This window comes from Exiguobacterium sp. E17S (assembly GCF_057772545.1).
Window position 1 is genome coordinate 1 of sequence record NZ_JBYLRU010000003.1, and the last position, 55589, is coordinate 55589.

Here is a 55589-nt window from a genome sequence, read left to right on the forward strand (position 1 = left end):
CTCACGCCCATGTTTCCGCCATTTTTTCCGAATGCAGCGCGAACGTCAGAAGCCGTCCGGTTCACGTTGTTCGTCAACGTTTCGACGATGACCATTGAACCGCTTGGACCGAATCCTTCATAACGCAAGACGTCGTAGTTTTCTTCCGCTCCACCTTTTGCTTTTTCAATCGCCCGATCGACGATGGCACGTGGCACGTTGTATGTTTTCGCTCGTTCGAGAACGACCTTTAATGCTTGGTTTGATTCTGGATCGGGTTCACCTTGTTTAGCCGCTACATAAATCTCACGACCGAACTTTGCGTAAATCCGACTCGTATTTTTGTCTTTTGATGCTTTTTTTTCCTTGATGTTATTCCATTTACGACCCATTTCGTATCCACTCTCTTTCCGTAATGTCAGAAATCCGTGATTTCCTATGCGTTATCAGTATACCTTAAACTACCTGACAGACTGAACTAAAATGTCGGTGGAACCGTTGAATTTCTATTAAATATGTTTAAGCGATGTGGAAGAAAGGAACTTTACCGATAGAGAAATATCAATTTAAGGGAGAGTGGCAGAATTTGAATCAGGCTGGGGTAGTTCATCGCGCATTATCACCGTTCGTTTATGCTTACGATCAAGAGACGGTCCATGTCCGACTCATGACGGCTAAAGGCGATATTGAAAAAGTTGAATTGATATATGGTGATCCGTATGAATGGGAAGCGGAAAAAGAAGAAGACCGAGATTGGAATTTTGATCCGGAGAAAGAAAAATCATGGAAAGTAGAGAGGACACCGATGCAACACAATGGAAGTGATGCGACGTATGACTATTGGTTCGTTGCAATCCGTCCAGAACGGAAGCGGGTGCGATATGGGTTCGAGATTCATGGCGATACGACAGCCGTATTAACCGAGCGTGGCTGGTATGACGAAGCGCCACTCGATCATCCAGGCTATTATTTTTCTGTGCCATATGTTCATGCGACGGATGTCTTTGATACACCGGAATGGGTGAAGGATACGGTCTGGTATCAAATTTTCCCGGAACGATTTGCAAATGGTGACCCGTCGAATGATCCAGCAGGTACGAAGGAGTGGGGAAGTGAAGCGCCAGCTTTTCAGAATTTCTTCGGTGGAGATTTTCAAGGCGTCATCGATCACGTCGATCATTTACAACGTCTCGGTGTCACCGGTGTCTACTTCTGCCCAGTCTTTGAAGCACCATCGAATCACAAATATGATACCCTTGACTATTTGAAGCTCGATCCTGCATTTGGTGACGAGAAAACGTTCCGCAAGATGATCGATGTGCTACATGAGAACGGTATCCGCGTATTACTCGATGCCGTCTTCAACCATATTAGTGAAGATCACCCCGCCTTTCAGGACGTCTTAGAAAAGGGGCAAGATTCAAAATACGCCAACTGGTTTACGATTGATTCCTTCCCAGTCGATCCATCGATTCCGAACTATGAAGTGTTTGCCTTTGAACGGAACATGCCGAAATTGAATACTGCTCATCCGGACGTCAAAGACTATTTGCTTCACGTCGGACGTTATTGGGTCGAGGAATTCGGAATCGACGGCTGGCGTCTGGATGTCGCAAGTGAAGTCGATCATGCATTTTGGCGTGAGTTTCGCAAGGAAGTCCGGGCTGCGAACGGAACATGTTATATCGTCGGTGAGTGCTGGACGGATTCGCAACCATGGCTCCTCGGCGATCAATTTGATGCCGTCATGAATTATGGTTTGACCGAGAGCTTTTTGACTTGTTTTGCGACGGGCGAGACGCGCGTTCGTGATTTCTCACATGCAGTCAGCCGAAATTTAAACTGGCATTCTCAAAATGTCAACGAAGTGATGTTCAATTTGATTGACTCGCATGATACGCCGCGTGCATTAACACGTGCGAAAGGGAATATCGATCGAATGAAATTGCTCTTCACTACACTGTTGACGTTTCCAGGTTCACCCGTCATCTATTATGGTGATGAGATTGGAATGAAGGGTGGGCAAGATCCGGCCAACCGTGCGTGTATGGAATGGGACGAGACGAAGCAGAACCTTGAGTTGTTCGATCACGTTGCGCAGTTGATCGCCCTTCGAAAACAGCATCCGGTTTTAGCAAATGCCGGAACGTATCATTTCCAAAGGATCGATGATACAAGACAGACATTTATTGTCGAGCGACGTCAGGGCGAACAGGTTTACTTGCTCGTCGTCAACGTCAGTGAAGAGGTACAATCTCTTTCGCTTGAAGGAACGTATGAAAGTCTGTTGGATGGAACGACGTTATCGGGAACTATTCAAGTAGAAGCTGTGTCAGCTCTTCTTTTGCGACACGTATAAGAAAAAGCAAGTCGTGGATATCGCATCCGCGACTTGCTTTTTTGGTGTGCATTACGAATCAAACGGATGGATCAGTAAACCGCTCCGAAGTTTCGGTTCGAACCAAGTCGATTTCGGTGGCATCACTTCTCCGGCATCAGCCACTGCCATTAAATCTTCGATCGAAGTCGGATGCAAGTGGAAGGCGACAGCGGCATGCCCAGAGTCCACGATCTGCTCAAGACCGGCATACCCCTTATGACCACCGACGAACTGGATTCGTGCGTCCGTCCGTGGATCTTCGATACCGAGTAACGGTGTCAACAACTCTTCTTGTAAAATCGAGACGTCGAGATTCGCTTTCGTCCCGATTCGTTCAGAATCGTACGAAAGGGTATACCATTGGCGATTGAGATACATCTCGATTTGGTGAGGCTTCGTTTGTTCGGCACGTCCTTTTGTAATCGTAAAGCGATGGGCTAATCGTTCGAGGAAGTCAACGACCGATTGACCGTACAAATCTTCAACGACGCGATGGTATCCGAGAATCCGTAATTGATCCTGCGGGAAAGAGACGCCAAGAAAACGTTGGGCTTCCTCCTGGTCCGTCCGACTGGCAGCGATGGCTGCTGCTGCAGCGCGATGGTGACCATCAGCGATATAGAGAGCATCATGACGGGCGAACTGGCTCCCGATCGTCAACAAATGATTACGATCAGTGATTTTAAAAATTCGATGCGTCACTCCATCGACGGTGAAATCATATAGGGAATCGCCAGCAGTGACGGTCGTGACGATTGCTTCGAGTTGTGCATCCGTCTGGTGCGCAAGTAAAATTGGTCCCGTATGTGCTTGCAACTGTTCGACGTGTCGGACACGGTCGCGCTCTTTATTCGGACGTGTGAATTCATGTTTACGAATTTGATTCGTCTCGTAATCACTGACGGCAACACATCCGACGAAACCGGATTGTGTATGTGTCCCGTCTGACAATTGATAGATATAATACGTCTCGTCCGTGTCGAGCTGTAAGATGCCGTTTGTTTGACTCTCTTCGAAGGCAAGCGCCGCTTGCTGATAAACGCGTGGATCATCTTCAGCGATCAATGACGGAAGGGTGGCTTCTGCTTTATCGATCCGCAAAAAAGACAGCGGATGACGTCGAATCTCAGAACGTGCTTCTTCGCGCGAATAAACATCATACGGTAGGGCGGCAAATTCTGCCGCATATTTTGAGTCCGGTCGTAACGCCGCAAAAGGTTCGAAAGTTGGCATGGAGTTCACTCCTTTTAAAGTAGACGTGTTTTCAAGACGCCAGGAATCTGTTTCAGTCGGTCGAGCGAGATTGATTCGTCCGCATGGTTATCGATATCGATGATCGTATAGGCAATTGCATCTTTACTACCATTGATCATATTCGCGATATTGATCGACTCTTGTGCTAACACCGAAGCGATTTGACCGACCATGTTCGGAATGTTATGGTGCGCAATCGTAATCCGTCGTTTTCCAGTGAACGGTAACTCGACGGCTGGAAAATTGACAGCATTGCGAATGTTTCCTGTCTCAAGGAAAAGACGCAGTTGATCGACCGCCATGATGGCACAGTTTTCCTCCGCTTCACTTGTCGATGCCCCGATATGTGGTAAGGCAATGACTCGGGGGAGGGACAAGATGAAGGCGTTCGGGAAATCCGTCACATAGTTCGCCAGTCGACCGGACCGGAGTACGTCTGCTAACGCTTGTTCATCGACAAGTTCGCCACGCGAGAAGTTGAGTAGGGTCGCGCCATGTTTCATCTTCGAGAAGAGTGATGCATCGAGTAAACCTGTCGTTGCGTCAACGAGCGGGAGATGCAACGTGATATAGTCACTTGTCGCGAGAAGATCCTCAAGCTGTGTCGCCCGCTGAATCTGATTCGAGACGCGCCAAGCGGACTCGACGGACATGTGTGGATCATAGCCTGTGACGGTCATGCCAAGCTCGTGGAGAGTGTTGGCTAAGTTTGCCCCGATCGCCCCAAGTCCGACGATCCCGATTCGTTTCCCGAGTAACTCGGTTCCGACGAATTGTTTTTTGTTCGCTTCGATCCGCTCCGGAATATCCGGTCCGCGTAAGTTGTTCGTCCAAAGCAGACTCGGCACGAGCTTTCGCGCCGTCAGGAATAAACTACCGATGACAAGTTCCTTGACGGCATTCGCATTGGCACCTGGCGTCGAAAAGACGGGAATCCCGCGGTTTGCGAGTTGATCAAGTGGAATCGTATTGACACCGACGCCGGCTCGGGCGACGGCTTTAAGACTATCTGGAAAGCGCATGTCATGTAAATCCTTGCTGCGGACGAGAAAAGCGTCTGGTTGTTCCGTTTCTCGCTGAACGTGATAGTCATCTGTGAATCGTTTTAATCCTTTGTCCGATAAATCATTCCATAGTTGAATTTGATACATTTAACGTTCCCCCTGTTCAAAACGGTGCATGATGTGAATCAGTGCCGTAACTCCTTCGGTCGGCATCGCATTGTAAAGACTCGCGCGCATTCCACCAATCGAGCGGTGACCGGCAAGGTTGATTAAATCGTGACGCGCAGCAAAGTTCAAGAACGCAGCATCCTCCGACTCACTTCCGGTCGAGAACGGAATGTTCATCCGGCTTCGATCCTTGACGGCTACATGGTTATGAAATAGATTGGATTGATCGATTGCTTCATATAACATGTGTGCTTGTGAGACGTTCCGCGCCGCGATCGTCTCGAGTCCGGTATCTTCAATCCATTCGAGCACTAATTTCGTCATATAAAGACTGAATGTCGGCGGCGTGTTGTACAGAGACCGCTGTTTTGCATGGATGTCATACCGTAAGTAGGCACCGATCGTGTCAGGAACACGATCAAGCAACTCGTTCTTCACGATGACGACCGTTAAACCAGCGACACCAAGATTTTTTTGAGCACCAGCATACAACACATCGAATGACTCGATTGGCAATGGTTCAGACAAAATCGATGACGAGACATCAGCGACGAGTGGCACATCGACATGAGGCGGTGTCTGATAAGTCGTCCCTTCGAGGGTATTGTTCCAAGTGATGTGCAAATAGTCGGCTGTTGACGTGAACGGACCTTCTGGAATGAAGCGATACCCGTGATCAGCGGAAGAGGCGAGCACGTTGACCGTGGCGTACCGTTTTGCATCTGCAATCGCCTTTGTCGACCAGCCGCCGGTATCGATGAAATCAATCCGTCCGGTCTTCGTCGCCAGATTTTGCGGTAACATCGCGAACTGAAGTGTAGCTCCTCCTTGAAGAAACAATACGGAGTACGAATCGGGAATCGACATCAGTCTCCGTAAGGATTGTTCAGCTGCCTCCCGAATCGATTCGAAGATTGGCGAACGATGACTCATTTCAAGAACGGATTGTCCTGAATTTTCATAATCGAGTAGCTCGGATTGAGCCTTCAATAGGACCGGGGCAGGAAGGACTGCTGGACCGGCAGAGAAGTTATAAACCGTCATGAGGAACACTCCTTCTTGAATTTTCAGAAAATATGTACCACTCAAGTGTAACGGAATGAAAAATGAGAAGCAATTCCAACTGACGATGAATGGAAAATGAAAACAAAAACATCCCTTGAATCCGTTACGACGGATCAAGAGATGTCAATTGACCAAAGTGCCATTTCCAACCATCTGACGTAGCACGATAGATGGATACGATCCGGAAACGACCAACATATTGAGTTGTCCCGTATTCAAATCGGTCTTCTGTCAAACTATACTGGATTGCCGTATCTTCGAAATGATCAATGTATGAAAAATCATCGGTCCGGGATAACCAGCGGATGTTTGCAGGATCCACGTAATGATCGAGGTAGGTCTCGGCATCAAATGACCGCCCTAACGCATCGATGAACGTAAATTCGGGAGATAATAGAGGCGAGACTTGTGATAAATCCCCTTTTAGCATAGCCTCTTGAAGGTGCTGCATCGTTTGTTCGAGTGTCATATTACATCTCCTTTCTTCCTGAATCGCTAGTGTAGCATATATAAACACAAAAAAGACCCTGCGTGAGCAGGGTCTAAAGGAAATTAAAGTTTTACAACGTTAGTTGCTTGTGGTCCGCGTTGACCTTCTTCAACTTCGAAAGAAACCTCTTGACCTTCGTCAAGTGATTTGAAACCTTCAGATTGGATTGCTGAGAAGTGTACGAATACGTCGTCTCCGCTTTCGCGCTCGATGAAGCCGAATCCTTTTTCTGCGTTAAACCATTTTACTTTACCTTGTTCCATGTGTATTGCCTCCTGCGTGTGACTGGCACACTGATTATTACTACCGTGATCAATTTCATCGAATATAAAGTGAAACACTTCGTATCTCCACCGAACAACAATAATTACTTAATAATATAGCATGCCTGTATCGAAAAAGAAAGGACAAAACAAAAAAAGAACAAACGAAGCTATTCTTCTCTGAATAAAGCATACAATTAAAGGGTTCATTCTGCTCCTGTCGAAAGAGTATAACTGATTCTTTCAACGAGTCGGAATATGTTCTCTTTTACTACTGAGTTGTCGTAATGTATGCAAAATGAATCCTTGAAAGTTCGGATAACGTGTCGGTTGTTCCCAAACAGTTCGGAACAGTTGCGTCATCGCGGAATGAATGAGTGCATCTTCCACTTGTGTGCGACGGAACAGAAGAAAGAGTGTTTTTTCGTAACGATCGTATAATCGTTCTAACGCGACAGGGTCGCGTTGTTTGATTTGATTGAGCAAATCAGTGTCTGAATACATAAGTCACTCCTTCTTCGACAGTTTTCTCTATAGTATGCTGTCACTGTAATGTAATGAAACTATTATGTAGATTCCCGCTACATGAATTATGAAACACCCAAACTTCTTGAACTAAAGATAATAAAGGAAATGGAGGAGCGTTATATGTTTCCTGTATACATTCGTCCGTACATCTTGGAGGATGCAGCGGAGATCCTTGAGTTGAATTTGCGAAATCGTGATCACTTTGAATACTGGATGCCAATCAAGCCGTCACCAGAACAATACACGATCGAAGGGCAACGAGAACGGATTCATCGTCACCAAGAGTTGATGCGTCAAGATGCTTATTATGCGTATGGTGTCTTTTTATCCGAGACGGACCAGTTGATTGGGGATGTTTCGGCGATGTTCGTTCAACGTGGACCAGCCGAGACGTGCATGATCGGCTATCAACTGGATGCGGCCTTTTCAGGACGAGGATATATGGCGCAAGCAGTCGGATTGTTCGTCGATCATTTATTTGATGTCCACCAGTTCCACCGGATCCGTGCTGAAGTCATGCCGGAGAATATCGGCTCGATCCGTGTCCTTGAGAAAGTTGGATTTCGTAAAGAAGGAATCGCGAAACAAAATCTTTTCATCAACGATGCCTGGGAAGACTTTATTTTGTTTGCCCTATTAAAAGAAGACCGAGAGGAGTCAAAACATGCCAATCTCTGATTACTATGCTAATTTACGCCAACTTGTCGGAACGCAACGTCTTTTTACACCATGTGTCGCAGCGATCATTCGAAACGAAGCAGGTCACATCCTCTTTCAGGATCCAGGAGGTCCGTTTTGGAGTTTGCCTGCTGGAGCGATCGAACTGGGAGAATCTCCTGCGCAAGCAGTCATTCGCGAAGTCTATGAAGAAACGGGTCTATTCGTCCGACCGTTTCGTCTGATTGCGACCTTCGGTGGAGAGTCGTTTCGTTTGACGTACCCAGATGGAAACGAAGTTGAATACGTAGCGACGGTATTCGAGTGTAAGGTTGTCGGGGGAACGCTCGAAGCGATCGATGGAGAATCGAAACAACTGGCATATTTTCCAAAACAGGAGCGTCCTCCTCTAGCACTGCCTTATCCTGATCATGTGTTTGAAGCATCCGAAGCAACAAGCTATTTTGACTGGGAAGAACATTGGTTGACAGATTTACAACAACAAAACCAGTAAAATCCGAACATTTAACTGGTGATAACTGAATAAAGTTCTTGAAAAACCTTAAAAATGCGAAAATTTCTTTGACACTATGAGGACAGTTCGTTATAGTAGTCAAGGGGCGAATGATTATCGCCAATATATTAAAAAATATTCGTAATTAGAGGTGTTATTCATGGATGTAGTATTCGATTATGAAGATATTCAATTAATTCCAGCAAAATCAATCGTTGGTAGTCGTTCGGAATGTGATACGTCAGTCGAGTTCGGTGGTCGTCGTTTCAAGCTTCCGGTCGTACCGGCAAACATGCAAACGATCATTGATGAATCGATTGCTTTGTTCTTAGCGGAAGGCGATTATTTCTATATCATGCATCGATTCGAGCCGTCTCGTCGTTTGGCATTCGTTCGCATGATGCAAGAACGTCAACTGTTCGCTTCAATTAGCGTCGGTGTCAAGGAAGAGGAATATCAGCTGATCGAACAGCTCGCAGCAGAAGGGCTGACTCCGGAATACATCACGATTGATATCGCACACGGTCATTCGGAGGCCGTCATTCAGATGATTCGCCACATCAAGTCGCTTCTACCAGCAAGTTTCGTCATCGCTGGTAACGTCGGGACACCGGAAGCGGTGCGTGAACTTGAAAATGCGGGAGCCGATGCAACAAAAGTCGGGATCGGACCAGGTAAAGTGTGTATCACGAAGATTAAGACAGGATTCGGTACAGGTGGTTGGCAACTCGCGGCACTTCGTTGGTGTGCAAAAGCAGCAAGTAAACCGATTATTGCGGATGGTGGGATTCGGACGCATGGCGATATCGCGAAGTCAGTCCGATTCGGTGCGTCGATGGTCATGATCGGTTCACTCTTCGCAGGGCATGAAGAATCGCCTGGTGAGACACATGAGGTGGACGGAGTGCTCGTCAAGGAATATTTCGGTTCTGCTTCTGAGTTCCAAAAAGGGGAACGCAAGAACGTTGAAGGAAAGAAGATGTTCGTCGAGCATAAAGGGAGTCTTGTGGATACGTTGATTGAGATGGAGCAAGATTTACAATCGGCAATTTCGTATGCTGGCGGGAACAAATTGCAGGCGATTCGGACGGTCGACTACGTCGTCGTCAAGAACTCGATCTTCAACGGTGATAAAGTATATTAAAATGATCAGTTCGCTCTTAACGGGGCGGACTTTTTTTGTTTCTTTAGCATAACTCTTCCATAGGAGGGGTATACATCAAATGGACCAAAAGATTCGGAATATTTTGGATAGGGAGTGATTGACATGCTATTTGAAACGACATCGTACTTAATCGAAAAATTTGCCACTGTTCGTAACCAAACAATTGCCTTGATTGAACCGCTCGAAGCAGAAGACTTCATCATTCAAGCGAGTTCAGACGTGAGTCCACCGAAATGGCACATCGCCCATACGACTTGGTTTTTTGAACGAATGATTCTACAAGAATATAATGAAGACTATCGCGTTTTCCATCCGAAGTACAATTATCTGTTCAATTCATATTACAACTCGATTGGTCCTTACCAGCCTCGTCAACAACGAGGGATGTTGTCACGTCCGACCGTCGAGGACATCATTGCTTACCGGGCATATGTCGATGGACAAATGGTCGAGTTCTTGAAGGAAGAACGGACTCCAGAAGACCAACGGAAAATCGAAGCGTTAGTCGAGATGGGACTACAACACGAACAACAACATCAGGAATTGATCTTGATGGACGTGAAGTATAACTTTTTCACGAATCCACTGTTACCTGCTTATCAATCAAAGTCGTTGGCATCAGATGTGCCTGAAAATGCAGTCAAGGAAACATCGTTTATCCAATTCGAGGAAGGACTCGTCGAGATTGGTCATACAGGAGACGGTTTTGCGTTCGACAACGAAAGTCCACGTCATAAAACGTGGCTGCATCCATTTGAACTCGCGACGCGTCCTGTCACGAACGGTGAGTATTTGGCGTTCATTGAAGCAGGAGGCTATGAAAAATCAGAGTATTGGTTATCCGACGGGTATGCAACGGTGAAAAAAGAAGGCTGGAAAGCCCCGTTATATTGGATGAAGGATGACGCGGGAGAGTGGACGATCTTTACGATGAACGGTGTCGAACCACTTCGTCTTGATGAACCGGTCTGTCATGTCAGCTTTTACGAGGCGGATGCCTATAGCCGTTATCAAGGGAAACGCTTACCGACGGAAGCGGAGTGGGAGTGGGCTTCTCGTCAAGTAGATTCCGTTACGAAGCGTAATATGATGGGAAGCGGAACATTCCATCCGGTAGCCGTCGAAGAGTCAGAGACGACGCTTGCGAGCATGTTCGGAAACGTCTGGGAGTGGACGTCGAGCGCTTATAGTTCATATCCAGGCAGTAAACCGCTCGAAGGAGCACTCGGAGAATACAATGCGAAGTTCATGTGTAATCAAATGGTACTGCGTGGAGGAGCGTGCGTGACGCCTGACGATCATATTCGCGAGACGTACCGCAACTTCTTCCCTCCAGATAAACGCTGGTTATTTGGCGGCTTCCGATTGGCGGGTGACATGTGATGCGGGAAACGGTCATTGGCTACGATTTATATACTCCGCAACAAAACATGCGTTTAGAAGTCATCGAAGGTCTGATGCGAGAACAAAAGGTCTTACCAGCAAAATATTTTTATGATCATATCGGATCCCAGTTGTTCGAACAGATTACGCAGCAACCGGAATATTATCCGACACGGACGGAGCTCGCCATCTTGGAGCAGCATCGAGCGGAGATCGCACGAAGTATCGGCGATGTGCATACACTGATTGAATATGGAAGTGGAAGCAGTCGTAAAATCCAGATGTTACTGGAGACATTTACACATCTAGACACGTACATGCCCGTTGATATCTCAAAAGATTTCCTAATGGAATCTGCACGCCAATTGTCGGAACGGTATCCTGCGCTGCATATTAAAGCGGTCTGTGGGGATTACTCGCAATCGATTTCCTTACCGGTCGAGGAGGCTCAAAAACGAGTCATCTTTTTCCCGGGATCGACGATTGGTAACTTTGAACCGGAGGAAGCGATGCGCTTCTTACGTCATTCCTCACGAATTCTTGAAACGGGGGATGGATTCTTGATCGGCGTCGATCTGAAAAAGTCTGTTGATGTGCTTGAACGAGCTTATAATGATGCAGCCGGCGTCACAGCAGCATTCAATTTGAACATGTTGACGCATTTGAATCAGATGCTCGAGGGAACGTTTGATGTGACACGATTTGAACATTATGCTTTTTATAATGAAGAAAAAGGACGAATCGAAATGCATCTTCGGAGTCAACTCGATCAACTCGTGCAAGTTGGAGATGTAACGGTTCCGTTTAAAAAAGGCGAAACGATTCATACGGAAAACTCCTATAAATACAGTAAAGAAGAGTTTGAGGCACTTGCCCGTCAAAGTGGTTTTCATTCAGTCAATTGTTGGATCGATGACGATGAACGATTCAGTGTGCATTATTTAGAAAAAATGTAACGGCGAAATAACTAAAAATACTCCCGCTTGTAAGCTTCTGTGTAGAAGCGATGAAGGGGAGTATTTTTGTGGGTGAAAGCGTTTATTCGATCCGAGCGCCTTCTGGAATCGGATGTTCCGGTACGACGAGGATCGGCATCCATTGTTCCGAACGTCCGATCTCAAGCAACCGCCCCGACTCTTCAGGCGTACGACCGGGTATATTGAGTACGGCAATCGCTTGTTTTCCAAGCAATTCATGGACATCGGATCGCAGTGATTCCCAGTCGAGTGAGAATAAACGCGTAAATCCGTCGAATTGTAGTTCAAGCTGAATTGAGCCATCGGTAAGATCCGAAACCGACTGGATTGTACCAACACGTATATCTAAAGCATCGAATAATTCAAGAGGAACGATTGGTTTCATGGACAATGGTGTACTTCCTTTCAAAGTGAAGTATAGAGTGGGTCAGGAGTCGAGAGAGACGTAGATCGGCTCATAAGTCGTCCATTCGATATCAGGCGCTTGATGACGTGCAAGCTTCGCTAATTGGCTACCGAGATACGGTCCGATCGTCAAACCGGATGCACCAAGTCCGTTAGCTAGGAACACGTTCGGATGATTTTGAAGCGGTCCAATCACCGGCAGGGAGTTTTTCGTATACGGGCGCAAGCCGATACGCAGTTCATCAATCGTCGTTTCCTCGAGACTGGGTAAGACAGGTAAAGCACGATTCAATAAGGCATGCATCCCTTTGACGGTCGGTTTCAAATCATAATCGGTCTGTTTTTCGTGTGTTGAACCGACGATCAATTTCCCTTCGTGGATTGAGACGAGATATAATCCACGTTGTCCCATGACGACGGGCCATGTCGTTGATGTTGAGTCCGTCAAAGCGAGTTGCAGGATCTGTCCCTTCTCCGGATGCAAATCGATTTTAAGCTCAAGTGGACGGAGTAGGTCATTTAACCAGACACCCGCCGTTAAAATGAACTGTTCTGCCGAGTACTGTTCATTTTCCATGGTTATACCAGTGACGACTCCCTTGTCTACGACAAGAGAAGCATCTCCTTCTAGGACGGTCGCACCGTGTTCGACAGCACCACGAATCAGTGCAGCACACAAGGCACGTCCGTCAACGCGTGCACCACCGGAAACGAATAAGGCATCCTCGATCTGTTCGACGAGTGGAAAGAGCGTTTTGACACGATCTTGGTCCAGTCGTTCGATACGTTCGATGGCAGGAGCTTCCGGAAAACGGTTTTGCGCAATCGTCTCCATCTTTTCGATTTTTGATGTTTCATGTAAGGCGATCGTGCCAACTTGCTGATAACCCGTACTGATCTCACCGAGTGCTTCCAGTTCAGGAATCAATGTCTTGTAAAAATGAGCCCCGTTATTCGCTAATTGGTACCATGCCTTATTTCGTCGCTGTGTCATCCATGGACAGATAATACCGGCTGCCGCATGAGAGGCTCGACCGGGTTCTTTCCGATCGACGAGTAAGACGCGTTCACCAGCCTTCGATAAATGATAGGCCGTCGAGGCACCGAGAATTCCGGCGCCGATGATGATATGGGTGTACATGAAAGATTCAACTCGATTCTGTTCAATTGGAATATCTTTAATTGTAGCAGTAGAAGATCCAGGCGACTAGCGAGAGTAGGTATCGGATTAGCAGCACATCGAATGATGGGAAATGATGGGGAAAGTGAACCATTTGGCGCGTCATGACGTATACTAAATATACAGTTTCTAAAAACTGTGAATTAGACGATTAGAAACAGCTGAATTCGGAAACATACCCTTATAGGCATCATGTCCTGTCATCATCGACTTTGAAACGGTCCATCATGAAGGAGGGGAAGGCAATGAATATGAGTCAAGCCATCGTACGCAGACGCTACACGGATCATACTTTATTTTATTCCGCCATCCTAATCTGGAAATTGCTATTCTTCCTGCCACTGCTCATGTTCGTCAACAGCGGCACGGACCATGTGTTTCAAATGTACTTCGTACCGTACCTCACGGTCATCTTTCTATTTCGTGTGATGACCTACTTCGCGACCTATAAAGCATCTTTCATGGAGATGACGGAAATGGGTCTCTCGTTATCCTTGCTGATTGCAGATGTATATTTGATTGCGTTGTTCGATATTCCACTTCCGTTTGCTTTAATTATCCTTGCGCTCGCCTTACTCCACTTCAGTGCGGCATTCAGTCGTTTTCGTTGGTTCCGCCGTCGTCTTTGGTTGAATCGGCATCTTGAAATCCTCAATTATTTGACGGATCACGGTGAAGTACCCATTAAGATTGCTGTCATGGCAGAAGATGAGATGCTTGTGACGACGAAAAGCGGTAAAGAATTTACGTATCGTCAAGTATATTGGAGCGGCTTTTATATTGAACATGGTTGATGGCTATATGAAACGGATTTCTCTTCGGAGGAATCCTTTTTTGTTGCATGTGAAAAAATGTAGTACGCTTACATAGGAAAAGGAGGAGAAAAAGTTGATTCGTTGTATACTGATCGATGCGAATGACACAATCATTTTGACCGATGATGTAAGTCGGATACAGGAATCGGGCATCACACGTTATTTCGTTGATTTCGATCAACCGACAGATGCAGAAAAGCAAAAATTGATTGAGGTCTTTGATTTTCATCCGCTAGCAATTGAAGATTGTTTCCATTACTTACAACGTCCGAAGCTTGAATATTATACAGAACATAGCTTTTTTGTCCTTCATGCGCTCGATGAAGGAACGTTGACAAGTCGCGAAATCAATTTGTTCGCAAGCGACCGGCATCTCGTCAGCTACCATGAGCAATCTTCGCCAGAAATTGATATCGTGTTTGAACAGTGTAGCCAACGCCTCGACAAACAAGAAACGGTCGACCTCGTTCATAAAATCATGGACAAGATCGTCGATGGTTATTTTCCGATCGTTCATGCGACGGAAGATGAATTGTTTGCGCTTGAGGAACGCTACCGGACGCGTGGAAACGATCGTCGGTTGATGGAGGAGATTTTCGAACTACGCGCGCGGTTACTTCGAATCTCGCGGACGGTCATGCCGATGCGGGACTTATTGTATCGTGTCGTTGAATCGAAGCGGTTATCGATTCATCCGAAGAAACAGGCATTCTTTCGCGATCTTTACGATCACTTATTGAAGTTATCGGAAATGATTGAATACAACCGATTGATGACGTCTGAGTTTCGGGATAATTTCATCTCCCTCAACTCGTACCGGATGAATAGTATCATGAAGACATTGACGATCTTCACGACGATTTTCATGCCGTTGACGTTCATCGCCGGTATATATGGGATGAACTTCGAACACATGCCAGAACTGACGACCCGGTATGGTTATTTCGTAACGTTAGGGGCAATGGGACTCCTCGCTTTAGGAATGATTCTGTTCTTCAAAAAAAATCGCTGGTTTGATGAATAAGGGGGGATGTAAGTGGATATTCGACAATTGCTCTTTTTTACGACGATTGTCGAGCAAGGCTATAATTTAACGCGTGCTTCGAAGCACTTGTCAATCTCGCAACCGGCGCTTAGTCAGATGATCCGCGACTTCGAACAGCTGGAGCAAGTAGAACTGTTCATTCGAAAGCACGGACGGTTGACAGGATTATCGGAAACGGGACGTCAATTATATGAGGATGCGAAGATCGTTCTGACACGTCATCAAGCATTGATGGGTCATCTGCGTGAACGCTCGAACGTCGTCCGAGGGAAAGTCCGTCTCGGAATTCCCCCCGTCATCCTCCCTGTCTTATTTTCGCAGTTGATTCCGAAGTTCATGGCGGAACACCCTGGCATCGAACTCGAAATCATCGAAGAGGGGGCGTTTGAACTCAAGCGTCGACTGTTACTTGAAGAACTTGACTTGGCGATTTTGATTGAACCGGGCGAATCCTATGGTATCGAACGTTTTCGATTAATCGAAGATGAGGTCGTCGTCGCCGTGCGTCCGAATCACCCGTTTCAAGCAAAAGAAGCGCTATCGTATCGTGATATCGGAAATGAACCACTCGTCATCTTGAACGACCGATTCATGTTACATCATCAAATACTATCGGAGTTTCGTAAAGTGCAGCAAGAACCGAATATCTTCTTCATGTCAGGGGCATGGGACTTGTTGATCGGGATGGTCCAAGAACTTGACGTCATCTCGATCCTACCGGAGCCGATACTACGGTTTCATCATGCGGATGACATTAAAATCATCCCGTTCGACCCACCGATGTTATGGGATGTCTCGTTGAACCGACTCGTCGGGACGGAATTACGTCCTGTCGTCCGACACGTTCATCAATACATCGTCCACTATTTTCAGTCGTACTGGCCGACACCTGCGCGATGAAGAAAAAAGACCGGAACGCATCGCGCTCCGGTCTTATGTGTTGAACGATTGTATTTTATGAAGTGACGTGTTGCGTCAGACTGCGAATCTGCTTCGCTGCTTGTTTATAAGGGGTCAGCGTCTCTTGTGCCTGTAACGTCGCGCGTTCACTCTCAAGTTGCTCGAGTGTTTGGCGTAACAGGTGCTCTGAAACGGCTGTCAAAGAAACGTCCAGATGTGTCGCCGCAACTGCCAGCAAGCGTTCTTCTTGAGTGGCAGTATACGCGAGTGCTTCTTGTTTAGTTAATGTCGCAAGCTCATCCTTCAACTGCTCCTTATCATTTTTCTCAAAGAAGGCTTTCGCATTCCGGAAGTGGCGTTTGACACCGACATAAGGCGTTGCATCTTCGAAGGGTCCGTCAAACGTCATTTCATTTAATCGAGAGATCGTGACAGGCGCGAGCTGGAAGGATTCGTTCCATTGCTCTAGCAACTGTTGCTCCTCTTGTTGACGCCGGATCAAGGCCGCTTCGAGCCATTGGTCGACACGGAAATGTGTGACCCGGAGCTCTTGTTCAAAATCGAACCGAAGGAACGTCAACAGTTCCGTTAACGCATCCTGTAATGCCACTCCTTTGCTAGTTTGAGCAAAACGAACAGGATTATAGGCTTCCTTGAAAAAGTCAGGGAAACGGTAATAAATGCGTTGTACGACATGATGCAACAGCTCATGGATCTCTGCTTTGAGTGCAGGTTCGATCAAAGCGGCGCGATTGTCTTCGAAACGATCCGTGACCTGCAGTTCTAGAGTAGACAGCTCAGCCAACCGTTCTTCTTTTCGCAACAGATTCGCTTCAGTCGCAGCAATAAATCGTTCGAGTCGCTGGACGGTCTTTTCCGTCTGCTCAGACAACGATACTTTAGCGAGACCGGTCAAATCCTCCGCTAGGAAGTGATGGAATGCCTCCTCGAATTCAGGTAGACCGGAAGTTGAATCCGATAGCTCTTGTTGCTTTTCGGTGAGTCCTTGTAAGCTCGAGACTCCATACAGTCGGGGCGACCGAATCCCGAAGCGTTGCAATTCCGTCGCGACATAGTTCAAGACATCTTGACGTTCGCTATCTGAAGCAGCGAGATCAATTGCGTTGACGAGGAAGAACATCTTATCGAGTTCGAATGCATCTTTGACACGACCGAGTTGAATCAAGAATTCACGGTCAGCGCGGGCGAAGGCATGATTGAAGTAAGTGACGAACAAGATCGCATCCGCGTTCTTGATGTAATCAAAAGCGACATCAGTATGACGGGCATTGATTGAATCTGCTCCCGGTGTATCGACGAGCGTCACGCCGAGACGTGTTAACGGGCTATCGTAATAGAAATCGATGACATCTACGAAACAGCTTCGTTCTTCCTGCGCGACATACTGTTTAAAAGCATCTTGATCGACCGTCTGAACGGTACCGATGAAGGATTGAACGGCAGGGTATCCTTTTAAGAAAGCACGCAAGAACGGGTCCGCCAGTGACGCGGTACGTGGTAAGAGCGTATCGTATGCCTGTTTCGTGGACTCGAACGTCATCGTTCCGACCATCGCTTCATTTAAATCCTCGAGCATCGCTGCTTCCGACTTGAACGTGACTTCTGCCACGCCGTGCGGGTGTGCAGCGTCAACAGGGTGAATCCGGTTGATTGATGCGGTCGTCGGATTCGGAGAGACCGGGAGGACCTTATCTCCGAGTAAGGCATTGCAAAACGATGATTTTCCGGCACTGAAGGCACCGAATAAGGCAATCGTGAATGATTGGTGTGTCAGTCGGTCCAATTTGTCATTCAAATAAGCAACAGCATCTTCAAAACCTTGAAGACCATTCAGATGCTGACGGATTCGAGCGACGTCTTCCGGTGCATAACGGACGGCTTGTTGCTCACTGATCGTCGTCGCAACTTCAAACGCAGTAGTTTCTATCACCGATTCGTACCCGGTAAAGGAGACGATCGCCGCTTCTTGCTGAATCAATTGCTCCTCCCAGATTGAAACTTGCGTCCGAGCCTGTTCGAGTTGTTGGTCGGATGGACTAGCAACGCCATTCTCATATCGTTCGAGTGCTACGGTAGCCTGTTGCCATGCTTGAACGCTATTCCATTTATGCTGTAGTAACGTCTGTTGCTGCAATAGCTCAGCTTGCTCTTTCGGGAAAGTTGCCGTCAACTCTTGACGAATAAGCTCACGCCATGCGTTCGTTTCCTTGACGAACCACGCTTGTGTCTGTTCGGCGACACGATTCGTGAACTGGAGCACTGATTCACCTGTGATCGTAATACCGGTTGGCAAGGCACTTTCGCATACGGAAAGCGGTGGGTCAAGTGAGAGCTGATCGATTGCGACGATATGCGTATCCTGTAGGAGACCAAGGTCACGTAACGATTGTTTCATCAAGTTACGTAAATGAAGCGAAATTTCAGAAGCGGTCACTGTCTGATAGGCACGGAGCACGTCTTGTGCGATCTCTGCTTGAGCCGCTTCCGTTTTTTTCACGCTACGGAATAATCCAACCTTGAAATCACGCTGACGTGACTCGAGGAAGCGGCGCATCTTCTCGCGTAATTCGAACGGCATCAATGTCGCATTTTTCAAAAGTTGATCCCGATGAAGCGAAAACGTCTGTACCCAGCGGTCCGGTTGACGTGCTTCTAACTGTTGCGAGACACGCGCTAATTCGGTTTCGACTTTCGCCGGATCCTGTCGTTCAGTGTCATTCAATTGCTCAGCCATCGTCTCGTGGGTTTCCGAGACGAGACGTGTGAGATAACGTGTATGCTCCTGGTGAAGACTTTCAAGTGTCAGAGCGGCAGAAGTCAGTAACTTCGGTTGAGCGTCGCGAATGCTTTGTTTGACGAGCTGTTCGACTTCCGTGAAATCGTTATGCGGATGGGCTGGGTCCCGTAGGCTCGTAAAGAAGATTCCTTTCGGTACGACACCGTGTTCGGCGAATGACGCATGAACCGAACGACGGAAGGCGTCGAATGATAGTTCATCGTCACGATGTTTATCGATTTGATTGACGATTAAATATAATTCCGGCACGGCAGCTTGTAATTCATCCGTCACCATGAAGTTCAATTCGGATTGAACATGATTGTAGTCCATGACGTAAAACAAGATGTCAGCCAAGTGAAGGGCAGACTCCGTTGATACCCGGTGGGCATCATCGACCGAGTCGACGCCTGGCGTATCCATTAAGACGAGACCAGGAGGCAGCGCGGACGCGGCATGCGTCAAATCGATTTGTCGGACATCACCACTTTTCCCAAGCGATTGAAGATGCTTCTCTTGCTCTTTTGCAGTCAGACGAACAGACGGCTGTTCATGAAAGTGAACGATTGCTGAATCCATCTCACCTTGCTGAAGTGTCACGATGTTCGCACTCGTCGGAATCGGACTCGTCGGTAAGACCGATTCACCCGTCAAGGCGTTGATCATGCTCGACTTTCCAGCTGAAAAGTGACCAGCAAACGCAATCGTGAACTCTCGTTTTAATAGTTTGCTAGCAAATTTATCTAGTTTATCTAAACGGAGTTGATCCGTTGAAGGTTGAATCAATGTGGCGAGTGAAGCCGTCGCCTCGAGTTGGTTCGATAATCGTTCCTCAAATGAGCGCATGCAATGAAACCCCTTTCTTTCAGTCATCGTCCAGTGTATCACGATTTTTTCCGTTTCGTCATCCTTCTGCAAACGTCAAAAAACGATTCGCCAAGGAAGAGGCGAATCGTTTTGATCGGCATCAAGACGACGGAACGATTTCGTCCGCGCGTGTCGATTCTTGTTCCGTCGAATGAATCCGGCGCAACAAGTGTAATTTGAACAGATACATCACGAGCAGGTGAACGTTCGCCTGTGTTGCCTTGTAGAGTATCCAAGGCATTGCAGGGACGAATTCATGAATGGCGATGATACATTCCTGCGTACCGGGAATTTGCCGGAATTCAATCCGACCACGGCTGTCATGCTCGACTTTTGCGAACAATCCGCCGGTAATCCGGTATGTCGCCATTTGTCGATCGTGAACCGGTTCCTTCGTCAATTCAAGCAGCGGTTGTTCGTAAAACGGAATGTGGATTCCAACGACTTGATCTTTCACGGTTGACGATAGGAAAGGGCGGGCAAATGATGACAACCAGTTCATATAATCGTCAGCTGCCCAGTCGGCATCGCGATCCTTTGGCAAAAGAACACGTTGTACCGATCGGACGTCAAGGACGTCTGGTGTCGAAGACGACGAGGAAGAAGATCCTTTTTGTTCCTCCTCCTCTTTTAACGCATCTCGGACTGATTGTTCGAATGTGATTTTGCCGTCACTGATGCCGGGAACCATTTTTTCAGGATCTGCGACCATCTCATGGACCATGCTTTCAACGAGTGGATAGACGGTTTCTTTTGGTTCTCCGGACACGAGTGTCACCCAAAGGCGGGATAATTTAACGGTCAATAAAGGAATATCGATCGTCGGTTGTCGTTTACCCATGATGTCGGCTGTTTTAAGGATCATCTCTTTATAGGTCATCGCTTCCGGACCACCGATATCGATGGCCCGGTCTTTGACATCATCGCGATCGACACTTTCACCAAGAGCATGAATGACGTCTGGTAAGGCGACAGGATGTGTCTTGTTACGTGTCCATCGTGGGAGTGCCATGACGGGTAAGCGTTTGACGAGTTTCGATAAGATTGGGAACGATGAACCTTTAGGACCAACGATTAACGCAGCACGGATCGTCGTCACCGGTGTTCCGTACGCACCGAGAACGCGTTCGACTTCAAGTCGACTCTTTAAGTGACGCGATAGATTTTCTGTTTCCTCGGGGATGATACCACTTAAGTAGATGATTTGCCGGATGCCGTTTTCTTTTGCGGCACGGGCGAAGTTATCGGCTAACAATAAGTCCATATTCTCAAACGATCCTTGTGTCAATTTAGCAGATGGCATCATCGAATGGACGAGGTAGACAGCGATGTCGGCTCCTTTCATACCAGCGATCGTATCGTCTAGAGAAAAGAGGTCGCACGATCGCCATTCGACGCGTTCCTCATTGTCCTTGTCGTCACCATTTCGTGAAAGGGCGATGACGTCATATTTTTTCTTTAGTTCGTTCAGTAAATTGTGACCAATGTATCCGGTGGCTCCGGCTAAAGCTAGGCGTGTTGGCATGGATGTAAACTCCTCTCTTATATCTGTTGTAATGTACCCCCAATCGAGTCGGTTCAATCGCAAGAGGATATGCTGAGACGATTCAGTTGAATGGAATAGGGAATAGTAACATATGGAAAAGAACCAATAGGAAGTATGAAAACAAAGGGGGCTTCAACCATGCAGACGATACAATTCATGCGAGAGGGACATGAACGACGATTCGATCTGTTGTGGAGACGATTAAAGCCGAAACAACGAGAAGATGCAGCGATGGTCTCGATGCTGTACCTTGTGACAGGACAGCCACAAGTGCTCGAACGGTTCTCGGATTACTTCTTTCCGGATAGTGGTGAGTTTTTTGATCGTGAATTTCTGGCTGAACCCTATCCGAGTCCAGCGTTAGAAGCAATCATCCATTTGATCGTCCAATTGTATAATGGACGAACGACGATCACGATCATCGAGCTGATTGAACGATTGGATGAGCAACAGATGTCGCTCGTACTCGAAGCGATTAAATTGCGGGCATACGGATGTCAGATGCTACAAAAAGGTGCGAAATCGTAATGCCACTCGTATGAATCCGATTGATGAAGAAACTCCTCTTCATCAATCGGATTTTTTGTGAGGGAAGAAAAGTTGTAAGTTCAAGAATCGGTAAGAAGATGTTCGTGAATCAGAGTTCATTAAAATAAATCGCCATGAAAATAAAAGCTAAGTTTATTCACGAAGAACTAATTGAGATGGGCGGCGACTGGAAATAAGATGAAAGTATCAGTAAAAGGTGGTCTAACTATGGAAGGAGTGACATCATGCAGCTCAAAGAATCGATCTACTTTCACTCACCGATTTTCATCCAAAACTTGTTGACGACTTTACAAGGACGTCGCCTGTTCCATGAACGATACGGTCCCGCCTATCAGCAACGTTTACAAGAACTGAAACAGAAGTTAGGACGACCAGTTGACGTTCGAGCAGAACAATTGCATCGATTAAACGACTTCCTTTCCTTTTGCCAAACACATAGTCCATATTATCAGGAATTGTTTTCTACCATTGCACTAGAGCTCCCGCTACAATCGATTGACGAACTAAAACAGATTCCCCCTTTGACGAAAGAAATCTTACGCCAACAAAATAAGGACGTCCATGCGCACGTCCATGCTCCGATTCTCGGAAAAACGGGCGGTACGACTGGGAAATCGATTCAAGTGCATTATACGAAGGAAGATATGCAAGTCCGGATGGCACATCTTGATTTCTTCAAGTGGACACATGGAGTCGATCAAGGGATGCGCCGTGCAAGTTTTACCGGTCAAACCCTTGCTTCGACGAATCAAAAGGCACCGGTTTATTGGCGGACGAATAAAGTCATCAATCAGATGTTGTTCTCAATTAAAAACATCAATCCGAAAACCGTCGCTGCATACATTGAACAACTGAATCGGTTTCAGCCGGAATCGATTGATGGTTTGCCTTCAGGAATGATTGAAGTCGCACGATATGCTAAAAAATATGGCATGACCTGTACGTTTAGACCGAAAGCGATTTTCCCGACGGCTGAGATGATGACGGCAGAAGAACGAGCACTCGTCGAAGAAATCTTCCATGCACCGATCTATGACCAGTATGCGTCGTCAGAAGGGGCGCCGATCGTCGCCGAATGTCCGTATGGGAAAAAACATCTACATTATGAGATGGGAATCATTGAACGCGATGAGGACGGCGAAATCCTTGTGACGAGCTTCGATACGCATGGAACACCTCTCGTCCGTTACCGCGTTGGCGATCGGATGACGCTTAGTCAGGAAACGTGCCCTTGTGGTCATCAAGGTCCGATCATCGCTTCGATCGACGGACGGGGGAGAAGCTTCATTCAACTCAGAAACGGACACCGTGTCTTTGAAGGCGAACTTGCGGGAATCGTTCGAGCGTTCCCGAACTGTATCGAACGCGTACAATATATTCAAGAGACGCGGGACGAGGTTGTTTTATTATATGTTCCGGATGAACGATGCTTCGAGAAAGAACATGAGAAGAAGCTCTTTTTTGTTCTGGACCGATTGTTTGACGGACAATTGAATGTTGTCATGCGCGCGGTACCGGAAATTCCTAAAGAAATTAGTGGAAAAACGTTACTGATTAAACAACAGTATGCATGACACACGAAAAAGCGAGATCACCGATGATCTCGCTTTTTCGTATGTCCTGAAACCATCAGTCGCGCGGACGCACCGGAATCCAGATGGCAGATTGATAATTGGCGGCAGATGGGTCGCCTGCCGAATATACTTCGAGTTCAGCGTGAGGGAGAGGATCAAATCCATGCGATGGGAGCCACTCTTGATAGATACGCTGCCACATCTCTTGAATGGCATGCGGCATTGGACCAACGACCGGGAACGTCGCCCAAAGACTCGCCGGAATCGTCATCGTTTCCTGACCGGGCAGGACTTCTGTTGTCGTTGTCGCGATCCAATAATCCATTGATTCTTCGGTGAAATTGGAGCAGACACCAATCACGCCTTCAATCTGACCGTCATTTTGTTTAAACAAGGTAGCATCTTGACCGGAATGATTTACATCATTCCAAAACAACGGAATCAGTTGTTGTTGGGCACCATCTTGCGTCGGGAAATGTTTTCGCCATCCTGAAATTTGTAAAGCCGGTCGTTCGATGAGTTGGTAATCCATTTGCTCCAGTCCCTTCAAGGTCACCTGAATGCTCAGGCGGTTATAGGCGTGAATCGGACGTCGCTCGCTTCGCATCAACGTTGGCGAACAACCATGCTGACGTTTGAAAGCTTTTGTGAAAGCTTCCGGCGTCTCATAACCAAAACGTAAGGCGAGATCGATGATTTTTTCGTCCGTCTGTGTCAATTGTTGGGCAGCGAGCGTCAGACGTCGCCCCCGGATGTATTCCGGTAAGGTCATCATCGCAAGTAACGAAAACGTCCGTTGTAAAGGATACGTTTGCATCTGCGCCACTCTTGTCAAAACATTGAGATCGAGCGAATCTTCTAAATGATCTTCGATATAGTCAATGACGCGTTGAATTGATTCGAGCCACATCTTGTCACCTCCTTGTTTTTAGTATAATAGAGCGATGATCGTTGGACCTGTCCAAGGCGATAGTAATTTGTCAGGATGCATGTTCCCTTATTTTTGTCATATTCTTGTCAGGTACATAGGCTATCGTAGAGACATCGAAACCGTTACTTCCCTTGCGAAAGGACGTGATGACATGGGTATCAAAGAGCAGATCTACAATCGCTCTCCTCTATTTCTCCAGCACCTCTTCACAACCCTCTATGGGTATCAATTGCATCGCGAACGTTATGGACCGGCCTATCAAGAACGGTTCCGGATGCTCCTCGAACGAGAACATACGACGATTGACGTCAAAGCGGAACAACTTGATCGTTTAAATGACTTCCTTCACTTCTGTACGGAACACAGTCCCTATTACCGTCAACTCTTCGCTTCACATGGCATTCGCCTGCCGTTAACGGACTTATCCGAACTAAAACATATTCCTGTACTATCAAAAGAAATATTACGAACGCACATGGAGAACATTCAAACAGATGTCGCTGCGCCAATCATAGGGAAAACGGGCGGAACGACAGGCACGTCACTGCAAGTACGATATACGATACCGGATATGCAAATTCGCATGGCCCATCTGGATTATTTCAAGGCGACCCACGGTGTCTACCGTGGCATGCGACGAATCAGCTTTACGGCACAGGATCTCGTACCCGAGCGTCAACAGGTGGACGTCTATTGGCGAATGAATCGAGCGGCGAATCAGCTCTTGTTCACGGTAAAACGATTATCCCCACGGACGATGGCAGCGTATCTTGAAGCCATCGAACGTTTTCAACCAGAAACGATCGATGGTCTTCCGTCAGCGATGATTGAGCTCGCCCGGTTCGCGAAGCGAGAAGGGATCCGCTTGACGTGTCAACCGATTGCGATTTTTCCGACGGCTGAACGGATCGACGCGGAAGAGCGCCAAGTCATCGAAGAAGTGTTTCACGGACCAGTCTTTGATCAGTATGCATCGTCTGAAGGGGCACCAATCGTTTCGGAATGCCGGTTTGGTCAAAAACATCTGCATCATGAGATGGGGATCATCGAACTCGATACAGACGGGGAGATTCTCGTGACGAGTTTTGATACACACGGGACCCCCCTCATTCGCTACCGGGTCGGAGATCGGATGACGCTCAGTCAGCGCACCTGTTCCTGTGGTCACCCGGGACCAATCATAGAATCGATTGACGGCAGGGGGCGGGCATTCATTCAAAAACCGGATGGGCAAAAGATTTTTGAAGCGCAACTGGCGAGTCTCGTCAAACATTTGCCAAATAGTATCGAGCGTATTCAATATGTTCAAATGACGACAGATAGCGTATCGATCTACTACGTTCCGGACGCAGAGCGGTTCAGTCAATCAGACGAACATCTTCTGATGGAACGGCTGTACCGTTTGTTCGGTCGTGATATCCATCTTGATGTCCAAGCCGTTTCATATATCGATGCTGAGGAAAGTGGTAAGATCTTGCTCGTCAAATCAAGCTTAACAGGATAAAAAAAGTGGACAGATGGCGCCATCTGTCCACTTTTTCTTGTTAGTCACTGCAGAAAGGTCGCTTCCTTTACCAAGTATAAGGTAAAATCAGGAAAAGGAGGGGGATAGATGAAACCTCAGATTTTACTGTTAGGCATGTTCCACCTCGATCGCCCGGCAATGGTGATTTGATTCGTCCGGCAATTTTTGATGTCGCGTCAGAGAGAAGGCAACGAGAAATCCAAGAAGTCGTTGCTCGATTGAACGCATTTCGACCGACAGGCGTTGCCCTAGAGACGGCACCTGAACGCATGAGTGACCTGCAACATACATATGAAACCTATCAACATGAGAGCGATTTAACCGAAAATGAACGGCAACAAATTGGCTTTCGATTAGCCCGGATGGCGGGAGTAGCAGATCTCCATGGGGTCGATTGGAACGAAATCGTACCCGGCGTACCGGATTTAGGAATCGTCCGTTCACATCATCCGGAAGCCTTTGAGACGATTGTCGCGGCTGAGATGAATCGGACCCAACAGTTAGAGCACGCGATGGAGCAGTCATCCTTCTCCGAATGGCTCGATCGATTGCACGCTGAAGAAACGATTGCAGCGTCGGCTAGAATCTATGATCAAATCGAACGACTGGAGAGCGGTCGGATTTGGGTTGAACGTTACTGGCGAGTCCGCAATCAAAAGATCGCAAATCGTTTACTGCACCTCGCTCAGGCGAACAAACGAATCGTCTGTTTGTACGGTGCTGCGCACCTCCCGTTATTACGACAATATTTGAATGAATCGAACCAAGTCGAAGTGATGACGTGGAACGATTGGAACAACAAAAAGGAGTGTATGTAAATGCTATTTCACTACCATATTTGGACACCACATTTGGAAGAAACAGAAGCATGGTACACGGCACGCGGATTTCACGTTTCCCAGCGGATTGGGAAGAAAGACGGAGAATTTTCGTCGTTCAATCCACCTCTATCATGGGATGATTTTCGAGCAGATCACATTTTATTCCGAATCATTGAAATGAAACGGGGAGCGGTCAATGTGACGATCGGATTCGGAAAAACGGTTCGCTTCGATCACATCGGATTTTTGATTCAGCCTGGTGACGTGCAAACGATTCTTGATCGCGCAGAAACGTTATCGTTCACGGTCCAAGCGAACGAGCGGCGGACGTTCTTGCAGACACCATACGGATTACGGATTGAACTGCAAGTCCATGAAGATGTAATTGCGGATACTGATGGAACGACACTTGAGCGTTTAATTCTAACGACACCGCGCGAAGGGTTAGAAGCGGATTTAACGAAACTGTTCGATCGACCGATTTCACAAATCCAAACCGTCCGCGGAGAGAAGACCGTCTTACAAGAAGCAGTCTTTTCCGACGTATCGCTCGTAGGTACGGATCCGAACGGTGTTCAGCTCGTCTGCTCATAATCAACGAATACTTTGATTGGGAGATCTGGTGTTTCCATTAAGCTAGCGAAGCAACTGGCAAGCTTCGAAAACGAAGTCTCGTGTTCGAACAAAGCGGGCAATGTCGCATGACGCTCGTCTGAAAAGAGCCAGTCTGCATGCTTGCGGTAGTCCCAGCCGTCACTCGATGCAATGATCCGAAGTTCTTTTGCGTGAAACGCGGGCGTCAACGTCAAGGCTTCCCGGTTGCCGTCCGATAAGACGCAGATTGCACCATGAGGACGGACAACAGACTGAAGCTCGGCAAAGGCCGCTTGGCGTCCGGAACATTCGATGGCGGCGTCATACATACTTGAATCCGGTGTGACGACACGGGCACCTAATTGACGCGCTAACTCCGCTCGGGACGTAAGCGGCTCGAGGATATCAATCTGACGAACGTTGACATAATGCCGTAAGTAATGCACTGTCAGCAAACCGATCGTACCCATTCCAGAAACTAAGACGCTTGTATCGGGTGTCAATGTCAGCTTACGGACGCCTTTTGCCGCGTCACAGGACAGAATCAGTAGTAAGGCTTCACGTGGTGAGACGTGAGCAGGAACCGGGATGACTTTCGATTCAGGTACGATCGCTTGATCTTGATGACCATAGAAGCTGACAACCCGATCACCGGGCTTGACGATTTGGACGGCGTCACCAACTGCAAGCACTTCGCCATAACTTTCATATCCTGTCTCGAGCGGATAGTCATAGCTGGTTTCGGTCATGTCTTGTTCCAGCCATTGGGGAAGTTCGGCACCGATACTAATGGCACCGGCTAGAGTGCGGACGTGGACGTCATGGATGCCAAGCGGCGGCAGTTCCCGAACAAGATAACCAGGAGTCTTCGACTCAACAAGACAGCAAATCGTTGTAGTGTTCAACATGTAAACCTCATTTCATTGTTGGATTGATGACATACGGATCAAGCATATACCACTTTACTTGTAAAATATAACAATTCGAAACTAGAAATGATGTAGAATTAGAAAGAAAAGGAGGGAATCGAATGGAACCATTATTGATTTTGGCATTGCTCGTGTTCGCATTCTTGACGTATCGGTATAGTAAGATCCTCGTCCGAAAGGATATTTCTGCTGCAAACAAACGACTCGCAATCGTCTTTTATTTGATTGCCGTCAGTGGACTTGGCGCTGTCGTCTATTTCAACGTATAAGGAGGACCATTTATGCATTCAACGACTAAACGACGAATCGGTGCGTATATCATCAACCAAGCTGTTTATTTCGGACTTTCCTTCGTCATCGAAAAAACGGTGTTACGACGTGTGAAGTCAGAAGTCGTTCACGCCGTCGTGACACAACCGACAATCAGTTTTCTAGGAGAAGTCGCGCAATTAAAACTGTTGAACGGAAAAACGATTGGTGGTCGGATTTGCGGCATCCAGGTTGAAAGCGAGAACGGATTGCCGTTGACGACAAAACAAATTGTCCGCCGAACAGTCTATCGTGATACGGTCTCGCTATTTAAGATTCGACCGTACTGGAAACCGTTTCTTGAGAACGGACAACGATTACCGGAAGATGACTTCGCGAGAACGATCGTCCGCTTGAATCAGGAGAAGCTAAATAATGAAGCTTGATTTTCATGTCCATAGTGTCCGTGCCTCTCGACCAATGGGAGCCATCCTCCTCTATCATGGTTGGGGCGGAACGGCTGTTTCTTATCTAGAGTTTGCGCGACAATTATCTGAAGAAGGGTACGATGTCTTCATCCCGGAACTTCTTCGGCATGATCAACGTGATCCGCTTGATCATCCATTTGATCCAGAAATAACGACGACCTATTTTTGGTCCGTCGTCGAACAATCGATTACGGAAGCGACAGCTATCATCGAACAATCAGGCTGGCATGTTTCAGACGTGATAGCAATCGGCGTTTCGATGGGTGGGTTCATTGCCCACGGGATCATGTCGCGTCAGCCGATTAAAGCACTCGTTGCGATCAATGGGGGCGGTGCCTATCTTGAAGCAGAACGTCAATTCCGCGTTCGCGACGGGCGACCTGCCATCAAAAAGGAAGATGTACCATGGAAGCTCGATCCAATCAGTGTGATGGATGAGCGTCCACGGTTGCTCCTGCACGGGGATGCCGATGATATCATTCCACTATCGATCCAGCAGTTCTATCACGCAACCGCTGTACAAGCAGGTATGGCGCAAACGACCGTATTAGACGTTTTTCCAGGTGTCAATCATACCGTGACTGATACCATGATCGAGCAACTGATTGCCTGGCTGAAGCACGTCAAACTTCAAGGAGCGACAGATGGACTACATACGTTTTCTTCGCAGTAAGGTTGGTCAGGAAAAAGTGATGTTGAACTTTGCCGGTGGGATTGTCTTTGACAAGGAGGGGCGCATTCTTCTTCAAAAACGGCGGGAGCAACAAGCATGGGGCTTTCCCGGCGGGGCACTGGAACTAGGAGAGTCGCTCGTTGAAGCCGTAAAGCGTGAGATTTTGGAAGAGACCGGTTTTCATGTCAGGATCGAACGTTTGAGTGGTGTCTATTCGAAATACGAAGAGATGTATCCAAACGGTGATGTCGCCCAACCGATCGTCCATTTTTTCGTTTGCCGAATCAATGAGGGACAATTGACGATTGATGCCGATGAATCACTCGATGTTGCTTTTTTTGAAAGATACCAAATGCCAAAACTCTATAGTGAACTGCATCAAACCGCCTGGAACGATTTTTTGACGGAACCGGGTCCAGTCTTTCGATAACACAAAACATCCTTCTGATTTTAACGTCAGAGGGATGTTTTTACATGCGACATATTCAGCGTTCAAAGCCACCCTCGGAATGGATGACTTGCCCTGTCACCCAGCCACCGTCAGGACTGACGAGGAATTGGATCAATCGTGCGACGTCTTCCGGCGCACCGATTCGTCCGAACGGAAAACTAGGTTTAAGCGCCGTCCGTGTTGCTTCATCCATCCAGGTCGAATCTGTCGGACCCGGATTGACCGCATTGACGGTGATGCCAAGCGGTGCCACGGCTGCCGCGTAAGTCTTCGTAAACGTCGACAAGGCACCTTTTGTCGTAGCGTAAGCAATCTCGTCAGGCATCGGACCGAGATCCTGTCCGGACGTCAGTTGAATGATACGACCGGACGTTAGATGTGCTTCAACGAATTGTCTCGTGAAACGTGTCGCGAGCAACAACGGTGCCCGGAGATTGACGGCATAGTGTTGATCAAGACTGGCTGCATCAAGTGTTCGCCAATCCGTCATCGTCGAATGGGCAGCGTTGTTGATCAGGATACTTGGTGTTCCAAAGTCTACTACCTGATCGAATAAATCATCAGCGGCATCTGCTTGACCTAAATCAAGTTCGATCGCAAGGACGCGGGCACCTTGATTTTCAAGTTCGGTCGTAAAACTAGCCGCCCAATCCGCTGTTGCTTTAAAATAAGTAAAGACCAGGTCATGTCCAGACATGGCAAGCTGGCGGCAAATCGCAGCTCCGATGTCGCGTGTCTGACTGGCACCGGTCACGATGGCAATCGGTCGTTTCGTCATATGTACGCTCCTTTACATAAATACATTCAAATAAATGAATGGTTCCAAATGTTTACAAAAACAGTATAGCGTAAGAAAGACAATGAACGGAAGCGTTATCATGATTTAACATACTGATTAAATGCATGTTTTGACTTGAAACGTGGTAAAGAAAAAGTGTACGAAATTATTCGTTAAACAGGTGGGGAAGGATGAATCGATCATGAAAGCAATCGTCTTATTCGACGGAGAATGTAATCTCTGTGACGCGAGTGTCCAGTTCATTTTGAAACGAGACAAAGGATATCATGATTTTGCCTCGTTGCAAGGGGAGACTGGGCAAGAGTTAGTCCGGCGTCATCATCTCCCAGAAACGATTGATAGTGTCGTCGTGATTGACCAGGGTGTACCCTATATTAAATCCGATGCTGCATTACGGATTGCCCGTCATTTAAAAGGTGGATGGCGTCTGTTGAGTGTGCTTCGCATTGTTCCACGTTCACTTCGGGATCGCGTCTATGATTTCATTGCGAACAATCGTCATCGCTGGTTTGGACAAAAGCAGCAGTGCGCGCTGCCGTCTCCAGAGACGCGAGCTCGATTTCACGACTAAAGATGAAAAACCGCGACGAATTTGGTCGCGGTTTTATTAAGTACATGGATTTTTTCTCGTTTAGCATACAGATTAGGATAATTAAAATATCATTCTACCTATTTCTGAAAAAAATTATAGATTTCAGTCCTTCCTATCCTTTAAGATAATCGATATATATGTGCAGATGCACGCCCGAATTGGATAGGGGCTCATTTGAAGACTCTTGAGAAGAATGAGTTCTTAATCTTTAATATGAAGGATCAGAAAAGAAGGTGAAATGAATGAAGATGACTCGCTCTACGGACTATGCCATTCGCGTGCTGATTTTTGCAGCGTCGCGTCCGAACCGTCTCGTACAAATTCAAGAAGTGGCAACGCATTATGATATTTCTAAGAACCATTTAATGAAGATCGTCCATGCATTGAGCAAGTTTGGTCTCATCATTTCTGTACAAGGTCGTAATGGTGGCTTTAGATTAGCAAAATCACCGGACACGATCACACTGGGAGAAGTCGTTCACTTATTTGAAGAAGTATCTTATCTGGAAAACGTGTCTGTAACACATGACGATAGCAGTTTACAAAATACGCGTCGTGCATTCGATCGGGCGTTTTCGTCCTTCAAAGAAACGTTAAGTGCTTACACGTTGATTGATCTAATGGCACCAACACGAGTTGATTGAAATTACCACCTGAAGCTGTCAAAGCGGTGTCATAAACGAAGCAGGTCGAGCCACAGTAGTGGTTCGACCTGCTTTTGTCTTATCCGGTACAGAGCATTAAGACATTACCGTCAGGATCCGCAAACGTAAAGTAAGCAAAATCATCGAAACGCTCGATGTCGCGGATGATGGGTGCCTGTAACGACAACACGAACTGATAAGATGCATCAATATCTGTCGTATAAAAATTAAACAAGGCATGAGGGGAAGGGTGATGTTGGTACGTTGCGTCATTCGAGTGATCATCGAGCGTCAAACTCGTTGGACCTTCGAGTGGGAGGTTGTAAACAGGTGACGAGACATGCGACGCATCAAACGGCAACTGTAGTAACTGGTGATACCATGCAGCGGAACGCTTCACATCCTGAACATGCAAAAAGACAGCATTCAAGCGAGGCGCAATGAGATGGGTCGAAATTGACATGAGAATCTCCTCCTTTTTTCATATCATGTTCCTTTCGATAAACGCCTCTTAATTCCTTCAATCCCTATAAATGGAATATGGTATGATATATAAGGAAAATCATTTATGAATTGGAAAGGAATGATGATATGGAAACCATCATCTGTACGACGTGTGGTGTCGAACAAATCAATCCGCATCGCGAAACGTGTCCGATTTGCTTAGAGGAACGACAGTATGTCAATCCCACTGGTCAAACGTGGACGACGCTCGTTGCCATGCAAACGTCAGGAACGTATCAAAACGTCATTAGTGACGACGGAGCAGGCGTCTATGCGATTCAGACGACACCAGCGTTCGGGATCGGTCAGACGGCATATCTTGTCCAAGGAAAATCGTTTAACCTGTTATGGGACTGCATTACATATCTTGATTCAACAACAAAAAAGCAACTTGACGAATTAGACGGGATTCAGGCGATTGCTTTATCACATCCGCATTATTACGCGACACAAGTCGAATGGGCGGAGACTTTTGACGTACCAATCTATATTCATGAAGATGATGCGTCGTTCGTGACGCGACCAAGCGAACACATTGTCTTCTGGAGTGGTGAACGCTTGGAGTTGGCGGAAGATGTGATGTTACATCGCATCGGTGGTCACTTCAAAGGAGCAGTCATCTGTGAACGAAAAGACGCATCAGCGGGGCTATTGTTGACAGGGGACATCATTCGGATCGTTGCCGATCGGGCTTGGGTCAGTTTCATGTACAGCTATCCGAATGTGATTCCGCTTCCGGCAAAGACGGTCGCGCGAATGGCAGAAACGTTACGTCCGCTTCACTTTGAAAAATTATATGACGCCTTTCATCGGAAAATCGAAACCGGTGCGTCTCAAGCAGTGGCGCGCTCTGCAGAGCGGTACATTGCTGCCTTGAACGGGGATTGGTTCACGACATGAAGTCGCGATTGATCGTCATCCGCGGGAATTCTGGTAGTGGAAAAACGACGCTTGCTAAAGCGTTACGATCGGTCTTACCGAATAGCATCCTATTGTCGCAAGATGTCATCCGCAGGGAAATGTTGAACGTAAAAGATGGACCAGGGAATCCGGCGATTCGCTGGATCGAGGAGTTGGTCGGACTTGCTGACGGACGCCACGCGACGATTCTGCTGGAAGGGATTCTTGCACAAGACTGGTACGGTGAGATGATTGACCGGTTAGAACGCCACTTTACTTCACGGTACACGGCGTATTATTTTGACGTCTCATTCGAAGAAACCGTCCGTCGCCATGCGATGCGCCAGCCGACGGAGTTTTCTGAGACAGATATGAAACGTTGGTGGATTGATCAAGATCACCGCTCGACGGATCGTCTGATTGCTGAGGATAGATCGATAGAATCCGTGATTCAATGATAGAACAAGAGCAGATGGGGGAGAGCGAATGACACATTACATTTTTGACATGGATGGAACGTTGTTTCAAACGAATGCTGTGCTTGCGCATGCGCTAGAAGATGTCTTTCATGAGTTGCGTCAGACGGGGCGCTGGGAAGGAGAGACACCAGTCGCCCTCTATCAGCAGATCATGGGCGTCTCGTTACCGAAAGTCTGGCAGACGTTGTTGCCGGACTTTTCAGCCACAGACCAACAGGCTGCGGATCAAAAGTTTCGCCGTAGCATAGAGCAGGCAGTCAAGGCGGGGCACGGTTGCCTATATCCAGGAACGGTCGAGTTGCTAAGTCGTTTGAAACAAGCGGATCACTCCGTCTATATCGCCAGTAATGGGTGGCCATCCTACTTGTCAGCGATCGTGACGACATATGGACTCGAAGCCTATATCGATCATGTCTATAGTATTGAAGACATCCGTTCCGGTGATAAATCGGCACTCGTACGAGAGATTTGTAAGACGCACGCCATCTCGTCAGGCTACGTTGTCGGTGACCGCATATCTGATTTCAAAGCGGCGCATGCGAACGGACTGTTAGCAATCGGTTGTCAGTTCGATTTTGCACAAGAGCAGGAACTTGCAGTCGCAGACCGCGTCGTAAAAGAGTTGAGTGCTGTCTACTAAAAAAGGGGGCTGACTCCAAAAAAGAATGACGCGTCTTTTCACGCCCTTTCCTCAGGCGAGACACAAGCCAGTTTTCCTGCTTCATTTAAGCAGGAAAGCGGGTCTTGTTCGTCTCTTACAACGCATAAATGCGTTTTTCCTGTAGGAGTGGCGTGTGACGCGTCATTTTTTTATTACGAGATAAGGGAGGACAGATTGATGATCTGTCCTCCCTTTTACTTATAGCAATTATTCTGCCCACCAGAGGGCGTCGTCCGGTTTCTTCGCGATCGACGCGACTTCTTTTTCACTCGATACAGTCGGATGCGATCCTTTGAGTGCCTTACCAGCTGTATTCTTAAAGAAGAAGAAGAACGTGACGAAGCCGATGACGCTGACTGCTGTTAGATAGAAAGCAGGAGCGAGCGGGTTTTGTGTCGTATGAACGAGCCATGTCGAAACGAGTGGCGTCGTTCCACCGAAGATTGAGACCGAGACGTTGAACGTCACGGATAGCGTCCGGTAACGGACATCCGTATAGAAGATACTCGGTAGAAGACTTGGCATCGTTCCTTCAAAGATCGCCAAGAAGAAGCCGAGGATGAAGATTCCGATTCCGACGAACAAGAGCGGTTTAAGACCAATCAAGAAGAACGACAGGATCGAAAGCAACGATAGTCCGGCTAACGCGAAAAGGACGATATTACGATTCCCTTTTTTATCACTGAGCTTCCCGAAGAAGTAAGCGAGCGGAATCATGATCACCATGACACCAGTAATTAGAATCGTACTTGTCGAACTTGACATGCCGATGACTTCATCGAGGTACGATGGCATGTAGGACAAGAGCATGTAGTTCGTAATATTGAAGAAGGCAACAGCGATGAAACAAACGATGATATCACGTTTGTGGTCGCGAAGAATTTCGCGGAATGTCGCAGGCTCTTCTGTGTTTTCATTAATCTCATTTTCGAAGATCGGTGATTCATCCAAGTGACGACGTAAATAGAGACCAAATAAACCGAGTGGTGCCCCAAGAATGAAGGGAATTCGCCATCCCCAAGATGCCATTTGATCATCCGATAAGGTGACGAAAAGTGTTGTAGCAAGTAATGAGGCGAGAATATATCCACCGAGTGTACCGATTTCAAGTCCACTTCCGAGAGCACTTCGTTTGTTATCTGGTGATGACTCAGCGATGTAGACCATTGCACCGGCGTATTCACCGCCAGTCGAGAATCCTTGTAAAATACGGGCTAACAATAACAGAATCGGTGCCCAAATTCCGATTTGATCATAGGTCGGTAATAGTCCAATGATGAGCGTCGAACCAGCCATCATGACGATCGTCGTCGTTAAGACGACCTTCCGCCCGAGTCGGTCTCCGATGCGTCCAAAGACGATTCCGCCGATTGGTCGCATTAAAAAAGCGATCGCAAAGGTCGCAAATGTAAAGACGAGCTTCAGTTCATCATTTTCAACAGCGCTAAAGAAGTTTTGACTGATGATGATTGCGAGATAGGAATAAAGACCAAAATCGAACCATTCCATCGCATTCCCAATTCCGGTCGCGTAGACACTTTTTTTGGTTTGCTGCATGTCAACGACATTGACTTTTTCTTTTCTGAATTTCATAAGTTCTGTTCACTCCCTTTAATAAGTTCGTATCGTACCATAGCAGGAAATGAAGTCAAGTTGCTAATACGCTTAACCACTTGAAAATGACTGAAAATGGCTCTGTGCCGGGAGTTATCAAACCGTTGCGACTCTAAGGACGAACAGGGGTGTGCATTTTTTATGAAAAAAATTGAAATTTTTTTGGATGTTTTCATAAATTCGAAACAATTTTCATATGTTTTCACGACGAAAAAATCAGTAATCGGCCTTTAGGATGAGGGAAAGAAGACTATATTTTGGTAATTTTAAAATGAGGGTGGAAAGTAAAGGAGAATGCTTATGAAAAAGAAATGGATCGCCATTATATGTCTTGGGCTCATTGTAGTCGTCGGTGGTAGGTATGCTGGATTTCAAGAATCGAAGGTATCCGGTTTTCCGGTGCCACGATTTGTTACGGCAGTTGAAAAACAAGGTGAGTGGAAAATCAAAACGCGTCTTGTCTCGGAAACCGATGGACCGGGTCTATTCTATGGAACCCGGATTCGCCAAGCCGGTTGGAAAGAACTCGATCGTGAAGGAGCGACGGCGTGGTATGAAAAAGACGGGAAAGTGATTGCCTTGACGACGTTTGATGGGGAACTGTATCTCGAAAATTCGAGTAAAGAAGAAATTCGGTTATAACACAATGAAATGAGACAACGATTGGCTTGTCTCATTATTGTAAGAACTTCAAAAGGATTGCATGGGCATCTGCTCATACAATCCTTTTTGTTTTAATCATCTTCGGAAGAGGAGAGTTGTTTATGTGTCTTAAAATCGTAGATTTTATAGGAAATCTGAAATCGATGGTTCTTTGTTGAAATGACGCGACAGAAATAGGGCACGTCTTCTCCGTACGCTCCTAATTCCGGATAATCTTGAAAGGTAAAATCCTCATAATCCCCGGTTGCGTCGAAAATAATAGACATGGATTGTGTCTTGCCTGAGTTTTCCTCTACATAACAGTCACCTTTGATGACAGCGTAGTCCTTGAAGACGATTTGCGATAGGCTAGGGACCGTCCAGTAAAGTAGTCCAACTCCAAGTAACGTGATAAAGATGAACTGAAATTTGTCTTTAAATGTTTCTGTCGAGTCTTTCCATGTATCAATCGTAAAGAAGATACCACCAAAAAGTGTAATGATTCCGAGTATAAGCATTCCATAATACAGAATGAGTTCACGATTCATTTGATTTAGCTCCGTTACTCATAAATATAGCCCATTTGCCTGAACGACGAAATGCGAATGTTCATAGTGGTATGTGATGACGGAATAGTCGAACGGACGACCGTTCGTCAAATGAAATACCGTCTCAATCGTTAATCCAGGATCGCCCTCGGTGAGATCCAGATGACGAGCCGACTCAGCGCTTAACTTCCCGACGTGCATATACATATCCGAGAACCCAATATTCAATTGGAGTGCCGTCTCTAAGTATTCGAAGATCGACTGCTCGACGATTTCACGATTTAAGTACGGAACGATCGATTGACGATAGTAAGACTCTTCGAGACAGAGGATCTTGCCGTCGATGTAGCGGATTCGCTTGACGTAATAAACCGTCTCACCTGCCTCGATCCCGAGATTCTTCGCGATGTTATCGGTTGCAGCGATTGATTCGAGTGCGAGAACGGTCGACTCGATCGTATGACCGACGAGATTCTGCTTGAATCCTTGGGTCGAGAACAGGCGAATGTAGCCAGTGCGATTCGTCTTCCGGACAAAAATCCCGCTTCCACGGACTTGAAAGATGATTCCTTTTCGTTCAAGTAACTCAAGTGATTTTGTCATCGTCGTCTTACTGACAGCGAACTGCCGGATCAACTCTTCGAGAATCGGTAGTTTGTCCCCTTGTTTCAACTCATGTTGTTCTATGTACCGTTCGATTTCATCGGCTGTCTGTTGGTATTTCAGCATAGGACACCTTCTTTTCTTGCGAACTTTTTTCTTTATTCAGTATAGCATAAGCCTTCTCTTGATTAATAACATGTTAAATTCAATTATTTATGTATTGATTAATTGTGCATGTACAATTAAAATGAAAGGGTATTCAACGCGTTTTATTCAGGGGAGGGACACGATATGGGCAAGGTTCGTGATTATCAACAGTTAGCGCATTCGATATTAGAAGCTGTCGGGGGAGAAGATAACGTCATCAGCGCCGTCAGATGTGCCACACGACTTCGTCTTGTCTTGAAACGATCGGATTCGTCAGCCAAGGAAACAGTCAGTGCATTACCTGGCGTCATTACGGTCGTTGAGTCTGGCGGGCAATTTCAGGTCGTCATTGGTCAACACGTCGGAGAAGTCCATCAAGAATTTGTGAAACTCGTCGATCTGGAGCAACCAGAAACGGAAGAGGCACCGAAAGGAACGGTCCTCAACCGAATCATAGCGACGATGTCAGCCGTCTTTGCACCGTTCGTCTACATCTTAGCTGCAGCGGGGATTCTGCAGGGAACTTTAATTTTGACGACGCTCGCTTTTCCGGTATTTGCGAAGACAGGTACGTATGAAGTCTTCAGCTTCATCTCATGGGCACCATTTACGTTCTTGCCGATTTTCATTGCCATCACGGCAGCGAATCATTTTAAGGTCAACGCCTTCATCGCGGTCGCCTGTAGTGCGGCACTGGTCAGTCCAACATGGGCAGATATCGCAGCACGCATCACTGCCGGTGAATCCATCACGTTCCTAGGAATCGCTTTATCCGGTACAACGTATACGTCATCGGTCTTACCGCCATTATTCCTCGTCTGGATTTTGTCCTATGTCGAGCGATTCCTGAACAAGACGATTCATGAAGTCATTCGTCCGTTGTTCGTTCCATTCTTCAGTATGGTATTGATGGTGCCGCTTACGATTCTCTTGATCGGGCCGATCACGACGCTTGGTGCAGAAGGGATCGCAAACGGGTATAACTACTTAGCGGAGAATGCTCCTGCGGTAGCTGGTCTCATCATCGGTGGCTTCTGGCAAGTCATCGTTATCTTCGGTGTCCACTGGGGTGTCACGCCGATGGTGCTCGCAAACTTCGAGCAATATGGTCGCGACTCGTTCCAAGCCTACCAAACGATTGCCGTCATCGCCCAAATCGGTGCCGTCATCGGGGTCATCTTGAAAGCACGTAACAAAGAAACGAAAAAAGTCGGGGTCTCAGCCGGACTGACGGGCATCTTCGGTATCACGGAACCAGCCATCTATGGGGTGACGCTCCGTTTTAAAAAACCGTTCATCTATGGCTGTATCTCGGGAGCAATCGGCGCAGTCACGGCAAGTTTCTTTAAACCGTATTACTTTGCCTACGCCGGATTACCGGGACCATTGACGCTCGTCAACGGCATCGATTCCGACTATCCATCGTCGATCATCGGATTATTGATCGGAACGGCGATTGCCTTGATTCTACCCATCGTCTTGATTCAAGTGTTCGGTTTCGGGGAGCAGGCTGCTCCGGTCGTAGCACCTGCAAGTACAGCGACACCAGTTGCAAAACAAGAAGTCAGCGCTACGCTGACGAACGAAGAGACGCTTCGTGCACCACTTGAAGGAAAAATCGTTGCCTTATCGGATGTACCGGATCCTGTCTTTGCTTCCGGTGCGATGGGACAAGGGGTAGCGATTCGTCCGACGAACAACCGGGTCACGGCTCCGTTTGACGGAACCGTCGTCATGGTCGCCCCGTCAGGTCACGCGATCGGATTACGCTCGACGAGTGGTGTCGAAGTTTTGATCCATGTCGGTCTTGAGACCGTGACGCTCGACGGTAAACCGTTTACGCTTCACGTCAAAGAAGGCGAATCCGTGACGACAGGCGATCTACTCGTAACGTTTGATGCGACAGCGATTGAATCGCATGGACTCGAGACGATCACGCCAATCATTATCACGAACACGCAGAGTTATGCACAAATCCTACCGACGGACGAGACGGTCACGACGGCAAACACACAGATTTTGACGATCATCAAGTAAGAGAAATAGAAGGAGGACATGAAGATGAAGACATTACCAAACGATTTCTTATGGGGCGGTGCGTTAGCAGCGCATCAATTCGAAGGCGGCTGGAACGCTGGTGGAAAAGGACCGAGCGTCGTCGATGTATTGACGGCAGGGGCGCACGGTGTCGCTCGTCGCATCACGGATCAAGTAGAAGAGGATGAATTTTATCCGAACCATGAAGCGATTGATTTCTATCATCGTTATAAAGAGGACATCGCGCTGTTCGCTGAGATGGGACTGAAGTGTCTCCGGACATCGATCGGTTGGAGTCGGATTTTCCCGAACGGGGACGAGACAGAACCGAACGAAGAAGGACTGAAGTTCTATGATGACGTCTTCGACGAATTACTGAAATACGGCATCGAGCCGATCATCACGTTGTCGCATTTTGAGATGCCACTCCATCTTGCGCGTGAATATGGCGGTTTCCGCAACCGGAAAGTAGCGCTGTTCTTCGAAAAATTCGCGGAAGTCTGTTTCACACGTTACAAAGACAAGGTCAAGTACTGGATGACGTTCAATGAGATCAACAACAAGATGGACGTCAGCAATCCATTATTCCTCTGGACGAATTCCGGTGTTCTCCTTGATCCGGAAGAGAACGCGATGGAAGTCATGTATCAAACGGGACACCACGAGTTACTCGCAAGTGCACTTGCCGTCGCGAAAGGAAAAGCGATCAACCCGGACTTCGAGATCGGAGCAATGGTCTCGCACGTACCGATCTATCCGTATTCATCGCACCCGGAAGACATCCTGCTCGCTGAGACATCGATGCGTCAGCGCTATTTCTTCCCGGACGTCCAAGTCCGCGGCTACTATCCGTCTTATGCGTTGAATGAGTTCAAACGGGAAGGGTATGATATTCCGATTCTAGACGGTGACGCAGAAATCTTGCGAAACGGAACGGTCGATTATCTCGGATTCAGTTACTATATGTCGACGACCGTTAAACATGATGCTGTCGTCAATAACACGGGAAATATCGTCAACGGTGGTCTCGCGAACGGCGTTGAGAACCCATACATCCAGTCGAGTGATTGGGGTTGGGCGATTGATCCGGTTGGTCTCCGATATGCGATGAATCGTCTATACGATCGCTACCAGATTCCGTTGTTCATCGTCGAGAACGGTTTTGGTGCAATTGATACGATCGAGGATGGTCAGATTCATGACACGGCGCGAATTGATTACTTGCGTGCGCATATCGAAGCATTCAAAGCAGCTGTACTCGAAGATGGCGTCGAATTGATTGGTTACACGCCGTGGGGCGTCATCGACATCGTCTCCTTTACGACAGGGGAGATGAAAAAACGCTACGGCATGATCTACGTCGATCGGGATAACGAGGGTAACGGATCGATGGAACGGATGAAAAAGGATTCGTTCGATTGGTATCGTCACGTCATCGAGACGAATGGTGCTGCGTTACACGGTTCAGAGACGGCCAAATGATGAAGTAAGGGGTAACGGAAAAAATCCGTTGCCTCTTTTTTTAAAGAATTATAATGAAAAAGAAGTGGGGTATGGCACACTAAGGAAAAAACGGAGGACCGGTAAATGATTAAAAAACGCTATGCCGATCGACGTGACTGGCGTCGCATCACACAAAGACACTATGTTCATGAACAAGTAGACAACGAAGTGTTCAAAGGACATGTGACACTCCTTCAACTCATTGGAGTCACTTCACCGTTAGACGTCCGTTATGGTGACGAAACGATTCGAATCGCTGACGCTGGTTACGTCTGGGTACAACAATTCCCAAGCGATGCACAGCATGCCGTGACCTCGATGTTTGACGCCACAGGTCAGTTAGTACAAACCTATGTCGATATCTGTCTTTGTACCGGAGTAGAGGACGGACGTATATACTGGGAGGATCTGTTTCTCGATCTGATCGTTTTGCCATCGGGACAAGTTTTGTTAATCGACACGGACGAACTAGAAGCAGCGCAGGAGCAAGGGATTATCTCACAAGCGGAATACGTGCTCGCTTGGGCAGAAGCGAAGCGACTGCAAAAACAACTACAAGATGGATCTTTTCCGCTCGTCGCACACGCAGAAGTGATAAAACAGCAACTTAAACAGGGAACACCGCGTTGACGGGGTTCCCTGTTTTTTAGGCATGTCGTTCTTCGTTAATCTCGTTCGTTGCGAAATACTGTTGCTTGCTCGGGAGGAGAACCAATCCAAGAAAAAAGATCGTTACAATTACAAGGAGACCGGCAAATAGAATCGTACTGAAGCGAATCGACCAGATATCACCGAGCAGACCGATCGCGACGATCGCTAGAATCTGTAGCAAACTGACACCGACTCCGTAAAGACTCGTAAAGCGCCCCATTAAGTGGAGTGGGATATTCGTCTGTTGGAACGTTAGGAAACCGGTCCCCGCAAATGCGTGGAAACAACCGAGCAACAAGAAACCGATACAGACGATTGAAAACGAATTCGCACTTGCATACAGCATGTAACCGACGGCGACGAATACATAGCCGATCGTCAGCATCATCCGAACGGAGAGTGTTTTGGCGTAGCGGGCGACGACCCAGCTGCCGGCGACGGAACCGATCCCAGTCAGACTCATCAGTAAACCATAATCGGTTTCCGATAAGCCGATGCTTCGCTGTAAAAAGACGACTTCTTGCGTATCAAGTGCAAGTGTCGCGATCATCATCAGCATCGCGAGGATGTATAATCCGGTCACGTAGCATGCGCTTTTGCTGAACTGATAGACAAGCCGCCAATCGGATATAATGTCTTGCAGCCGCATCCCTCGTTCGACCGAAGCGGTAAAACGCGGTAAGCGCATCAGCAGGACAGCTGATCCGAGAAACGAGATGGCGTTGAGCCAAATGGCAACGTCGGCAGAAGCAACATAGAGCAGTCCTCCAGCGAGAGCCGGACCAACTAAAAAGGCACCAGACGTGATCAGACTACGATAGGCATTAAACGACGTCCGATCGTTTTGTGAAACAAGCGTCGTGATGTAGGTCAACGTTGCCGGTTCAACGACCGCTTTGATGATAGCTAAGGCGATCAAATCGATGTAAAGCAACGATAATGGTAAAAATGGCATGATCCCGATTAAGAAAGCACGCAACAAATCAGTCTGAATAAACAGTCGACGTAAGTCGGATCGGTCGACCCAACTTCCTGCGAACGACTTGATGATGAGAGCGACGACCGGACTGATGATCCACAGCGCAGCAACGGCTGACGCTGAGCCGGTCAAGCGATAGATATATACGTTGATCGCAACGAGATAAATGAAGTCACCAAACTGTGAAATACCGAGCGCACTTAAGAGTATTCCTTCCCGAGAAGACATGACAGCACCCTTTCTTACATCATTTTCCAATAGTATACCAGAAAATTCTGATAACGTTTTCGTATATCTCTATACTTTTTATGGAAGAGTGGGTATACTTGGAAAAAATAAAAGGAAGAAGGGTTCGATCATGCTAACGACCATCGATTTATATCACGCATTGCCTGTACTTGAAACGGAACGACTCCGTTTACGACCAGTTCGCACAGAAGATGCAGCAGATATCTATGCCTACACGAAAGATGAAGAGACGGCGCGTTATGTCAGCTGGCATGCGCATAAAAGCCTCAAGGACTCTGAGCAATTCGTCGATTACATCCTTCGTCAATACGAACAAGGGAATCCGGCACCATGGGCAATCGAAGACAAAACGAGCGGACGAGTCATCGGAACGATTGATTTCATCAAAGTCTCGTTTGAGCAACAGCAAGCAGAACTTGGTTATGCGCTGTCGCGCGATTACTGGGGGAAGGGTTTGATGCCGGAAGCAGCAGCGCGTCTCGTACAGTACGGTTTTGAGACACTCGGACTCGAGCGCATTCAAGCCCGTTGTTTTGTTGCGAATGATGGATCTGCTCGTGTCATGGAAAAGATCGGTATGACGTTTGAAGGGATCTCGCGGAGTGCTTTATTCGTTAAAGAGCGTTTCTGGGACTTAAAAATTTACGCGATCACGCGTAGCGATTACGAAGGGAAGTAAGCGATGGGTTCACGACTGATGCATGCCTACATCGGACAACGATTGATTACGTTACTTCCGGAACTAGACCCCGCTCGATTTCTTCTCGGTACGATCGCTCCTGATGCGCGCTATGACGAGAAGGAGCAAGCCCACTATTATACGGGTGAATTAGCGAACGGGACACGAACAATTGACTACGAAGCATTTTGGAGAGACTCGACGTCTTGGGATCCATCTTTTCGAAGTGGCTATTACGTCCATCTGATAGCGGACGATATTTGGTTACGCGGCTTTTATATGACCTGGTTGCGGCAAGCGATCATAGCCGACGCCTCAATCGGTTCAAGATATCATGATGACTTTAGGCGGTACAGTACACGCATTGCTCCGTTCGTGAACTGGAATGAACAAGCGATCAACGGAGCGCTTCATGAAGTCAGTGTGCAGTCGAGATGGAAAGCACTTCCGCATTTCATTAGAGAAGTAGAGGAAGATCGACGAACCGTTCTGCCACAAGAATATGATATCTTGTTGCCGCATCAATTGGACGGATACATCGAAACAGCGATTGAACGGTCCATCCATCACCTAGGTGAAAAAGGGCTAAAGATTAATCCAGCCAAAGAATCAACTCCGAATCATTGAAATGATCCATCTAACGGTTCCGAATAAGATGTAACAACATCCGTTCAGCAGACCAATCCACATCAAGTTAATCAAACTTTCTAAACCTTCAAACCAATCCATGACTGGTGTAACGAATAAAGCGAATACAAAAAGTACCATGACGGTCCAACTGACGGTTGGAATCAAGAAGAGAATTGTTAAGCCGGCGACTACAGCTGGTACGATTCGTTTATAGACAAGGTAGATCGCTGCCACGTTCAACGATAAAATATAGATTACAAACGCAATTAAAAATAATTGCGACATAAAATCACCTCCAAATAACAATAAGACAAAGAACGCATCCATTTAGACTAGGATGCGTTTTTCTATGTTTATTGTAAGATGTCTTGAAAATAATCGTATGAATATGGTTGAACAAAAAGAAAATCGATTTTTTAATTTTAATTCAAAGCAAAATACTCGGAATAAGTTTAAATGTATGCTATATTGGAAATAAGAAAAGTAAGGAAGTAAGGAATACAAGAAAAAACACAGAAAGAAGGAAGTTCGTGATGGAGCTATCAAAGTTAACGTCAAAAGGACAGATCACCATCCCAAAAAAAATTCGGCAGGCCTTGCAAGTGGAGGAAGGAGATCGCGTGGCATTCATTGAGGAGGACGGGTTTGTCATCATGGCGAAAGCGGATTTGAAACAGCTGCATGACCTTCAAGATATATTGAGCGATGAGACGTTCAAGACGCTCATCCACAAAGCGAATCATCATTGTAAAAAATAAAAAGGAGGAAATAACAGATGGATATGCGCGAAGTAGATTTACCAGGAATCGGACGGAAGTTCGAAGGCATCACGACACGAGGAGATAAGGTGGTCGTCATCGTCCATGATGATGGACGACGCGAGATGCATCACTACGATGACGATGATTTTGATGAGAGCATCTCGAGCGTGACGTTCAATGACGCAGAAGCCCGTCAGATGGCAGGAATTCTCGGGGGATTATCCTATAAGCCGAAGGATCTTGAGAAAATCGAACTGGCGTTTGATGATCTCGTCATCGAGTGGTTTAAAGTCGGTCAAGATTCAAAGGTCAACAATCGAACGATCGGTGAACTCGATGTCCGTAACCAATATGACATCTCGATCATTGCGGTGCTCAAGCATGACCGTTCAAAATCGCTCAATCCAGGACCGGAAACGCGCCTTGAAGCCGGTGACACGATTGTCCTGTCAGGAGAACGTCAAAATGTCCGTCACATCACGAAAGCATTATTCTCAATCGAAGGAGGCGGATAATATATGGATCATCTCATATTTGAAGTCGGTACCGCGCTTATCTTAGTGGCGATCGCGGCAGTGCTCGCGAACAGACTCAATTTCTCGATCATCCCGTTTCTAATCATTCTCGGGATGATTGTTGGACCGCACGCTCCGACAATCGGGATACTAGACTTCAAGTTCATTGAAAGTGCTGAGTTCATCAGTTTCCTCGGACGAATCGGTGTCCTGTTCCTCTTATTCTATCTCGGACTCGAGTTTTCGATCGGTAAGTTGATCCGGTCCGGAAAATCGATTGTCACGAGTGGAACGATTTATTTATCGATTAACTTTACCGGTGGTCTCTTATACGGATTCATCGCCGGATTCCCACTCTATGAAGTACTCGTCATCGCCGGAATCATTACGATCTCCTCGAGTGCGATCGTGGCGAAAGTCCTCGTTGATCTCCGCCGGACCGGTAACACGGAGACGGAGCTGATTCTTGGAATCATCATGTTCGAGGACATTTTCCTCGCTGTCTACTTGTCGGTCTTATCGGGACTGCTTCTCGGTGGTGGGACGACATTACTCGCATCCCTCACATCGATCTTGATCGCCCTCGGCTATATGTTGTTGTTCTTCATCGTCGCTCGGAAGGCAACACCGCTTTTGAATAAGATGCTGAAGATTGCCTCGGATGAAGTCTTCATCATCGTCGTCTTTGCTGCCTTGTTCTTCATCGCCGGATTCTCGGAAACGATTCATGTTGCAGAAGCGATCGGGGCGTTGTTACTCGGTCTCGTCTTCTCGGAAACCGATCAAGGAGAGCGGATCGAACATCTCGTCGTACCATTCCGTGATTTCTTCGGTGCGATCTTCTTCTTCAGTTTCGGATTGAGCATCGATCCGACGATGTTACTTGACGCCGTCTGGCTCGCACTCGGTGCCGTCGTCATCACGATCATCGGGAACTACGTGGCTGGTATGATTGCGGGGCGTAAAGCAGGTTTGTCACACAAAGCATCCTCGAACATCGGCTTGACGATCGTCTCGCGCGGGGAGTTCTCGATCATCGTCGCGAATCTCGGAATCGCCGGTGGATTGATGGATATCTTGTCACCATTCTCTGCTTTGTATGTCTTGATTCTCGCCATTCTCGGACCATTGATGACGAAGGAATCAAAACGGATTTACAACGTCATGAATAAAATCTTCAAGTGGACGGAACCAAAAGTGAAAAAGACGAAGAAAAATGCCTGACTGATATAAACGAACAACCGGTTCGCTTTCCCGAACCGGTTGTTGTTGTTTAAGTCAAGACTTCATACGTCGCCATCAGGAATTGTCCCGAATGGCGACTCGCTGTCAAACGAAGATTCGTTTCATTCGTCCCTTCCGGAAACAGCGGGATACCTGTTCCAAGGATGACAGGGGCGATCGCCAGTTCAATCGAGCGGATGCGCTTTAAGCGCAACGCTTCTTGAATCAACTCGCCACCACCGATCAGCCAAACGTTACCTTCGATCGTTGGCGAAATCCGGTCAAGCAGTTGATCGAGCGGTTCATCCGTATAGGTGACCGTCTCAGACGTTCGTTGCGTCCGGCTATAGATATAACTCGGAATATCTGCGTAAGGGTATGTCTCGCTGAGTTGTAGGACTTCATCATATGTTTTTCGTCCCATGATGACGGCACCGACTTGATCATAGAACGCTTGATAACCATTATCCCCGTCTCCGGCAACGGTAAATAACCAATCAAGTGAACCATCGAGTCTGGCAATTTTCCCGTCAAGACTACAAGCGATATAAAGAACGGTCGTAGGTTGTGACATCCATAATTCCTCCTTTTGCATCGTGTGACTTCATCTTAGCGTATAATGACGACAAAAGATGTCGTCATTATAGGAGGAACTGTATGAATACGAGACAATGGCGTTTAGTACGCTTGTTAAACCGGGGCGAACACTTCTCTGCACGGATGCTCGCGGAAGAATGTCAGGTGTCGATCCGGACGATTCAACGAGACATGACGGTACTTGAAGCAAATGGTTATCCAATCTATAGCGAACCTGGCGTAGCAGGGGGGTACCGGATGTTGCCACATCGGAACATGCCGCCACTCGTTTTGACGGATGAAGAGACGATTGTCTTCTTCATCCTTCTGGAATGGATTAGTCAGATTCCTGATTTTCCATTCGGAACGATTCGTCAGGAAGTCGCTGAACGCTATGCGAACGAGTTACCGAAAATGACGGAGCAACAGATCGTAAAATGGAAAGACCGCTTTCGCTTTCAAGCGGTTGATACACCACCGTCGCCGCAAAATCCTGCGTTACTCGACTTGTTAGAGAGCGGACGGATGGGGAATATTCTCTATGAGACGACAAAAGGACGACGCATGATCGTCGTAGATCCGATTGGTTTATCGTTCGAACAGAATCGCTGGTACTTCTATGGACAGACGAATCGAGGGTATCGCCAGTTCCGTGTTGATCGGATCAAAGACGTGACGCTTCATGAGTTGCCAGCAACCGAGTTAACTTTTTCAGATTTGGAACAAGATATGACACGTCTACCGATGACGACGGTGAAACTGGAAGTATCACCATTAGGCGAACGATTGCTAGAGGGGATTTTGCCATCACAACCTGAACGAACATGGTTGGTTCCGGAAACCGAACTGCCGTATCTCGGACGCCAATTGATGCGACTGGGTCCGGAAGTGCGAGTCCTTGAACCACTCGAACTTAGGGAGCAATTAATTCAGCAAGCAGAAGAAATGATTGCTGTGCAGCGGTCCGATAAGGCGCTCGGACAGGATTGATTAAAAAACTATGTTAGGATATAGGTAGAAAGAAACAATAGAGGAAGGGGTCTTCCATGGAAACACTATCATTGATTTTATTGATGCTTGCCCTCATCTTATTGACGCAAGTCATCGGACATTACATCCGTTTCATCCCAACGGCATTGATTCAAATCATTGCCGGAACCGTCGCCGCTCTCCTAATGAGTGGTTTGACGATCGAGGTCGAATCCGAGTGGTTCCTCCTCTTATTCATTGCGCCATTACTTTATAACGATAGTTCTCACTTCCCACGAGAAGATTTATGGCGGATGCGGACAGCGATCTTCGGGAACGCAATCATCCTCGTCTTGTTGACGACGATCGTCGGAGGGTACTTCATCAACTGGTTGATTCCGGTCATTCCAGTCGCTGCTGCGTTTGCTTTGGCTGCAATTTTATCGCCGACGGATCCGATTGCCGTCAACGGGATCGCGAAACGTGTCCAGATTCCAGAACAGATTCTGACGCTCGTTCGCGGAGAATCGTTGATTAATGACGCATCGGGACTCGTTGCGTTTAGTTATGCGGTTGCTGCTGTCGTCACGGGGTACTTCTCGCTTCAAAGTGCGACGACTGAGTTCTTCTACATGTTCATCGTCGGAGCGGTGATCGGATTGACGATTTCACTCGCCATGAACTTTCTCAAGGTTCGTTTGCGTCGCGCCGGCATTGAAGACGTTGTCTTTTATGCCTTGCTGCAAATTTTGACGCCATTCATCATCTTCTTCATCGCCGAAGAAGGGTTTCACGCGTCAGGCGTCATCGCCGTTGTCACAGGTGGTATCTTGCATGCCTTGATCAAAGAACGGACAGAAACGTTCTTTGCACAAGAGCAGACGTTGACGGATAACATTTGGACGATGATTGCGTATACGCTAAACGGGATCATTTTCTTATTGCTTGGTTTGACGTTGCCAGAAGCGACACGCGAGATTTTCGCAGATGACGCGATCAACAACTGGCGTCTCATGTTATATGTCATCGAAATCGGTTCATTCATTCTCGTGATCCGTCTCGTCTGGACGATGTTCTTCAATTGGTTTGATCATCGGTTCTTCAAAAAAGAGGACCGGGAGCACCGTCGACCGTCCTTCAAACAAGATTTGATCACGACACTAGTCGGGGTTCGCGGAACGATCACGATGGTCGGGGTGTTATCTTTACCGTTCCTGACGGAGTCCGGTGAAGCCTTCCCGGAACGCTCGTTGATCATCTTCCTTGCAGCGGGTGTCATCATCTATACGCTCGTTCTCGCAACAATTCTCTTACCGGTATTGAACCGTGGTGAGGCGGCAACGCCGATCGCACTCGACCTGAATGCCCAAAAACAACGGATGATTCGCCGGGCGATCTCAGAGATCAAACAAGTGACGGACGAAGACAATGCAGTCGTTGCGTTTGATCTTCTTAATGAGTATCATGTCATGCTTCGATTACTGCGAGCGCAAGAGAAAAGTCAGGAAGAACTAAACCAGTTCAATGACCAATTAAAAGCCCTACGTCTTGAAGCCGTCCAGTGGGAAAAGGAAGAATCGAAGCGCTTCGTCGCCGAGCACAAGGTGCCGGATCTGTTGAAGAAGGACGTTTTCCGCTCAATCGAAAATCGTCGTAAGGCGATCGGCAAGGATTCACGTTTCCAAATCGTCCAACCGATCCGTAAACTCTGGTGGAAACGGAAACGATCGAACATGTCGTCTGATGCGTTGATTCAAATGACACAAGTCGAGCATGAACTGTATGAAAAGGTAATGGGCACAGTGATCGAACGTCTCGAGAATTGCCGCTCATCGTACCCACCAGACGTAGTTCAAAGCGTGTTGGAATTCTATAAACGACTTCGCTTCAAACATACGCGTTGGTCGTCACCAATCGGTGGCAAGGACGTCGATCAGCAAAAAGAAGAACTTTGCTTGAAAGCGATCGAAGTTCAGCGTCTTGAAATCGCGAATATGTCGAAAGAAGGGGATCTCTCGAACGAAGAGGAGAAGGAACTACGCCGCTTCATTCACTACATCGAGAGTGTCGTGTTGTACGAATACGTTGAATAATATTTATCAAAAGACAAGAAGAGCAAACTTCAAATGCTCTTCTTGTCTTTTTTTATATCACGACTTGAGTGCCAACTTCCGAAAAAATAAAGCGAGTAACTGTATGGGCATATGGATGGATTTGTTCTATAAAAAATTCTGCCTCTTGAAACGTTTGGAAATGTAATTTTAGCATGAAGCAAGAATCACCAGATATTCGATAACAAAAGTCAACGTTAGTAAGTTGCTGTATGTGATTTTTAAATGTATCGTAGCGTCCTTCTTTAATGCTTGCTTCTACTAAGCATTCAATAGGAGACCCTAACTTTTCGTAATCGATTTTTAAACTGTATTTTTGAATGAGTCCAAAAGATTCCATTTGTCGGACACGCTCTGTTACTGAGGGAGCAGATAAATTAACTCGTTTTGCTAATGAACGCATCGATAATCGACTATCTTGAGCTAATTCATTTAAAATTTGTCGATCAATTATGTCAATTTTCAATTGTAAATCCTCCTCCGAAATAAAATGTTGAATAGTAAGTATTTTATCGTCAAATGTATCAAATGAAATGCAAGGATACTTGATTATTATATAAAATATTCTGTAGAAGGAGTGAGGAGCATGACAAAAATACCTTTATCCCAAATAGGAGAAACACCGTTTCAGAAATTATTAGGTCACAACACCAAAATCTTAAATAGTTGGACGATGCTTGAAAGAGACTTGGTTGAAGAAGGAATCTTAAGTTCAGATTTGAAAGAACAAGTTCGAAGAACATTGGCACAATCAAATGGATGTGCCTATTGTAAGGCTAAAGGAAAGCCGAAGAAGAACATCATGGATGAAAAAATGATTTTAGCTATTGGATTTGCAGATCTCTTTTTAACGGTAAAGGGGAATATTCCTGATTCCATATTTTCATTGATGAAAGAAACATTTACTGCTCAAGAAATCAGCGAGTTATGTGCGTTCATTACGTTTTGTACAGCATCTCAATATTTTGGAGCAATCATGAATTTACAGCCAATTGATAGTCCCTGATTTTACTTTTTTCTACACACTTTCATATTTTTTCTTTAGTGCATTCTGAACAGCCCATCTTTGATGTTCATGAAATAGATGTTCGATTGCTTCAACCGGGTCGACCCATCGTAAGACATGATCATCCTCAATCGGATTTTGTACTTTCTGCTTAGCATCGCAACGATAGAACTGCCCTTCATTCAAATAATATGTCGTTTCATTTTTTGAATAGAAATATTGATTGGCTCGTCCGATGAAATCACCGAGTTCGACGTCCATCCCCGTTTCTTCTAGTACCTCTCTTGTAAGACAGTCTTCATACGTCTCATAGGTCTCGATACCGCCACCTGGAAGAAACAACATACCGTCCTTTTTTTGAATGACGGCGATTTTACCTGTTTGAGGGTCGCGCATGACCGCATAAACAGCAAGTCTCGTGATGTAGTGTTGGTTCTGTTGTCTCTGCCCGAATGTGATGACATCCATTGTTTAATCACTCCTTTTCGTATAATCATTTGAATTCAATCATACCTTACAAAATAGTATATAAGCATCAGCCGTACAAAAACCCCTCATTTCGATTTAGAAATGAGGGGTTACCTATGAATAAAGATGGTTCGTTTCAAACGAAATGTCTGATGGATTAACCGAGCGACAAGTATTTGACTTCGAGATAATCTTCGATGCCGTAGACGCCACCTTCACGACCAAGACCACTCTCTTTATAGCCACCAAATGGAGCTTGTGCAGCAGATGGTGCGCCATCGTTCAGCCCGACAATCCCGTATTCGAGTCGTTTTCCGAGCATCAATGCTTCATCGATGCGTTCAGAGAACGCGTAAGCTGCCAGTCCGTAAGGTGTATTGTTCGCCCGTTCGATGACTTCATCAAGCGTCTCAAAGACAGAGATCGGTGCGAGCGGACCAAACGTCTCTTCCTGCATACAGAGCATATCTTCAGTGACATTCGCAAGCACGGTTGGAGTGACAAAGTAGCCGACAGATTCGTCAATCGTACCACCAGTCAAGATCGTTGCTCCTTTTGCGACAGCGTCATCGATATGTGCTTTGACTTTTGCGACGGCTTTCGCATTGATCAATGGACCAACTGTCGAGTCAGCGTCCATCCCGTTCCCGACTTGTAGTTGTTTGACAGCTGCTGTGAATTTTTCCGTGAATGCATCAAGGACAGATGCTTGCACATAGAAGCGGTTCGTCGCGACACACGCTTGTCCACCGTTCCGGAATTTCGAGCGCATCGCGCCTTCAACGGCTTTATCGAGGTCTGCGTTTTCCGTGACGATGAAGGGTGCGTGACCACCGAGTTCAAGTGACAATTTTTTCATCGTATCGGCTGCTTGACGCATAATCAGTTTCCCGACGGCTGTTGAACCTGTGAACGTGATCTTCCGGACACGGGAATCGGCTTGCCAGACGCCACTGATTGTTGCTGCATCACCTGTTAGGACGTTGATAACTCCTTTAGGGATACCAGCTTCTTCTGCTAATTCAACGAGGCGAAGTGCCGTAAACGGTGTTTCTTCCGATGGTTTAAGGACAATCGTACAACCCGCTGCAAGAGCAGGAGCAAGTTTGCGTGTGATCATCGCTGCTGGGAAGTTCCATGGTGTGATCGCTGCGACGACACCGACTGGTTCTTTTTCGACGAAGAGTCGTTTTCCTGGAACAGAAGCCGGAATCGTTTCACCGTAAATCCGGCGTGCTTCTTCAGCGTACCAACGGACGTATTGATTGCCGTAATCGACTTCACCGAGTGCTTCGACGTACGGTTTCCCTTGTTCTGTCGTCATGATCCGGGCGAGTTCCTCACGGTGTTCGTTGATCAAGCGATACCAGGCATCGACTAGATTTGCACGTGTGTCTGCTGTTTCGTTTGACCACTTGACGAATGCTTCGCTCGCTGCGTCAACGGAACGTTGTGCGTCTTCCGCTGTGCTGGCCGGAACATGTCCGAGTAACGTTTTTGTTGCTGGGTCATAGACCGGAATCGTTTCTGTTGTATCGTACCATTCACCATTGATTAAGTTCTTTTCAATCATCTTGTTGCACCTCCGTGAATTTCATTACGTTCTTTATTAAACACCTCAAGACGAGTGAGCGGAAGTTCCGCTTTGGATGGACCGTCATAACGAAACGGAATGACTCAATAAAATAGTTAATCGACTGAATAATCGGGAACAGATACAATAAATGGGGAATCAAAATGTCAAAATTGATAAAGGGGTCGAAAGAAATGAAACGGAACTGGATCATTGGCGGTGTGACGCTGAGCCTTCTACTAAGTGGATGTGGAGAAAAAGAAGTCGTTGATAAAAAGTCGGACAAACCACGCGAGACACAGCAAAAAAGACAAGCTTCGCAACAAGCATACATAGAAAAGACGCTGCAGCGTGCGGATCGTTACGCTGCCCAGTACGATTATGACCGGGCGATTAAGGTGTTAAAACCCGTGCGCACAAAAGAGACGAAACAGAAAACGGAAGAATATGAACAGAAAAAGCAGGCGCTCCTGCCTGTGAAAAAACCTGTGCCGCATCTCTTCTTCCATTCATTGATTGCTGATCCAAAACAAGCATTTGACGGCGACCGGAAGGAAGCGGGGTACGATGATTACATGGTGACGCAACAGGAGTTCGAACGGATCTTGGATGCGTTGTACAAAAACAACTACGTACTCGTCCGACCAACAGACTTAGCAAAAGAGATGAACGGGAAGATCGTTGAAACACCTGTCCGTTTACCAAAAGGAAAACACCCGCTCGTGCTCTCGCAAGATGACGTCAATTATTACGAATACATGAAAGGCGATGGATTTGCGAAGAATTTAAAAGTGAAGGACGGCAAAATCGTCAACGCAATGGTTGGAAAGCCGGATGGTGCCTATGATCTCGTACCAATCGTCGATGCGTTCGTCCAGTCGCATCCTGACTTTTCCTATAAAGGAGCAAAAGGGTTGCTCGGTATCACAGGTTATAACGGGGTGCTCGGGTATCGTTCCTCCTACAATCAATATGGACACAATAAACAGGTCGAAACGGCACGAAAACAAGCGAAACAGACCGCCATCGCATTAAAAGAGGACGGCTGGCAGTTCGCGAGTCATACGTACGGACATATTTGGGTTGGAAAAGAATCAGTCGCGACGATCCGCGCGGATCTTAAACGCTACAAACAGGACGTTGCTCCGCTGATCGGAAAAACGACGCAACTGATTTATCCATATGGCAGTGATGTCGGGGATTGGCATGAGTATTCGGGTGAGAAATATCGTTTGCTCATCGATAGCGGTTTCCGTTATTTCTTCAATGTTGATGCGAGTCAACATGCGTGGAAACAAGTTGGACCCGACTACTTCCGCCAAGCTCGAATCAACGTTGATGGGATTCGTTTACGTCAAG

The 55589-nt window shown here is 46.9% G+C and carries 60 protein-coding genes (1 of these 60 running past the window's edge); 36 read left to right on the top strand and 24 right to left on the bottom strand.

Going from position 1 to position 55589, the window contains the following annotated elements:
• Positions 1–371 (bottom strand): YebC/PmpR family DNA-binding transcriptional regulator (locus tag AC3B4V_RS10825; protein WP_488378391.1); only part of this gene is annotated, 371 nt, incomplete at its 3' end.
• Positions 372–565: 194 nt separating this feature from the next.
• Between AC3B4V_RS10825 and AC3B4V_RS10830 the strand changes: the two genes are divergently transcribed.
• Positions 566–2338, top strand: coding sequence for a glycoside hydrolase family 13 protein (locus AC3B4V_RS10830; RefSeq protein WP_488378392.1), 1773 nt, complete (start codon positions 566–568; stop codon positions 2336–2338).
• Between the two features lie 51 nt (positions 2339–2389).
• On the opposite strand, the gene AC3B4V_RS10835 is transcribed toward AC3B4V_RS10830, so the two are convergent.
• The 6 genes from AC3B4V_RS10835 to AC3B4V_RS10860 all read right to left on the bottom strand — a co-directional run bounded on the left by AC3B4V_RS10835 (position 2390) and on the right by AC3B4V_RS10860 (position 7107).
• Positions 2390–3592, bottom strand: coding sequence for a DUF1015 domain-containing protein (locus AC3B4V_RS10835; RefSeq protein WP_488378393.1), 1203 nt, complete (start codon positions 3590–3592; stop codon positions 2390–2392).
• A 14-nt stretch (positions 3593–3606) separates the two neighbouring features.
• Positions 3607–4764, bottom strand: a complete 1158-nt coding sequence (locus tag AC3B4V_RS10840) for a phosphoglycerate dehydrogenase (protein ID WP_488378394.1) — start codon at positions 4762–4764, stop codon at positions 3607–3609.
• Positions 4765–5829, bottom strand: coding sequence for a 3-phosphoserine/phosphohydroxythreonine transaminase (gene serC, locus AC3B4V_RS10845; protein ID WP_488378395.1), 1065 nt, complete (start codon positions 5827–5829; stop codon positions 4765–4767).
• A 124-nt stretch (positions 5830–5953) separates the two neighbouring features.
• Positions 5954–6319: a nuclear transport factor 2 family protein gene (locus AC3B4V_RS10850; RefSeq protein WP_058713823.1), complete on the bottom strand. Its 366-nt coding sequence runs from the start codon at positions 6317–6319 to the stop codon at positions 5954–5956.
• Positions 6320–6402: 83 nt separating this feature from the next.
• Positions 6403–6603 carry a cold-shock protein gene (locus AC3B4V_RS10855; RefSeq protein WP_023468529.1) on the bottom strand — a complete coding sequence of 67 codons (201 nt, stop codon included), beginning with the start codon at positions 6601–6603 and terminating at the stop codon, positions 6403–6405.
• 243 nt (positions 6604–6846) lie between these two features.
• Positions 6847–7107 carry an RNA polymerase sigma factor gene (locus AC3B4V_RS10860; protein WP_055968430.1) on the bottom strand — a complete coding sequence of 87 codons (261 nt, stop codon included), beginning with the start codon at positions 7105–7107 and terminating at the stop codon, positions 6847–6849.
• A 144-nt stretch (positions 7108–7251) separates the two neighbouring features.
• On the opposite strand from AC3B4V_RS10860, the gene AC3B4V_RS10865 reads away from it, so the two are divergent.
• The 5 genes from AC3B4V_RS10865 to egtD all read left to right on the top strand — a co-directional run bounded on the left by AC3B4V_RS10865 (position 7252) and on the right by egtD (position 11806).
• Positions 7252–7809 carry a GNAT family N-acetyltransferase gene (locus AC3B4V_RS10865; protein WP_488378396.1) on the top strand — a complete coding sequence of 186 codons (558 nt, stop codon included), beginning with the start codon at positions 7252–7254 and terminating at the stop codon, positions 7807–7809.
• Complete coding sequence (locus tag AC3B4V_RS10870; protein ID WP_488378397.1) at positions 7796–8302, top strand: NUDIX domain-containing protein; 507 nt, start codon at positions 7796–7798, stop codon at positions 8300–8302. Before AC3B4V_RS10865 ends, AC3B4V_RS10870 begins: the two co-directional genes overlap by 14 nt.
• Positions 8303–8462: 160 nt before the next feature.
• Complete coding sequence (gene guaC, locus AC3B4V_RS10875) at positions 8463–9446, top strand: GMP reductase (protein WP_488378398.1); 984 nt, start codon at positions 8463–8465, stop codon at positions 9444–9446.
• 123 nt (positions 9447–9569) lie between these two features.
• Positions 9570–10850, top strand: coding sequence for an ergothioneine biosynthesis protein EgtB (gene egtB / locus AC3B4V_RS10880; protein WP_488378399.1), 1281 nt, complete (start codon positions 9570–9572; stop codon positions 10848–10850).
• Complete coding sequence (gene egtD / locus AC3B4V_RS10885) at positions 10850–11806, top strand: L-histidine N(alpha)-methyltransferase (protein ID WP_488378400.1); 957 nt, start codon at positions 10850–10852, stop codon at positions 11804–11806. The genes egtB and egtD overlap by 1 nt, the downstream gene beginning before the upstream one ends.
• 82 nt (positions 11807–11888) lie before the next feature.
• On the opposite strand, the gene AC3B4V_RS10890 is transcribed toward egtD, so the two are convergent.
• Positions 11889–12212, bottom strand: coding sequence for a hypothetical protein (locus AC3B4V_RS10890; RefSeq protein WP_488378401.1), 324 nt, complete (start codon positions 12210–12212; stop codon positions 11889–11891).
• 42 nt (positions 12213–12254) lie between these two features.
• Positions 12255–13373, bottom strand: coding sequence for an NAD(P)/FAD-dependent oxidoreductase (locus tag AC3B4V_RS10895; protein WP_488378402.1), 1119 nt, complete (start codon positions 13371–13373; stop codon positions 12255–12257).
• A 284-nt stretch (positions 13374–13657) separates the two neighbouring features.
• Here AC3B4V_RS10895 and AC3B4V_RS10900 point away from each other — a divergent pair, with 284 nt between their 5' ends.
• The 3 genes from AC3B4V_RS10900 (at position 13658) to AC3B4V_RS10910 (ending at position 16172) form a co-directional block, all read left to right on the top strand.
• Positions 13658–14206: a hypothetical protein gene (locus tag AC3B4V_RS10900; protein WP_023468520.1), complete on the top strand. Its 549-nt coding sequence runs from the start codon at positions 13658–13660 to the stop codon at positions 14204–14206.
• A gap of 94 nt (positions 14207–14300) precedes the next feature.
• Positions 14301–15251, top strand: a complete 951-nt coding sequence (corA, locus tag AC3B4V_RS10905; protein WP_214746090.1) for a magnesium/cobalt transporter CorA — start codon at positions 14301–14303, stop codon at positions 15249–15251.
• A 12-nt stretch (positions 15252–15263) separates the two neighbouring features.
• Positions 15264–16172 carry a LysR family transcriptional regulator gene (locus AC3B4V_RS10910; protein WP_023468518.1) on the top strand — a complete coding sequence of 303 codons (909 nt, stop codon included), beginning with the start codon at positions 15264–15266 and terminating at the stop codon, positions 16170–16172.
• A 55-nt stretch (positions 16173–16227) separates the two neighbouring features.
• Here the strand turns inward: AC3B4V_RS10910 and AC3B4V_RS10915 are convergent, their stop codons facing one another.
• Together AC3B4V_RS10915 and AC3B4V_RS10920 are read right to left on the bottom strand one after the other, a co-directional pair.
• Positions 16228–19815, bottom strand: a complete 3588-nt coding sequence (locus AC3B4V_RS10915) for a dynamin family protein (protein WP_488378403.1) — start codon at positions 19813–19815, stop codon at positions 16228–16230.
• A gap of 121 nt (positions 19816–19936) precedes the next feature.
• Complete coding sequence (locus AC3B4V_RS10920; protein ID WP_488378404.1) at positions 19937–21361, bottom strand: NAD(P)H-binding protein; 1425 nt, start codon at positions 21359–21361, stop codon at positions 19937–19939.
• Between the two features lie 159 nt (positions 21362–21520).
• Between AC3B4V_RS10920 and AC3B4V_RS10925 the strand changes: the two genes are divergently transcribed.
• Together AC3B4V_RS10925 and AC3B4V_RS10930 are read left to right on the top strand one after the other, a co-directional pair.
• Positions 21521–21910 (top strand): hypothetical protein, encoded by a 390-nt coding sequence (locus AC3B4V_RS10925; RefSeq protein WP_488378405.1) that lies wholly within the window; start codon positions 21521–21523, stop codon positions 21908–21910.
• A gap of 245 nt (positions 21911–22155) precedes the next feature.
• Positions 22156–23505: a phenylacetate--CoA ligase family protein gene (locus AC3B4V_RS10930; protein WP_488378406.1), complete on the top strand. Its 1350-nt coding sequence runs from the start codon at positions 22156–22158 to the stop codon at positions 23503–23505.
• A 55-nt stretch (positions 23506–23560) separates the two neighbouring features.
• Here AC3B4V_RS10930 and AC3B4V_RS10935 read toward each other — a convergent pair whose 3' ends face one another.
• Positions 23561–24415, bottom strand: a complete 855-nt coding sequence (locus AC3B4V_RS10935; protein ID WP_488378407.1) for an effector binding domain-containing protein — start codon at positions 24413–24415, stop codon at positions 23561–23563.
• 172 nt (positions 24416–24587) lie between these two features.
• On the opposite strand from AC3B4V_RS10935, the gene AC3B4V_RS10940 reads away from it, so the two are divergent.
• From AC3B4V_RS10940 to AC3B4V_RS10950, 3 genes are all read left to right on the top strand, one after another.
• A complete protein-coding gene (locus AC3B4V_RS10940; RefSeq protein ID WP_488378408.1) occupies positions 24588–25940 on the top strand; it encodes a phenylacetate--CoA ligase family protein in 1353 nt (450 codons plus the stop codon).
• A gap of 239 nt (positions 25941–26179) precedes the next feature.
• Positions 26180–26779: a DUF5694 domain-containing protein gene (locus AC3B4V_RS10945; RefSeq protein ID WP_488378409.1), complete on the top strand. Its 600-nt coding sequence runs from the start codon at positions 26180–26182 to the stop codon at positions 26777–26779.
• The gene (locus AC3B4V_RS10950) at positions 26780–27376 is read left to right on the top strand and encodes a hypothetical protein (RefSeq protein ID WP_488378410.1); all 597 of its coding nucleotides are present in this window, start codon (positions 26780–26782) and stop codon (positions 27374–27376) included. It begins immediately after the preceding gene.
• On the opposite strand, the gene AC3B4V_RS10955 is transcribed toward AC3B4V_RS10950, so the two are convergent.
• Entirely contained in the window at positions 27358–28284 is a 927-nt protein-coding gene (locus AC3B4V_RS10955; protein WP_488378411.1) for a zinc-dependent alcohol dehydrogenase, read from the bottom strand. The two genes, AC3B4V_RS10950 and AC3B4V_RS10955, sit on opposite strands and share 19 nt — an antisense overlap.
• A gap of 122 nt (positions 28285–28406) precedes the next feature.
• On the opposite strand from AC3B4V_RS10955, the gene AC3B4V_RS10960 reads away from it, so the two are divergent.
• From AC3B4V_RS10960 to AC3B4V_RS10975, 4 genes are read left to right on the top strand one after another with little or no spacing between them, the layout of a single operon-like run.
• Positions 28407–28574, top strand: coding sequence for a hypothetical protein (locus AC3B4V_RS10960; RefSeq protein WP_023468507.1), 168 nt, complete (start codon positions 28407–28409; stop codon positions 28572–28574).
• A 12-nt stretch (positions 28575–28586) separates the two neighbouring features.
• Complete coding sequence (locus tag AC3B4V_RS10965; protein WP_255998103.1) at positions 28587–29000, top strand: RDD family protein; 414 nt, start codon at positions 28587–28589, stop codon at positions 28998–29000.
• Positions 28990–29715 carry an alpha/beta fold hydrolase gene (locus AC3B4V_RS10970; RefSeq protein WP_488378412.1) on the top strand — a complete coding sequence of 242 codons (726 nt, stop codon included), beginning with the start codon at positions 28990–28992 and terminating at the stop codon, positions 29713–29715. The genes AC3B4V_RS10965 and AC3B4V_RS10970 overlap by 11 nt, the downstream gene beginning before the upstream one ends.
• Positions 29687–30145 (top strand): NUDIX hydrolase, encoded by a 459-nt coding sequence (locus tag AC3B4V_RS10975; protein ID WP_223040442.1) that lies wholly within the window; start codon positions 29687–29689, stop codon positions 30143–30145. The genes AC3B4V_RS10970 and AC3B4V_RS10975 overlap by 29 nt, the downstream gene beginning before the upstream one ends.
• Positions 30146–30200: 55 nt before the next feature.
• Here the strand turns inward: AC3B4V_RS10975 and AC3B4V_RS10980 are convergent, their stop codons facing one another.
• Positions 30201–30944: an SDR family oxidoreductase gene (locus AC3B4V_RS10980; protein ID WP_488378413.1), complete on the bottom strand. Its 744-nt coding sequence runs from the start codon at positions 30942–30944 to the stop codon at positions 30201–30203.
• A 202-nt stretch (positions 30945–31146) separates the two neighbouring features.
• Here AC3B4V_RS10980 and AC3B4V_RS10985 point away from each other — a divergent pair, with 202 nt between their 5' ends.
• On the top strand, positions 31147–31536 hold the full coding sequence (locus AC3B4V_RS10985; protein WP_488378414.1) for a thiol-disulfide oxidoreductase DCC family protein: 390 nt from the start codon (positions 31147–31149) through the stop codon (positions 31534–31536).
• A gap of 269 nt (positions 31537–31805) precedes the next feature.
• Positions 31806–32201 carry an RrF2 family transcriptional regulator gene (locus AC3B4V_RS10990; protein ID WP_262415731.1) on the top strand — a complete coding sequence of 132 codons (396 nt, stop codon included), beginning with the start codon at positions 31806–31808 and terminating at the stop codon, positions 32199–32201.
• 79 nt (positions 32202–32280) lie between these two features.
• Here AC3B4V_RS10990 and AC3B4V_RS10995 read toward each other — a convergent pair whose 3' ends face one another.
• Positions 32281–32664, bottom strand: coding sequence for a VOC family protein (locus AC3B4V_RS10995; protein WP_195864896.1), 384 nt, complete (start codon positions 32662–32664; stop codon positions 32281–32283).
• 128 nt (positions 32665–32792) lie between these two features.
• Here AC3B4V_RS10995 and AC3B4V_RS11000 point away from each other — a divergent pair, with 128 nt between their 5' ends.
• Genes AC3B4V_RS11000 through AC3B4V_RS11010 form a run of 3 tightly spaced genes read left to right on the top strand, consistent with a single transcriptional unit; the run spans position 32793 to position 34724 of the window.
• Positions 32793–33605, top strand: a complete 813-nt coding sequence (locus tag AC3B4V_RS11000; protein WP_488378415.1) for an MBL fold metallo-hydrolase — start codon at positions 32793–32795, stop codon at positions 33603–33605.
• The gene (locus AC3B4V_RS11005) at positions 33602–34063 is read left to right on the top strand and encodes an AAA family ATPase (RefSeq protein WP_488378416.1); all 462 of its coding nucleotides are present in this window, start codon (positions 33602–33604) and stop codon (positions 34061–34063) included. Before AC3B4V_RS11000 ends, AC3B4V_RS11005 begins: the two co-directional genes overlap by 4 nt.
• Before the next feature lie 28 nt (positions 34064–34091).
• On the top strand, positions 34092–34724 hold the full coding sequence (locus AC3B4V_RS11010; RefSeq protein WP_488378417.1) for an HAD hydrolase-like protein: 633 nt from the start codon (positions 34092–34094) through the stop codon (positions 34722–34724).
• Positions 34725–34952: 228 nt separating this feature from the next.
• Here AC3B4V_RS11010 and AC3B4V_RS11015 read toward each other — a convergent pair whose 3' ends face one another.
• On the bottom strand, positions 34953–36338 hold the full coding sequence (locus AC3B4V_RS11015) for an MFS transporter (RefSeq protein ID WP_023468496.1): 1386 nt from the start codon (positions 36336–36338) through the stop codon (positions 34953–34955).
• Between the two features lie 321 nt (positions 36339–36659).
• Between AC3B4V_RS11015 and AC3B4V_RS11020 the strand changes: the two genes are divergently transcribed.
• Positions 36660–37001: a hypothetical protein gene (locus AC3B4V_RS11020; RefSeq protein ID WP_488378418.1), complete on the top strand. Its 342-nt coding sequence runs from the start codon at positions 36660–36662 to the stop codon at positions 36999–37001.
• Between the two features lie 92 nt (positions 37002–37093).
• Here the strand turns inward: AC3B4V_RS11020 and AC3B4V_RS11025 are convergent, their stop codons facing one another.
• Positions 37094–37549: a hypothetical protein gene (locus tag AC3B4V_RS11025; RefSeq protein WP_488378419.1), complete on the bottom strand. Its 456-nt coding sequence runs from the start codon at positions 37547–37549 to the stop codon at positions 37094–37096.
• Between the two features lie 18 nt (positions 37550–37567).
• Complete coding sequence (locus AC3B4V_RS11030) at positions 37568–38278, bottom strand: GntR family transcriptional regulator (protein WP_488378420.1); 711 nt, start codon at positions 38276–38278, stop codon at positions 37568–37570.
• 165 nt (positions 38279–38443) lie between these two features.
• Here AC3B4V_RS11030 and AC3B4V_RS11035 point away from each other — a divergent pair, with 165 nt between their 5' ends.
• The 3 genes from AC3B4V_RS11035 (at position 38444) to AC3B4V_RS11045 (ending at position 42469) form a co-directional block, all read left to right on the top strand.
• The gene (locus tag AC3B4V_RS11035) at positions 38444–40336 is read left to right on the top strand and encodes a beta-glucoside-specific PTS transporter subunit IIABC (protein ID WP_488378421.1); all 1893 of its coding nucleotides are present in this window, start codon (positions 38444–38446) and stop codon (positions 40334–40336) included.
• 24 nt (positions 40337–40360) lie between these two features.
• Entirely contained in the window at positions 40361–41818 is a 1458-nt protein-coding gene (gene bglA, locus AC3B4V_RS11040) for a 6-phospho-beta-glucosidase BglA (RefSeq protein ID WP_050677235.1), read from the top strand.
• 105 nt (positions 41819–41923) lie between these two features.
• Positions 41924–42469, top strand: a complete 546-nt coding sequence (locus AC3B4V_RS11045; protein ID WP_488378422.1) for a ribonuclease FAU-1 family protein — start codon at positions 41924–41926, stop codon at positions 42467–42469.
• Positions 42470–42485: 16 nt separating this feature from the next.
• Here the strand turns inward: AC3B4V_RS11045 and AC3B4V_RS11050 are convergent, their stop codons facing one another.
• A complete protein-coding gene (locus AC3B4V_RS11050) occupies positions 42486–43697 on the bottom strand; it encodes an MFS transporter (protein ID WP_488378423.1) in 1212 nt (403 codons plus the stop codon).
• Positions 43698–43827: 130 nt separating this feature from the next.
• Here AC3B4V_RS11050 and AC3B4V_RS11055 point away from each other — a divergent pair, with 130 nt between their 5' ends.
• Together AC3B4V_RS11055 and AC3B4V_RS11060 are read left to right on the top strand one after the other, a co-directional pair.
• Positions 43828–44397, top strand: a complete 570-nt coding sequence (locus AC3B4V_RS11055) for a GNAT family N-acetyltransferase (RefSeq protein WP_488378424.1) — start codon at positions 43828–43830, stop codon at positions 44395–44397.
• Positions 44398–44400: 3 nt separating this feature from the next.
• Entirely contained in the window at positions 44401–45024 is a 624-nt protein-coding gene (locus tag AC3B4V_RS11060; protein WP_488378425.1) for a zinc dependent phospholipase C family protein, read from the top strand.
• Here the strand turns inward: AC3B4V_RS11060 and AC3B4V_RS11065 are convergent.
• Positions 45007–45312 carry a hypothetical protein gene (locus AC3B4V_RS11065; protein WP_488378426.1) on the bottom strand — a complete coding sequence of 102 codons (306 nt, stop codon included), beginning with the start codon at positions 45310–45312 and terminating at the stop codon, positions 45007–45009. The two genes, AC3B4V_RS11060 and AC3B4V_RS11065, sit on opposite strands and share 18 nt — an antisense overlap.
• Before the next feature lie 248 nt (positions 45313–45560).
• On the opposite strand from AC3B4V_RS11065, the gene AC3B4V_RS11070 reads away from it, so the two are divergent.
• Genes AC3B4V_RS11070 through AC3B4V_RS11080 form a run of 3 tightly spaced genes read left to right on the top strand, consistent with a single transcriptional unit; the run spans position 45561 to position 47527 of the window.
• Positions 45561–45785 (top strand): AbrB/MazE/SpoVT family DNA-binding domain-containing protein, encoded by a 225-nt coding sequence (locus AC3B4V_RS11070; protein ID WP_488378607.1) that lies wholly within the window; start codon positions 45561–45563, stop codon positions 45783–45785.
• Between the two features lie 17 nt (positions 45786–45802).
• The gene (locus AC3B4V_RS11075; protein ID WP_023468484.1) at positions 45803–46303 is read left to right on the top strand and encodes a cation:proton antiporter regulatory subunit; all 501 of its coding nucleotides are present in this window, start codon (positions 45803–45805) and stop codon (positions 46301–46303) included.
• Positions 46304–46306: 3 nt separating this feature from the next.
• Entirely contained in the window at positions 46307–47527 is a 1221-nt protein-coding gene (locus AC3B4V_RS11080) for a cation:proton antiporter (RefSeq protein WP_488378427.1), read from the top strand.
• Positions 47528–47576: 49 nt separating this feature from the next.
• Here AC3B4V_RS11080 and AC3B4V_RS11085 read toward each other — a convergent pair whose 3' ends face one another.
• On the bottom strand, positions 47577–48101 hold the full coding sequence (locus tag AC3B4V_RS11085) for a dihydrofolate reductase family protein (protein WP_488378428.1): 525 nt from the start codon (positions 48099–48101) through the stop codon (positions 47577–47579).
• 83 nt (positions 48102–48184) lie between these two features.
• On the opposite strand from AC3B4V_RS11085, the gene AC3B4V_RS11090 reads away from it, so the two are divergent.
• Positions 48185–49093, top strand: coding sequence for a helix-turn-helix transcriptional regulator (locus AC3B4V_RS11090; RefSeq protein ID WP_488378429.1), 909 nt, complete (start codon positions 48185–48187; stop codon positions 49091–49093).
• Between the two features lie 56 nt (positions 49094–49149).
• Positions 49150–51165 (top strand): Na+/H+ antiporter, encoded by a 2016-nt coding sequence (locus tag AC3B4V_RS11095; RefSeq protein ID WP_373951102.1) that lies wholly within the window; start codon positions 49150–49152, stop codon positions 51163–51165.
• A gap of 52 nt (positions 51166–51217) precedes the next feature.
• Here the strand turns inward: AC3B4V_RS11095 and AC3B4V_RS11100 are convergent, their stop codons facing one another.
• Positions 51218–51649 (bottom strand): Lrp/AsnC family transcriptional regulator, encoded by a 432-nt coding sequence (locus AC3B4V_RS11100; RefSeq protein ID WP_488378430.1) that lies wholly within the window; start codon positions 51647–51649, stop codon positions 51218–51220.
• A 120-nt stretch (positions 51650–51769) separates the two neighbouring features.
• Here AC3B4V_RS11100 and AC3B4V_RS11105 point away from each other — a divergent pair, with 120 nt between their 5' ends.
• Positions 51770–52189 carry a carboxymuconolactone decarboxylase family protein gene (locus AC3B4V_RS11105; RefSeq protein WP_488378431.1) on the top strand — a complete coding sequence of 140 codons (420 nt, stop codon included), beginning with the start codon at positions 51770–51772 and terminating at the stop codon, positions 52187–52189.
• 12 nt (positions 52190–52201) lie between these two features.
• Here AC3B4V_RS11105 and AC3B4V_RS11110 read toward each other — a convergent pair whose 3' ends face one another.
• Both AC3B4V_RS11110 and AC3B4V_RS11115 read right to left on the bottom strand, forming a co-directional pair.
• Positions 52202–52657 carry an NUDIX hydrolase gene (locus tag AC3B4V_RS11110; RefSeq protein WP_488378432.1) on the bottom strand — a complete coding sequence of 152 codons (456 nt, stop codon included), beginning with the start codon at positions 52655–52657 and terminating at the stop codon, positions 52202–52204.
• A gap of 157 nt (positions 52658–52814) precedes the next feature.
• On the bottom strand, positions 52815–54230 hold the full coding sequence (locus AC3B4V_RS11115) for an NAD-dependent succinate-semialdehyde dehydrogenase (protein ID WP_488378433.1): 1416 nt from the start codon (positions 54228–54230) through the stop codon (positions 52815–52817).
• Between the two features lie 194 nt (positions 54231–54424).
• Here AC3B4V_RS11115 and AC3B4V_RS11120 point away from each other — a divergent pair, with 194 nt between their 5' ends.
• A protein-coding gene (locus tag AC3B4V_RS11120) for a polysaccharide deacetylase family protein (RefSeq protein ID WP_488378434.1) crosses the window boundary here: on the top strand, positions 54425–55589 show its 5' portion. The gene runs 83 nt beyond the window's last position; 1165 of the gene's 1248 nt are visible here — the first part of the coding sequence; its start codon is at positions 54425–54427; the stop codon falls past the right edge of the window.

What these genes read in the sequence shown, in the direction of transcription:
- AC3B4V_RS10835 (WP_488378393.1), bottom strand. Translation starts at nt 3,592, where the DNA reads ATGCCAACTTTCGAACCTTTTGCGGCGTTACGACCGGACTCAAAATAT.
- AC3B4V_RS10840 (WP_488378394.1), bottom strand. Translation starts at nt 4,764, where the DNA reads ATGTATCAAATTCAACTATGGAATGATTTATCGGACAAAGGATTAAAA.
- serC (WP_488378395.1), bottom strand. Translation starts at nt 5,829, where the DNA reads ATGACGGTTTATAACTTCTCTGCCGGTCCAGCAGTCCTTCCTGCCCCG.
- AC3B4V_RS10850 (WP_058713823.1), bottom strand. Translation starts at nt 6,319, where the DNA reads ATGACACTCGAACAAACGATGCAGCACCTTCAAGAGGCTATGCTAAAA.
- AC3B4V_RS10855 (WP_023468529.1), bottom strand. Translation starts at nt 6,603, where the DNA reads ATGGAACAAGGTAAAGTAAAATGGTTTAACGCAGAAAAAGGATTCGGC.
- AC3B4V_RS10860 (WP_055968430.1), bottom strand. Translation starts at nt 7,107, where the DNA reads ATGTATTCAGACACTGATTTGCTCAATCAAATCAAACAACGCGACCCT.
- AC3B4V_RS10865 (WP_488378396.1), top strand. Translation starts at nt 7,252, where the DNA reads ATGTTTCCTGTATACATTCGTCCGTACATCTTGGAGGATGCAGCGGAG.
- AC3B4V_RS10870 (WP_488378397.1), top strand. Translation starts at nt 7,796, where the DNA reads ATGCCAATCTCTGATTACTATGCTAATTTACGCCAACTTGTCGGAACG.
- guaC (WP_488378398.1), top strand. Translation starts at nt 8,463, where the DNA reads ATGGATGTAGTATTCGATTATGAAGATATTCAATTAATTCCAGCAAAA.
- egtB (WP_488378399.1), top strand. Translation starts at nt 9,570, where the DNA reads ATGCTATTTGAAACGACATCGTACTTAATCGAAAAATTTGCCACTGTT.
- egtD (WP_488378400.1), top strand. Translation starts at nt 10,850, where the DNA reads ATGCGGGAAACGGTCATTGGCTACGATTTATATACTCCGCAACAAAAC.
- AC3B4V_RS10890 (WP_488378401.1), bottom strand. Translation starts at nt 12,212, where the DNA reads ATGAAACCAATCGTTCCTCTTGAATTATTCGATGCTTTAGATATACGT.
- AC3B4V_RS10895 (WP_488378402.1), bottom strand. Translation starts at nt 13,373, where the DNA reads ATGTACACCCATATCATCATCGGCGCCGGAATTCTCGGTGCCTCGACG.
- AC3B4V_RS10900 (WP_023468520.1), top strand. Translation starts at nt 13,658, where the DNA reads ATGAATATGAGTCAAGCCATCGTACGCAGACGCTACACGGATCATACT.
- AC3B4V_RS10915 (WP_488378403.1), bottom strand. Translation starts at nt 19,815, where the DNA reads ATGCGCTCATTTGAGGAACGATTATCGAACCAACTCGAGGCGACGGCT.
- AC3B4V_RS10920 (WP_488378404.1), bottom strand. Translation starts at nt 21,361, where the DNA reads ATGCCAACACGCCTAGCTTTAGCCGGAGCCACCGGATACATTGGTCAC.
- AC3B4V_RS10925 (WP_488378405.1), top strand. Translation starts at nt 21,521, where the DNA reads ATGCAGACGATACAATTCATGCGAGAGGGACATGAACGACGATTCGAT.
- AC3B4V_RS10930 (WP_488378406.1), top strand. Translation starts at nt 22,156, where the DNA reads ATGCAGCTCAAAGAATCGATCTACTTTCACTCACCGATTTTCATCCAA.
- AC3B4V_RS10935 (WP_488378407.1), bottom strand. Translation starts at nt 24,415, where the DNA reads ATGTGGCTCGAATCAATTCAACGCGTCATTGACTATATCGAAGATCAT.
- AC3B4V_RS10940 (WP_488378408.1), top strand. Translation starts at nt 24,588, where the DNA reads ATGGGTATCAAAGAGCAGATCTACAATCGCTCTCCTCTATTTCTCCAG.
- AC3B4V_RS10950 (WP_488378410.1), top strand. Translation starts at nt 26,780, where the DNA reads ATGCTATTTCACTACCATATTTGGACACCACATTTGGAAGAAACAGAA.
- AC3B4V_RS10955 (WP_488378411.1), bottom strand. Translation starts at nt 28,284, where the DNA reads ATGTTGAACACTACAACGATTTGCTGTCTTGTTGAGTCGAAGACTCCT.
- AC3B4V_RS10960 (WP_023468507.1), top strand. Translation starts at nt 28,407, where the DNA reads ATGGAACCATTATTGATTTTGGCATTGCTCGTGTTCGCATTCTTGACG.
- AC3B4V_RS10965 (WP_255998103.1), top strand. Translation starts at nt 28,587, where the DNA reads ATGCATTCAACGACTAAACGACGAATCGGTGCGTATATCATCAACCAA.
- AC3B4V_RS10970 (WP_488378412.1), top strand. Translation starts at nt 28,990, where the DNA reads ATGAAGCTTGATTTTCATGTCCATAGTGTCCGTGCCTCTCGACCAATG.
- AC3B4V_RS10975 (WP_223040442.1), top strand. Translation starts at nt 29,687, where the DNA reads ATGGACTACATACGTTTTCTTCGCAGTAAGGTTGGTCAGGAAAAAGTG.
- AC3B4V_RS10980 (WP_488378413.1), bottom strand. Translation starts at nt 30,944, where the DNA reads ATGACGAAACGACCGATTGCCATCGTGACCGGTGCCAGTCAGACACGC.
- AC3B4V_RS10985 (WP_488378414.1), top strand. Translation starts at nt 31,147, where the DNA reads ATGAAAGCAATCGTCTTATTCGACGGAGAATGTAATCTCTGTGACGCG.
- AC3B4V_RS10990 (WP_262415731.1), top strand. Translation starts at nt 31,806, where the DNA reads ATGACTCGCTCTACGGACTATGCCATTCGCGTGCTGATTTTTGCAGCG.
- AC3B4V_RS10995 (WP_195864896.1), bottom strand. Translation starts at nt 32,664, where the DNA reads ATGTCAATTTCGACCCATCTCATTGCGCCTCGCTTGAATGCTGTCTTT.
- AC3B4V_RS11000 (WP_488378415.1), top strand. Translation starts at nt 32,793, where the DNA reads ATGGAAACCATCATCTGTACGACGTGTGGTGTCGAACAAATCAATCCG.
- AC3B4V_RS11005 (WP_488378416.1), top strand. Translation starts at nt 33,602, where the DNA reads ATGAAGTCGCGATTGATCGTCATCCGCGGGAATTCTGGTAGTGGAAAA.
- AC3B4V_RS11010 (WP_488378417.1), top strand. Translation starts at nt 34,092, where the DNA reads ATGACACATTACATTTTTGACATGGATGGAACGTTGTTTCAAACGAAT.
- AC3B4V_RS11015 (WP_023468496.1), bottom strand. Translation starts at nt 36,338, where the DNA reads ATGAAATTCAGAAAAGAAAAAGTCAATGTCGTTGACATGCAGCAAACC.
- AC3B4V_RS11020 (WP_488378418.1), top strand. Translation starts at nt 36,660, where the DNA reads ATGAAAAAGAAATGGATCGCCATTATATGTCTTGGGCTCATTGTAGTC.
- AC3B4V_RS11025 (WP_488378419.1), bottom strand. Translation starts at nt 37,549, where the DNA reads ATGAATCGTGAACTCATTCTGTATTATGGAATGCTTATACTCGGAATC.
- AC3B4V_RS11030 (WP_488378420.1), bottom strand. Translation starts at nt 38,278, where the DNA reads ATGCTGAAATACCAACAGACAGCCGATGAAATCGAACGGTACATAGAA.
- AC3B4V_RS11035 (WP_488378421.1), top strand. Translation starts at nt 38,444, where the DNA reads ATGGGCAAGGTTCGTGATTATCAACAGTTAGCGCATTCGATATTAGAA.
- bglA (WP_050677235.1), top strand. Translation starts at nt 40,361, where the DNA reads ATGAAGACATTACCAAACGATTTCTTATGGGGCGGTGCGTTAGCAGCG.
- AC3B4V_RS11045 (WP_488378422.1), top strand. Translation starts at nt 41,924, where the DNA reads ATGATTAAAAAACGCTATGCCGATCGACGTGACTGGCGTCGCATCACA.
- AC3B4V_RS11050 (WP_488378423.1), bottom strand. Translation starts at nt 43,697, where the DNA reads ATGTCTTCTCGGGAAGGAATACTCTTAAGTGCGCTCGGTATTTCACAG.
- AC3B4V_RS11055 (WP_488378424.1), top strand. Translation starts at nt 43,828, where the DNA reads ATGCTAACGACCATCGATTTATATCACGCATTGCCTGTACTTGAAACG.
- AC3B4V_RS11060 (WP_488378425.1), top strand. Translation starts at nt 44,401, where the DNA reads ATGGGTTCACGACTGATGCATGCCTACATCGGACAACGATTGATTACG.
- AC3B4V_RS11065 (WP_488378426.1), bottom strand. Translation starts at nt 45,312, where the DNA reads ATGTCGCAATTATTTTTAATTGCGTTTGTAATCTATATTTTATCGTTG.
- AC3B4V_RS11070 (WP_488378607.1), top strand. Translation starts at nt 45,561, where the DNA reads ATGGAGCTATCAAAGTTAACGTCAAAAGGACAGATCACCATCCCAAAA.
- AC3B4V_RS11075 (WP_023468484.1), top strand. Translation starts at nt 45,803, where the DNA reads ATGGATATGCGCGAAGTAGATTTACCAGGAATCGGACGGAAGTTCGAA.
- AC3B4V_RS11080 (WP_488378427.1), top strand. Translation starts at nt 46,307, where the DNA reads ATGGATCATCTCATATTTGAAGTCGGTACCGCGCTTATCTTAGTGGCG.
- AC3B4V_RS11085 (WP_488378428.1), bottom strand. Translation starts at nt 48,101, where the DNA reads ATGTCACAACCTACGACCGTTCTTTATATCGCTTGTAGTCTTGACGGG.
- AC3B4V_RS11090 (WP_488378429.1), top strand. Translation starts at nt 48,185, where the DNA reads ATGAATACGAGACAATGGCGTTTAGTACGCTTGTTAAACCGGGGCGAA.
- AC3B4V_RS11095 (WP_373951102.1), top strand. Translation starts at nt 49,150, where the DNA reads ATGGAAACACTATCATTGATTTTATTGATGCTTGCCCTCATCTTATTG.
- AC3B4V_RS11105 (WP_488378431.1), top strand. Translation starts at nt 51,770, where the DNA reads ATGACAAAAATACCTTTATCCCAAATAGGAGAAACACCGTTTCAGAAA.
- AC3B4V_RS11110 (WP_488378432.1), bottom strand. Translation starts at nt 52,657, where the DNA reads ATGGATGTCATCACATTCGGGCAGAGACAACAGAACCAACACTACATC.
- AC3B4V_RS11115 (WP_488378433.1), bottom strand. Translation starts at nt 54,230, where the DNA reads ATGATTGAAAAGAACTTAATCAATGGTGAATGGTACGATACAACAGAA.